This window comes from Actinomadura sp. SCN-SB, assembly GCF_043906805.1.
Classification (GTDB): domain Bacteria; phylum Actinomycetota; class Actinomycetes; order Streptosporangiales; family Streptosporangiaceae; genus Spirillospora.
On record NZ_JBIMPP010000018.1, the window covers coordinates 1 to 54,238 of the forward strand.

Annotated in this window: 58 protein-coding genes, 2 pseudogenes and 1 riboswitch (1 of these 61 cut by a window edge); of the genes and pseudogenes, 26 read left to right on the forward strand and 34 right to left on the reverse strand. The window is 71.6% G+C overall.

The genetic code is table 11. The features are described from left to right. Both ACGWYJ_RS14275 and ACGWYJ_RS14280 read right to left on the reverse strand, forming a co-directional pair. Positions 1-143 (reverse strand): transposase (locus ACGWYJ_RS14275; RefSeq protein ID WP_395106539.1); only part of this gene is annotated, 143 nt, incomplete at its 3' end. A 158-nt stretch (positions 144-301) separates the two neighbouring features. Beyond that, a pseudogene (locus ACGWYJ_RS14280) lies at positions 302-607 on the reverse strand (transposase); the annotation flags it as partial. Between the two features lie 36 nt (positions 608-643). On the opposite strand from ACGWYJ_RS14280, the gene ACGWYJ_RS14285 reads away from it, so the two are divergent. Beyond that, a complete protein-coding gene (locus tag ACGWYJ_RS14285; protein WP_395106412.1) occupies positions 644-1,726 on the forward strand; it encodes an MFS transporter in 1,083 nt (360 codons plus the stop codon). A gap of 1 nt (position 1,727) precedes the next feature. Here the strand turns inward: ACGWYJ_RS14285 and ACGWYJ_RS14290 are convergent, their stop codons facing one another. Together ACGWYJ_RS14290 and ACGWYJ_RS14295 are read right to left on the reverse strand one after the other, a co-directional pair. After that, positions 1,728-2,507 (reverse strand): SDR family NAD(P)-dependent oxidoreductase, encoded by a 780-nt coding sequence (locus tag ACGWYJ_RS14290; RefSeq protein ID WP_395106413.1) that lies wholly within the window; start codon positions 2,505-2,507, stop codon positions 1,728-1,730. Positions 2,508-2,665: 158 nt separating this feature from the next. Continuing rightward, positions 2,666-2,860 (reverse strand): hypothetical protein, encoded by a 195-nt coding sequence (locus tag ACGWYJ_RS14295; protein WP_395106414.1) that lies wholly within the window; start codon positions 2,858-2,860, stop codon positions 2,666-2,668. A gap of 98 nt (positions 2,861-2,958) precedes the next feature. Here ACGWYJ_RS14295 and ACGWYJ_RS14300 point away from each other — a divergent pair, with 98 nt between their 5' ends. From ACGWYJ_RS14300 to ACGWYJ_RS14310, 3 genes are all read left to right on the forward strand, one after another. Next, positions 2,959-3,870: a helix-turn-helix transcriptional regulator gene (locus tag ACGWYJ_RS14300; protein WP_395106415.1), complete on the forward strand. Its 912-nt coding sequence runs from the start codon at positions 2,959-2,961 to the stop codon at positions 3,868-3,870. Between the two features lie 131 nt (positions 3,871-4,001). Further along, complete coding sequence (locus tag ACGWYJ_RS14305; RefSeq protein ID WP_395106541.1) at positions 4,002-4,295, forward strand: ArsR/SmtB family transcription factor; 294 nt, start codon at positions 4,002-4,004, stop codon at positions 4,293-4,295. Further along, the gene (locus ACGWYJ_RS14310) at positions 4,285-4,812 is read left to right on the forward strand and encodes a YbaK/prolyl-tRNA synthetase associated domain-containing protein (RefSeq protein ID WP_395106416.1); all 528 of its coding nucleotides are present in this window, start codon (positions 4,285-4,287) and stop codon (positions 4,810-4,812) included. Before ACGWYJ_RS14305 ends, ACGWYJ_RS14310 begins: the two co-directional genes overlap by 11 nt. Before the next feature lie 202 nt (positions 4,813-5,014). Here the strand turns inward: ACGWYJ_RS14310 and ACGWYJ_RS14315 are convergent, their stop codons facing one another. Further along, positions 5,015-5,377, reverse strand: a complete 363-nt coding sequence (locus ACGWYJ_RS14315; RefSeq protein WP_395106417.1) for a LysR substrate-binding domain-containing protein — start codon at positions 5,375-5,377, stop codon at positions 5,015-5,017. Positions 5,378-5,529: 152 nt separating this feature from the next. Then, on the reverse strand, positions 5,530-6,108 hold the full coding sequence (locus ACGWYJ_RS14320; protein ID WP_395106418.1) for a hypothetical protein: 579 nt from the start codon (positions 6,106-6,108) through the stop codon (positions 5,530-5,532). Between the two features lie 124 nt (positions 6,109-6,232). On the opposite strand from ACGWYJ_RS14320, the gene ACGWYJ_RS14325 reads away from it, so the two are divergent. Both ACGWYJ_RS14325 and ACGWYJ_RS14330 read left to right on the forward strand, forming a co-directional pair. Then, positions 6,233-6,841, forward strand: a complete 609-nt coding sequence (locus ACGWYJ_RS14325; protein ID WP_395106419.1) for a TetR/AcrR family transcriptional regulator — start codon at positions 6,233-6,235, stop codon at positions 6,839-6,841. Positions 6,842-7,158: 317 nt separating this feature from the next. After that, a complete protein-coding gene (locus ACGWYJ_RS14330) occupies positions 7,159-7,821 on the forward strand; it encodes a phosphatase PAP2 family protein (RefSeq protein WP_395106420.1) in 663 nt (220 codons plus the stop codon). On the opposite strand, the gene ACGWYJ_RS14335 is transcribed toward ACGWYJ_RS14330, so the two are convergent. After that, on the reverse strand, positions 7,818-8,417 hold the full coding sequence (locus tag ACGWYJ_RS14335; RefSeq protein ID WP_395106421.1) for a class I SAM-dependent methyltransferase: 600 nt from the start codon (positions 8,415-8,417) through the stop codon (positions 7,818-7,820). The genes ACGWYJ_RS14330 and ACGWYJ_RS14335 overlap by 4 nt on opposite strands. Positions 8,418-8,530: 113 nt before the next feature. Between ACGWYJ_RS14335 and ACGWYJ_RS14340 the strand changes: the two genes are divergently transcribed. Further along, positions 8,531-9,250 (forward strand): AraC family transcriptional regulator, encoded by a 720-nt coding sequence (locus ACGWYJ_RS14340; protein WP_395106422.1) that lies wholly within the window; start codon positions 8,531-8,533, stop codon positions 9,248-9,250. Positions 9,251-9,273: 23 nt separating this feature from the next. Here the strand turns inward: ACGWYJ_RS14340 and ACGWYJ_RS14345 are convergent, their stop codons facing one another. After that, positions 9,274-10,413: a serine hydrolase domain-containing protein gene (locus tag ACGWYJ_RS14345; protein WP_395106423.1), complete on the reverse strand. Its 1,140-nt coding sequence runs from the start codon at positions 10,411-10,413 to the stop codon at positions 9,274-9,276. A 156-nt stretch (positions 10,414-10,569) separates the two neighbouring features. Here ACGWYJ_RS14345 and ACGWYJ_RS14350 point away from each other — a divergent pair, with 156 nt between their 5' ends. Then, positions 10,570-11,181 carry a QsdR family transcriptional regulator gene (locus ACGWYJ_RS14350; RefSeq protein WP_395106424.1) on the forward strand — a complete coding sequence of 204 codons (612 nt, stop codon included), beginning with the start codon at positions 10,570-10,572 and terminating at the stop codon, positions 11,179-11,181. 202 nt (positions 11,182-11,383) lie between these two features. Next, positions 11,384-13,393: a SpoIIE family protein phosphatase gene (locus tag ACGWYJ_RS14355; RefSeq protein WP_395106425.1), complete on the forward strand. Its 2,010-nt coding sequence runs from the start codon at positions 11,384-11,386 to the stop codon at positions 13,391-13,393. A 61-nt stretch (positions 13,394-13,454) separates the two neighbouring features. On the opposite strand, the gene ACGWYJ_RS14360 is transcribed toward ACGWYJ_RS14355, so the two are convergent. The 11 genes from ACGWYJ_RS14360 to ACGWYJ_RS14410 all read right to left on the reverse strand — a co-directional run bounded on the left by ACGWYJ_RS14360 (position 13,455) and on the right by ACGWYJ_RS14410 (position 25,315). Further along, positions 13,455-15,269 carry a CocE/NonD family hydrolase gene (locus tag ACGWYJ_RS14360; protein WP_395106426.1) on the reverse strand — a complete coding sequence of 605 codons (1,815 nt, stop codon included), beginning with the start codon at positions 15,267-15,269 and terminating at the stop codon, positions 13,455-13,457. A gap of 224 nt (positions 15,270-15,493) precedes the next feature. Then, on the reverse strand, positions 15,494-16,669 hold the full coding sequence (locus ACGWYJ_RS14365) for a phosphopentomutase (protein WP_395106427.1): 1,176 nt from the start codon (positions 16,667-16,669) through the stop codon (positions 15,494-15,496). Continuing rightward, a complete protein-coding gene (locus ACGWYJ_RS14370; RefSeq protein WP_395106428.1) occupies positions 16,666-17,838 on the reverse strand; it encodes an alanine racemase in 1,173 nt (390 codons plus the stop codon). Before ACGWYJ_RS14370 ends, ACGWYJ_RS14365 begins: the two co-directional genes overlap by 4 nt. Next, positions 17,829-18,941, reverse strand: a complete 1,113-nt coding sequence (locus tag ACGWYJ_RS14375) for an aminotransferase class V-fold PLP-dependent enzyme (protein WP_395106429.1) — start codon at positions 18,939-18,941, stop codon at positions 17,829-17,831. Before ACGWYJ_RS14375 ends, ACGWYJ_RS14370 begins: the two co-directional genes overlap by 10 nt. After that, entirely contained in the window at positions 18,938-19,864 is a 927-nt protein-coding gene (locus ACGWYJ_RS14380) for a phosphotriesterase (RefSeq protein WP_395106430.1), read from the reverse strand. Before ACGWYJ_RS14380 ends, ACGWYJ_RS14375 begins: the two co-directional genes overlap by 4 nt. Positions 19,865-19,888: 24 nt before the next feature. Continuing rightward, the gene (locus ACGWYJ_RS14385; protein ID WP_395106431.1) at positions 19,889-21,262 is read right to left on the reverse strand and encodes a YhfT family protein; all 1,374 of its coding nucleotides are present in this window, start codon (positions 21,260-21,262) and stop codon (positions 19,889-19,891) included. Positions 21,263-21,298: 36 nt separating this feature from the next. Then, entirely contained in the window at positions 21,299-21,655 is a 357-nt protein-coding gene (locus ACGWYJ_RS14390) for a DUF2620 family protein (RefSeq protein WP_395106432.1), read from the reverse strand. After that, positions 21,652-22,029 (reverse strand): hypothetical protein, encoded by a 378-nt coding sequence (locus ACGWYJ_RS14395; RefSeq protein WP_395106433.1) that lies wholly within the window; start codon positions 22,027-22,029, stop codon positions 21,652-21,654. Before ACGWYJ_RS14395 ends, ACGWYJ_RS14390 begins: the two co-directional genes overlap by 4 nt. 42 nt (positions 22,030-22,071) lie before the next feature. Continuing rightward, positions 22,072-23,001: a GntR family transcriptional regulator YhfZ gene (yhfZ, locus tag ACGWYJ_RS14400; RefSeq protein WP_395106434.1), complete on the reverse strand. Its 930-nt coding sequence runs from the start codon at positions 22,999-23,001 to the stop codon at positions 22,072-22,074. Positions 23,002-23,072: 71 nt separating this feature from the next. Then, a complete protein-coding gene (lhgO, locus tag ACGWYJ_RS14405) occupies positions 23,073-24,284 on the reverse strand; it encodes an L-2-hydroxyglutarate oxidase (RefSeq protein WP_395106435.1) in 1,212 nt (403 codons plus the stop codon). A gap of 50 nt (positions 24,285-24,334) precedes the next feature. Continuing rightward, positions 24,335-25,315 carry a threonine/serine dehydratase gene (locus ACGWYJ_RS14410; protein WP_395106436.1) on the reverse strand — a complete coding sequence of 327 codons (981 nt, stop codon included), beginning with the start codon at positions 25,313-25,315 and terminating at the stop codon, positions 24,335-24,337. A gap of 103 nt (positions 25,316-25,418) precedes the next feature. Between ACGWYJ_RS14410 and ACGWYJ_RS14415 the strand changes: the two genes are divergently transcribed. Beyond that, entirely contained in the window at positions 25,419-26,438 is a 1,020-nt protein-coding gene (locus ACGWYJ_RS14415; protein WP_395106543.1) for an LLM class flavin-dependent oxidoreductase, read from the forward strand. A 27-nt stretch (positions 26,439-26,465) separates the two neighbouring features. Here ACGWYJ_RS14415 and ACGWYJ_RS14420 read toward each other — a convergent pair whose 3' ends face one another. From ACGWYJ_RS14420 to ACGWYJ_RS14445, 6 genes are all read right to left on the reverse strand, one after another. Next, a complete protein-coding gene (locus ACGWYJ_RS14420; RefSeq protein ID WP_395106437.1) occupies positions 26,466-27,113 on the reverse strand; it encodes a TetR/AcrR family transcriptional regulator in 648 nt (215 codons plus the stop codon). Between the two features lie 5 nt (positions 27,114-27,118). Then, the gene (locus ACGWYJ_RS14425) at positions 27,119-27,922 is read right to left on the reverse strand and encodes a fatty acid desaturase family protein (protein WP_395106438.1); all 804 of its coding nucleotides are present in this window, start codon (positions 27,920-27,922) and stop codon (positions 27,119-27,121) included. Further along, entirely contained in the window at positions 27,919-29,406 is a 1,488-nt protein-coding gene (locus tag ACGWYJ_RS14430) for a phytoene desaturase family protein (RefSeq protein ID WP_395106439.1), read from the reverse strand. Before ACGWYJ_RS14430 ends, ACGWYJ_RS14425 begins: the two co-directional genes overlap by 4 nt. 333 nt (positions 29,407-29,739) lie before the next feature. After that, complete coding sequence (locus ACGWYJ_RS14435) at positions 29,740-30,183, reverse strand: MmcQ/YjbR family DNA-binding protein (RefSeq protein ID WP_395106440.1); 444 nt, start codon at positions 30,181-30,183, stop codon at positions 29,740-29,742. Positions 30,184-30,208: 25 nt separating this feature from the next. Continuing rightward, a complete protein-coding gene (locus ACGWYJ_RS14440; RefSeq protein ID WP_395106441.1) occupies positions 30,209-30,658 on the reverse strand; it encodes a hypothetical protein in 450 nt (149 codons plus the stop codon). 18 nt (positions 30,659-30,676) lie between these two features. Further along, positions 30,677-31,810, reverse strand: a complete 1,134-nt coding sequence (locus ACGWYJ_RS14445) for an acyl-CoA dehydrogenase family protein (RefSeq protein WP_395106442.1) — start codon at positions 31,808-31,810, stop codon at positions 30,677-30,679. 168 nt (positions 31,811-31,978) lie between these two features. Here ACGWYJ_RS14445 and ACGWYJ_RS14450 point away from each other — a divergent pair, with 168 nt between their 5' ends. The 5 genes from ACGWYJ_RS14450 to ACGWYJ_RS14470 all read left to right on the forward strand — a co-directional run bounded on the left by ACGWYJ_RS14450 (position 31,979) and on the right by ACGWYJ_RS14470 (position 34,622). Beyond that, a complete protein-coding gene (locus tag ACGWYJ_RS14450; RefSeq protein ID WP_395106443.1) occupies positions 31,979-32,560 on the forward strand; it encodes a peroxidase-related enzyme in 582 nt (193 codons plus the stop codon). Positions 32,561-32,658: 98 nt separating this feature from the next. Then, positions 32,659-33,024, forward strand: a complete 366-nt coding sequence (locus ACGWYJ_RS14455; protein WP_395106444.1) for a hypothetical protein — start codon at positions 32,659-32,661, stop codon at positions 33,022-33,024. A 135-nt stretch (positions 33,025-33,159) separates the two neighbouring features. Next, positions 33,160-33,684 carry a hypothetical protein gene (locus ACGWYJ_RS14460; RefSeq protein ID WP_395106445.1) on the forward strand — a complete coding sequence of 175 codons (525 nt, stop codon included), beginning with the start codon at positions 33,160-33,162 and terminating at the stop codon, positions 33,682-33,684. Between the two features lie 13 nt (positions 33,685-33,697). Further along, positions 33,698-34,063, forward strand: a complete 366-nt coding sequence (locus ACGWYJ_RS14465; RefSeq protein ID WP_395106446.1) for a hypothetical protein — start codon at positions 33,698-33,700, stop codon at positions 34,061-34,063. Between the two features lie 151 nt (positions 34,064-34,214). Beyond that, a riboswitch (guanidine-III (ykkC-III) riboswitch) is annotated at positions 34,215-34,281 on the forward strand. Positions 34,282-34,301: 20 nt separating this feature from the next. Next, complete coding sequence (locus ACGWYJ_RS14470; protein ID WP_395106447.1) at positions 34,302-34,622, forward strand: DMT family transporter; 321 nt, start codon at positions 34,302-34,304, stop codon at positions 34,620-34,622. On the opposite strand, the gene ACGWYJ_RS14475 is transcribed toward ACGWYJ_RS14470, so the two are convergent. Next, entirely contained in the window at positions 34,566-35,309 is a 744-nt protein-coding gene (locus tag ACGWYJ_RS14475; RefSeq protein ID WP_395106448.1) for an ATP-binding cassette domain-containing protein, read from the reverse strand. The two genes, ACGWYJ_RS14470 and ACGWYJ_RS14475, sit on opposite strands and share 57 nt — an antisense overlap. Positions 35,310-35,913: 604 nt before the next feature. Between ACGWYJ_RS14475 and ACGWYJ_RS14480 the strand changes: the two genes are divergently transcribed. Next, complete coding sequence (locus tag ACGWYJ_RS14480) at positions 35,914-36,237, forward strand: Lsr2 family protein (protein ID WP_285697091.1); 324 nt, start codon at positions 35,914-35,916, stop codon at positions 36,235-36,237. Between the two features lie 381 nt (positions 36,238-36,618). On the opposite strand, the gene ACGWYJ_RS14485 is transcribed toward ACGWYJ_RS14480, so the two are convergent. After that, positions 36,619-36,852: a hypothetical protein gene (locus ACGWYJ_RS14485; protein WP_395106449.1), complete on the reverse strand. Its 234-nt coding sequence runs from the start codon at positions 36,850-36,852 to the stop codon at positions 36,619-36,621. A 246-nt stretch (positions 36,853-37,098) separates the two neighbouring features. Here ACGWYJ_RS14485 and ACGWYJ_RS14490 point away from each other — a divergent pair, with 246 nt between their 5' ends. Continuing rightward, positions 37,099-37,902, forward strand: coding sequence for a VOC family protein (locus ACGWYJ_RS14490; protein ID WP_395106450.1), 804 nt, complete (start codon positions 37,099-37,101; stop codon positions 37,900-37,902). Between the two features lie 13 nt (positions 37,903-37,915). Here the strand turns inward: ACGWYJ_RS14490 and ACGWYJ_RS14495 are convergent, their stop codons facing one another. The 3 genes from ACGWYJ_RS14495 to ACGWYJ_RS14505 form a co-directional block, all read right to left on the reverse strand. After that, positions 37,916-38,656 carry a hypothetical protein gene (locus ACGWYJ_RS14495; protein ID WP_395106451.1) on the reverse strand — a complete coding sequence of 247 codons (741 nt, stop codon included), beginning with the start codon at positions 38,654-38,656 and terminating at the stop codon, positions 37,916-37,918. A 32-nt stretch (positions 38,657-38,688) separates the two neighbouring features. After that, positions 38,689-40,191 (reverse strand): dihydrolipoyl dehydrogenase family protein, encoded by a 1,503-nt coding sequence (locus tag ACGWYJ_RS14500; RefSeq protein ID WP_395106452.1) that lies wholly within the window; start codon positions 40,189-40,191, stop codon positions 38,689-38,691. 133 nt (positions 40,192-40,324) lie between these two features. After that, positions 40,325-43,165 (reverse strand): hypothetical protein, encoded by a 2,841-nt coding sequence (locus ACGWYJ_RS14505; protein ID WP_395106453.1) that lies wholly within the window; start codon positions 43,163-43,165, stop codon positions 40,325-40,327. A gap of 171 nt (positions 43,166-43,336) precedes the next feature. On the opposite strand from ACGWYJ_RS14505, the gene ACGWYJ_RS14510 reads away from it, so the two are divergent. The 6 genes from ACGWYJ_RS14510 to ACGWYJ_RS14535 all read left to right on the forward strand — a co-directional run bounded on the left by ACGWYJ_RS14510 (position 43,337) and on the right by ACGWYJ_RS14535 (position 48,650). Beyond that, positions 43,337-43,972, forward strand: a complete 636-nt coding sequence (locus ACGWYJ_RS14510) for a PadR family transcriptional regulator (RefSeq protein WP_395106454.1) — start codon at positions 43,337-43,339, stop codon at positions 43,970-43,972. Further along, positions 43,969-45,159 carry an FAD-dependent monooxygenase gene (locus tag ACGWYJ_RS14515; protein WP_395106455.1) on the forward strand — a complete coding sequence of 397 codons (1,191 nt, stop codon included), beginning with the start codon at positions 43,969-43,971 and terminating at the stop codon, positions 45,157-45,159. The genes ACGWYJ_RS14510 and ACGWYJ_RS14515 overlap by 4 nt, the downstream gene beginning before the upstream one ends. Before the next feature lie 125 nt (positions 45,160-45,284). Beyond that, positions 45,285-45,710, forward strand: a complete 426-nt coding sequence (locus ACGWYJ_RS14520) for a ChaB family protein (RefSeq protein WP_395106456.1) — start codon at positions 45,285-45,287, stop codon at positions 45,708-45,710. A 390-nt stretch (positions 45,711-46,100) separates the two neighbouring features. Then, a complete protein-coding gene (locus tag ACGWYJ_RS14525) occupies positions 46,101-47,267 on the forward strand; it encodes an NAD-dependent epimerase/dehydratase family protein (protein WP_395106457.1) in 1,167 nt (388 codons plus the stop codon). A 4-nt stretch (positions 47,268-47,271) separates the two neighbouring features. Further along, on the forward strand, positions 47,272-48,069 hold the full coding sequence (locus ACGWYJ_RS14530; protein WP_395106458.1) for a class I SAM-dependent methyltransferase: 798 nt from the start codon (positions 47,272-47,274) through the stop codon (positions 48,067-48,069). Beyond that, positions 48,066-48,650 carry a GtrA family protein gene (locus tag ACGWYJ_RS14535; protein WP_395106459.1) on the forward strand — a complete coding sequence of 195 codons (585 nt, stop codon included), beginning with the start codon at positions 48,066-48,068 and terminating at the stop codon, positions 48,648-48,650. Before ACGWYJ_RS14530 ends, ACGWYJ_RS14535 begins: the two co-directional genes overlap by 4 nt. Positions 48,651-48,811: 161 nt before the next feature. Here the strand turns inward: ACGWYJ_RS14535 and ACGWYJ_RS14540 are convergent. Beyond that, a pseudogene (locus tag ACGWYJ_RS14540) lies at positions 48,812-49,381 on the reverse strand (glycosyltransferase family 2 protein); the annotation flags it as partial. Further along, positions 49,378-50,337 (reverse strand): NAD-dependent epimerase/dehydratase family protein, encoded by a 960-nt coding sequence (locus ACGWYJ_RS14545; RefSeq protein WP_395106460.1) that lies wholly within the window; start codon positions 50,335-50,337, stop codon positions 49,378-49,380. The pseudogene ACGWYJ_RS14540 and the gene ACGWYJ_RS14545, both read right to left, overlap by 4 nt. Before the next feature lie 157 nt (positions 50,338-50,494). On the opposite strand from ACGWYJ_RS14545, the gene ACGWYJ_RS14550 reads away from it, so the two are divergent. Both ACGWYJ_RS14550 and dacB read left to right on the forward strand, forming a co-directional pair. Further along, positions 50,495-51,733, forward strand: a complete 1,239-nt coding sequence (locus tag ACGWYJ_RS14550; RefSeq protein WP_395106461.1) for a hypothetical protein — start codon at positions 50,495-50,497, stop codon at positions 51,731-51,733. Positions 51,734-51,814: 81 nt separating this feature from the next. After that, positions 51,815-53,389, forward strand: coding sequence for a D-alanyl-D-alanine carboxypeptidase/D-alanyl-D-alanine-endopeptidase (gene dacB, locus ACGWYJ_RS14555; RefSeq protein ID WP_395106462.1), 1,575 nt, complete (start codon positions 51,815-51,817; stop codon positions 53,387-53,389). A gap of 33 nt (positions 53,390-53,422) precedes the next feature. On the opposite strand, the gene ACGWYJ_RS14560 is transcribed toward dacB, so the two are convergent. After that, the gene (locus tag ACGWYJ_RS14560; RefSeq protein ID WP_285697018.1) at positions 53,423-53,812 is read right to left on the reverse strand and encodes a hypothetical protein; all 390 of its coding nucleotides are present in this window, start codon (positions 53,810-53,812) and stop codon (positions 53,423-53,425) included. Beyond that, positions 53,809-54,036, reverse strand: coding sequence for a hypothetical protein (locus ACGWYJ_RS14565; RefSeq protein WP_285697017.1), 228 nt, complete (start codon positions 54,034-54,036; stop codon positions 53,809-53,811). Before ACGWYJ_RS14565 ends, ACGWYJ_RS14560 begins: the two co-directional genes overlap by 4 nt. A 155-nt stretch (positions 54,037-54,191) precedes the next feature. Between ACGWYJ_RS14565 and ACGWYJ_RS14570 the strand changes: the two genes are divergently transcribed. Then, a protein-coding gene (locus tag ACGWYJ_RS14570; protein WP_395106463.1) for a serine hydrolase crosses the window boundary here: on the forward strand, positions 54,192-54,238 show its start. 901 nt of this gene lie beyond the right edge of the window; 47 of the gene's 948 nt are visible here — the first part of the coding sequence; the start codon lies at positions 54,192-54,194; its stop codon lies off the right edge, out of view.

Genomic DNA, 54,238 nt, shown 5'->3' on the forward strand with positions numbered 1-54,238 from the left:
CAGGTGCAGCCGGTGGTCGCCACGAACACGATCGCCGCCGGCACCTGGCGATCGTCGGCGCGCCGTCGTCCGCCTCCCTGAGGACGGGTCGGCGCAGGTGGCACGACCCGCTGGAACAACTCCCACAACTCATTAACCTCGATCTTTCATGGCGCCGGTCAGGCCGCGGAGCGGCTTGACCGGCTTGTGTTTTGTGGCGTCGGTCAGGCCGGTGGCCCGGATGTCGCTCCGGGTGGGCGGGGTTCCACGGGCCCTTCTTGTCTCCTTCCTGGTGTTGTCGGGCAGGTTGGTGCTGGTCAGCCGGGGTTGGTAGTGCCGCGAGCCGGGCAAGGGCGTCGGTGATGATGCTGGTCCAGGGCCAGTGCTCGGACAGGCGCAGGATGCGGCGGCGTCCGGTGGTGACCAGCCGACCGGCTGCGTGCAGCAACCGGAGCCGCAGGCGGCGAGGTTCCCAGGATCGGGCGGGACCGGTCAGGGCGAGCATCGGCATCCAGGCCAGCAGGTCCAGCGCGATCTGCACGATCTCCAGCCAGATCCGGTTCTGTGCGGTGCGGTGCAGGGGGAGGTTGCGCAGGCCGGTGGCGCGGGCGGCGTCCAGGGCGTGCTCCTGTTGCTCCTGGTACTCACCGGCGGGCTCGGCACGGTGGCGCTGTACGGTCTGCTCGCCGTGCTGTCGATCGCGCTCACCGCCCAGCGCCTCGCGTACGGCTCCGCCGTGCCACAACTGATCCCCAAGCAGTACATGGGCCATGCCAACGGCGTCGTCCAGTTCACGATGGGCGTCGCCAGGTTCCTGGTGCCGGTGGTCGCGGTGGGCCTGATAGCGGCGGTGGGGCTGGAGGTGATCCTCGTCGTCGACGTGGCCGGCTATGTCTTCGCCGTCGCCGTGCTCCTGGTGGTGCGCTTCCCCGCCACGATGCCGTGGCGGTCCCGGGAGAGCCTCATGAGCGAGATCAGGAACGGGTTCTCCTACCTGTGGCGGCGGCCCGGTCTGAGAGCCATGGTCGTCTACTTCTTCGTGCTCAACGCGTTCCTGGCCGCGGCCTTCGTGCTCATCTCGCCGCTCGCCCTGGCGTCCGGCGACCTCGCCGATGCCGGCTGGATCGCCATGATCGCCGGCATCGGCGCGACCGTCGGCGGTGGATTGATGGCTCTGTGGGGCGGCCCACGCCGGCGTCGCATGTACGGGATGCTGGTGGGCTCGCTGTGCTTCGCCGGGTTCTGCGCGCTGGCCGGTCTGCGCCCGTCGCTCCCCCTCATCGCGGTCGGCGTCTTCGGCATGTGCCTGACCATGGCCGTCGTCGACGGCATCTGGATGACGGTGATCCACACCAAGGTGCCGCACCGCTTCCACGCCCGGGTGATCGCGGTGAACCAGACGCTGGCCATGTCGACGCAGCCGCTCGGCTTCGTCCTGATCGCGCCGCTGGCCCCGGCGCTGTTCGATCCGCTCCTCCAGCCCGGCGGGGCCCTTGCGGGCTCGGTCGGAACCGTCCTGGGCGTCGGTGACGGACGGGGCCTCGGCCTGCTCTACGTACTGTGCGGGCTGTGCATCGCCGCCTGGACGGCCGCGGCCATGCGCCACCCCCTCCTGGCCCGTTTCGACATCGACGTACCGGACGCCGAACCGGACGACCTCATCGGCCTACGCACCATCCGCCAACGACCCACCGCGATGGACATCAGAGATCCTGACCAAGTCGTCGCGCCCGCGGCGGAGCCATGATTCAGGAAGAGCGGTAACGCGTGGCGAGTTCCGGGCTCTGCGCGCCGAAGGCTGCGAGGTCGGCCTGGAAGACCGCGTCGAGCAGGCCGGCGTCCTCGACGCCCGGGGCGCAGACGGTCTCGCCCAGCTCCAGGCCGCGCAGGCTCGCGGTCACGACGTCGTCGGGCGTCATACGGGGCACCGCGCTCATGTCGAGGCCCTGGCGCTCGTGGAACTCGGTGGCCACCACGCCGGGGCACACGACCTGGACCCGGACTCCCGTGCCCTCGAGTTCCGCGCTCAGGATCTGGGAGAACGCGACGAGGTAGGCCAGGCTTCCGCCGTAGACGGCGCGGCGGGGCATCTGCGAGTGCGGCGCGGGACCGCTGAAGGCGATCATGCCGGAGACGTTGATGATCGTGCCCTCGCCGCGCTCCTGCATGCCCGCGACGGCGGCGCGGGTGAGCATCGTGGGCGCGAGGACCTTGACGCCGACGAGTTCGGCGGCCTTGTCCGCCGGAAGCTCGGCGAGCGGCATGTAGTGGGCGACGCCCGCGTTGTTCACCAGCGTGGTCAGCGGCTCGTTCGCGCAGATCCGGGCCACCTCGTCGATGTCGTCGCTCCTGGACAGATCGGCGGTGACGACCCGTACGCCGACCTCCGGGTGCTCGCCGGCGAACTCGTCCAGCCGCTCCTTCCGCCGGCCCACAAGCACCAGGTCGTGGCCCTCCGCGGCAAGGCGTTCGGCGAAAGCCAGGCCGATGCCGGAGGTGGCACCGGTGACGAGTGCGAGCTTGCTCATCATCGTTCCTTTCCGTTCCCGGCCGTCGCGGCCGGGTCTCCTGAGGTCAGCGAATGCATCAGCCGGGACAGCCCATGTCGCGTTCGGTCAGCGCGCCGCAATCCACATCGGCCTCGCGCCCCGACACGGGACAGGTGTTCGAAGGGTGACCATCGTGTTCAGCAGGGTCCGGGCGGCGCTGGAGGCGCCGCCCGGCGCCAGCGCGCCGACCAGACGCCCGGGGCCATACCCAGCTCAGCGGCCAGATCCCTGAGATCATCGTGGCGGGCCCGCGCAGGACGTCCAGGGACGTGGACCGCCTCGGCGACGGCCGTGCCGTGGCCGCCCAGGCCGATGACACGATCGGTGTTCATACCGCCAGGTTGCGGCGGCACAGGACGACCAGCCAGACGCCTGGGCTTCCTAGGAATGCCGGTACCAGGCGGCGCCACGGGGCGGAACACTGGAGGGTATGAGCACGTCGGAATTCGGGCAGGCCCTGCGCCGGTGGCGCGGGCGGGTCTCGCCGGAGGCCGCAGGACTGCCTCCCGGCGGCCGGCGACGCGTCCCGGGCCTGCGCCGCGAGGAGCTCGCCCAGCTGGCGGGCATTTCGGCCGACTACATCACCCGCCTCGAACAGGGCCGCGCGATCAACCCGTCGGCGCAGGTCATCGAAGCGCTGGCCAGGGCCCTCGGCCTGTCGGCCGCCGAGCGCGCACACCTGTTCGGGCTGGGCGGACTCCAGCCGCCCGGGGCGCGGAGCGTGCCCTCCGAGATCACTCCCAGCGTGCGGCGCATGCTGGAACGGCTGACCGGCACTCCCGTCGCGGTGTTCGACGCGGCCTGGACACTGCTCGCGGCCAACACGGCCTACGCCGCCCTCATGGGTGATCCGGCGGGCTGGAACGAGCGTGAGCGCAACGGGGTGTGGCGCGCCTTCCTCGGCCTGAGCGGCCGGGTGCGGTCCACCCCGGAGTCACGGCACGCCCTGCAGGTGGCGCTGGTCGCCGACCTTCGCGCGGTCACCGCGTCCTACCCGGGTGACCAGCGGATCAAGCGGCTGATCGCGGACCTGCGCGCGCACAGCGACACGTTCGCGGAGCTGTGGGAGAGCGGTGTCGCCGGCCACCACGAGGCGGCCCGCAAGACGATCGTCCATCCCGATGTCGGCCCGGTGACGCTCGATTGTGACGTGCTCAGCGTGGCGGGCAGCGATCTACGCATCATGGTGTACACAGCGGATCCCGGCACCGAGGACGCCAAGCGCCTTGAACTGCTCACCATGCTCCACCAGAGCGACGGCGACGATCAGACGCTCCGCGACCTCGGCGCGCCCGAAGCGCAGGCCACCCTCAGCCAAGACCCCGAGTTCGTCCCTAAGTGACCCCAGCCACTGACACCCGGCCGGCCATCCGTACACCACTCCGCTGGACCGTGACCCCCCGGCGGCCTGTCTCTCCAGGCTCGCCATTGGACAGGTACTTAGCTAATTGCCATAATGCCTTAGTGCTGGACATGGAGCTGGTGAAGGCGCTGGCCAACGAGAAGCGCCTGCTGATCTTGGAGTGGTTGCGTGATCCGGAGCGGCACTTCCCGCCGCAGCGCGATGGCGATCTGGTCCGTGACGGGGTGTGCTCGCTGTTCATCGCCCAGAAGCTGGGGGTGAGTCAGCCGACCTGCGGTGAGCACCTGCGGGTGCTGGCCCAGGCCGGGCTGGTACGCGGCAAGAAGATCAAGCAGTGGGTCTTCTACCGGCGCGACGAGGACCGGATCGCACAGGCCAAGGAGTCGCTGAGCGGTGAGTGGTGAGATGGACGGCGCGATCGCGACCGCCGGCGGGCGGCGGGCCGGGCTCTATGAGCGGCTGATCGTGGACCTGGACGCCGCCGGGGCGCGCTACCGGCTGATGGACCACCCGCCCGAGGGACGCACCGAGGTGGTCAGTTCCTTGCGGGGACACGACGTCGCCCAGGCCGCCAAATGCCTCATCGTCATGGTCAAGATCGGTAAGAAGCGGACCCGGTACGTGCTGGCCGTGGTGCCCGGTGACGCCCGCCTGGACCTGGAGGCGGTCAAGGAACTCCTGGAGGGCACCTATGCCGCCTTCGCCGGGCGCGACAAGGCCGAGGAGCTGGCCGGCAGCCCCAGCGGCACGGTGCTCCCCTTCAGCTACCACCCCAGGCTGGAGCTCATCGCCGATCCGGCGCTGCTGCGGTCGCCGGAGCTGTTCTTCAACGCCGCCCGGCTCGACCGTTCGATCGCCCTCTCCACGGACGACTATCTACGCCTGGCCGATCCCCGCCTGGCCCCCATCACCACACCCTGATCCAGGTCGGGGACGTGTGGGTGCGGCTCGGAGTCATGCAGGGCCGGTTCCACATCGAGCTGGAGCACGCCGACACCGTTGAGCTGGGGCCCGCCAGGCGTTCACCGTCCCCGCGGGGATGTTGCGCCGGCCCGTCGTACCCGTCCGCGGCGCCGTCCTGATGATCGAAAAAGCCGGCGTCATCGCCACCGGCTCCGGCCTTTCATCCGGGGAATGTCGTCAGGTGGGCTTGGGCGGTCTCGCGGAAGGACGTGACGAGGGGGTCGGGGTCGCCGGGGCGGGTGGCCACGATGACGTGGCTTGGGTCGACGTCCTTCAGGGGGATGGTGGTCAGGTCGTCGCGCAGGGTTTCGGCACGGAGGCCGGCCGACACGATGGCGATGGCCTGGCCGGCGGCGATGATCTCCAGTTTGTCGTCCATGGCCTCGACCAGCGGGCCGTCCGGTGGGCGGCTGCCGTCGGGGCGGGGGTCGATGCGCCAGAAGGCGTTCCATTCCGGGTCGGACCAGCGGGGAATGGGCTCGTCGGCGATGTCGTCGAGGGTGATCGCCTCCTTCTCGGCCAAGGGACAAGGTCATCGCCGCCCTCGGCTGACGGCTCCCCACACGGCCGGGCGCCGCGACCGCTGCGCGGCGCCCGGCGTTCCGCGGCTGCGTTCGCGTGCGTGTGGTCCGGTGCTCGCGGTGAGGAGCAGGGCGACGGGGCGGCCTCCGGTGCTTACTGGGTCGGTGAGCCAGGTCGGTCGCCCTTCGCGGCGCGGCCGAGACGGATGGCCGAGATCAGGAAGAAGATGCCGCCGGGGATGGCATAGCCGGCCGCGTTGGTCAGCGTCGGGTCGTCCGCGGAGGCGGCGACGATGAACGAGCCACCGGCGAGCACGGAGATGGCGCCGCTGATGATCATCGGCCACTGGCCGCCCATCGCGCGGCGGGTGACGCCCACGATGAGCTGGACCAGGCCGGCCGCGATCGCCCAGGCGCCCCACACTGCCAGGACCGCCGGAATGCCTGATGCGCTCGCGATGCCCACGCCGACGGCGGCGGCCAGGCTGACCGCCATGTTCACGTACAGCAGGGCCGGCGATCGGGTGGTGCGCGACGCGCGTGCGTCGATGACGGCGGCGGCCACGTCGAACAGCGGATACAGCACGAGCAGGGTGACCGCGAGCGGGCCTAGTGTCGAGGCGGTCGTGAGCAGCGCGAGGGCCCAGGCGATGGCGAATCCGAAGCGAACGAAGTACAGCCGCCGCAGAGCGGACGCGGTCCCAGCGGTGTCGTTCATTGTGGTTGTGGTCACAGTGGTCCTTTTCAAGGTGGTGTGGCTTGCCGGCCACACGCACGCCCTAGGAAGAACGAACGTTCTATCTCTCAGCATCGTAGCGCACTGTCGAGACCGAACGTTCTATCGCTAAACTGTCCGCATGAAGCAGGAAACCAAGGGCCGGCCCTCCGAGGCGCGCTCCCGCCTGCTCGGCACGGCGACCAGGATCTTCTACGCGGAGGGGATCCACTCGGTCGGGATCGACCGGATCGTCGCGGAAGCGAAGGTGACGCGGGCCACTCTCTACCGGCACTTTCCCGGCAAGGAAGATCTCGTCCTCGCCTATCTGGGGGAGGTCGCCCAGGCCGAACGCGCCCAGGTGGAAGACGCCGTCAAGCGCGGGTCAGGGGCCGCCGGCGCCCTTCGGGCCCTCAGCGAGTCCATCGCGCAGGGCATCCGGTCCCCCGGGTTCCGGGGATGCGCCTTCCTGAACGCCGCCGCCGAATATTCCGACCCTGATCATCCGATCCGCAAGGCCGTCATCGCCCACCGGCAATGGTTCTTGGACACCGTGGCCGAGTTGCTGGCGCGCGTCGGGGAGGCACCCGCCGAACCCGCCGCCCGGCACTTCGTGATGCTGCGCGACGGCGCCATGGCCGCCGGCTGCCTCTTCGACCCGGAGCTGGTCTGCGACACCTTCCTTCGCGGGGTCGACGGCCTGGTGAAGGCCCATACCTCACCCGGCGACCCGGGTCCGGCGCCGGCCTGACCATAGGCGTGCGAGATGCTCGGCATACGGTCGGGCATGCCGGCGGGCATCGGTATCCGGCGTCCGGGTCGACATCGGCGAAGGATGCCGCCAGCGCGCATGAGGGCCTGCCGAAGCGAACCGCCCTTCGCGGAACCCGGCCCACCGCCGACCGGAAGGACTTCACGGCAGCCCACCGGCGCCACAGCCGGGCAGAGAAGCGGATCAGACCGAGATCGACCGGCCGACACTTGGAGGGGAGGCCGCCTTCCGAACCGCCGAAGGTCTCGGGGTAGCCCCAGTGCTCAGTGTGTTCGCCGGTCTGTACGGTCCCTTTCATGACGGACCAGTCACCTATACCGGGCAGGTGGCGGCTCAAGGTCGCCCTGGTCGGCGGGCTCGGCCTTGCCGCCATCTGGATCGCCGGGATCGCTCTCGGCGACCGCGTTCCCCCGTTGGACTCGTGGATCGTCGACCACCTGTATTCCCGGCCCCAGACGGTCCCGTCCGCGGTCGCCGCGCTGGTCAGCGGGGCCGGGACGCTGATCGCGCTCGCGCTGCTCCTGGCCGCCGTGTCGGATCTGCTGCGGCGCCGCCGGGCACAAGGCGCCCGGCTTCTCACACGCCACGCGGCGCTGCTCGCGGCGTGCCTTGCCACCCTGGCCCTCCAGGCGGTCTTCCAGCGTCCGGGGCCGCCCGTCACCGCGCAGGACTGGACCTACCCCAGCGGGCATGTCACCCTGCTCACCGCCCTGGCCTTCACCGCCTTCATGATCAGCAGGGAGCTGACGGCCGCATGGCGTGCCACCGTGCTCATCGCGGGCACGACGACGCTGGTCGCGGTGTCGGCCGGTCGTGTCACCCTGGGCGAGCACTATCTGCTGGATGTGGTCGCGGCGGTCCTCGCCACGCTGGGCGTCGGCCTCATCGCCGTCGCCGTCCTGAATCTCACCCGCGATCCGGGGCCGCCCCCGCGCAAGTCACGCTCGGCCGAGTCCTAGCGCTCGCGGCGATCACGCCGTGGATGCGGATGGGTGGCGCGGTAGGCGGCGAAACGCAGCGCTCGGGGTGTGGTGTCGACGCGAACGTCGGTGAAACCGGCGGCCTGGAGGCGGGCCGCCAGGGTGGCGGGGTCGATGGGGACCATGGTGTCGCCCAGGTGGGCGGCCCGGAACATCGGGCTGGGACGGCTGTCGCTGCCCGCGAAGACCCCGCCGGGCTCCAGGACGCGGTGAGCCTCGGCGAACAGCCGGTCCTGCAACTCGGGGGACGGGACGTGGTGGAGCATCGTGAAGCACACCACCGAGCTGAAGGCGGCCTCGTCGAAGGGCATCGTGGTGCCGTCCCCCGCGACGATCTCGGTGGAGCCGGTGCGCGCCCGCAGCCGCCGGGCCAGGGAGGGGTCGATCTCCAAGGCGGTCAGGGAAGCGGCCCGGCGTTCCAGCACCTGCGTGGTCACCCCGTACCCGGGTCCGATCTCCAGCGTCCGTCCGCCGAGGTCGACGCGTCCGAGGACCCAGGGCAGGAGCCTTTCCTCGACGGTTCGTCTCCAGCGGCCGGAGCGGCAGTACCACTGGTGAACGCGGTTCATCGCCATGCCGGTGACACTAGGGAGCGGCCACGGATGTCGGCTAGCAGGTAGAAGGACAATCGTTGTCGCCAACAGGACAGCCGGAATCGGACGTCATCGCACCGGATCCGATCGGCGCGATGGCAGTGTGGACCTACTCGCTGCCTCCCGGGGAACGTTTCGATCTGCACGTCCACCATGACTTCCACCAGCTCGCCTGGGCCGAGCACGGTGCGATGTGGGTCCAGACCGCCGACGGACTGTGGGTCCTGCCTCCGACACGGGCGCTCCTCATCCCCGCAGGGGTCGCGCACGTCACCGGGACGCACGGCCGGTCGCTGATGCGCAGCGTCTTCCTTCGCCCGCACGTCTGCCCGGTCGTCTGGGACGCGCCATCGGTCCTGGCCGTGCGGCCGTTGCTGCGGGAGTTGATCCGCTATCTGGCGGCTCCCGAGCTGGCGGGGGCGCCCCGCGAACGTGCCGAGGCGGTGCTGTTCGACCTGCTGGAGCCGGTCGACGCCGTCCCCTTGATGGTGCCGATGCCGCGCGATGCCCGCGCACGCGAGGTCGCCGAGGCGCTGCTCGCCGATCCGGCCGACCGCCGCACGCTGGACGACTGGGGCCGGACGACCGGGGCGAGCGGCCGCACGCTGGCCCGCCTGTTCGCGTCCGAGACCGGCATGACCTTCGGTCGCTGGCGGACCCAGGCCAGGCTTCGCGCCGCCCTGGCCCACCTGGCGGAGGGCGTACCGGTCACGGTCGTCGCCCATCGAGTCGGCTACGCCACCCCGAGCGCGTTCGTCGCCGCCTTCCACCGAGCCTTCGGCCTACCGCCCGGCGCCTACTTCGCCGGCACCTGACAGCCCTCGGACCACGGGATCGTTCAGCGGAGGCAGTCGTGGATCGCGCGGACATACGTCTCGGACCGGTCGGACCCGATGACGCCGGAACCCATCTTGTTCATCATGTAGCTGATCGTCGTACGGGTGTCGAGGTCCACGATGACCAGCGAACCGCCCCAGCCGCCCCAGTAGCAGGCGCGCCCCTGCGGTGCGTACGGAAGCGTCTGCGTCTCGGGAAGGGCGTAGCCGATGCCGAACCGGAGCGGGACGCCCAGGACGAGGTCGATGCCGTGGCTCTGCTCGTCGAAGATGAGCGAGATGGTCTCCGGCGAGAGCAGGCGCACGCCGTCCACGGTCCCGTCCAGCGCCAGTGACTTCAGGATCCGGGCCAGCGAGCGGGCGTTGCCGTGGCCGTTGAGGGCGCCCAGCTCGGCGCGCCGCCAGGCGGCGGTGTTGGCGGTCTCGGCGTTGAGCGGCGACCGCATCAGGGTCTTGTAGGCGGGGCCGTCCCGGTCGATCCGGTCCAGGTCGACGCTCTCCGCGGGCGGCGGCGTGACCGGCGCGATCCGGTCCCAGTCGGCCTCGGCCGCGCCGATGCGGAAGTCGGCGCCCAGCGGGCCGGCGATCTCGTCGGCGACGAAGTCGGTCAGGGACGTGCCCGCGCACCGGCGCACCAGCTCGCCGACCAGATGGCCCTGGGTCTGCGCGTGGTAGCCCGAGGCCGTGCCGGGTTCCCACCAGGGCGCCTGCGCGGCGAGCCGGCGCGTGGCCCGCTCGGTGTCGTACATGTCCTCGTGCCGGAACGGCGCCTCCCACCCGGAGACGCCGGAGGTGTGGCTGAGCAGGTGGCGGACCTCGATGCCGTCCTTGCCGTTCTCGGCGAACTCCGGCCAGTACTTGGCCACCGGCGCGTACGGGTCGAGCTTGCCCCGGTCGACCAGCATCAGGGCGGCGAGGTTGGTGACCATCTTGGTGGCCGACCAGACGTTGGTGATGGTGTCCTCGGTCCACGGCTCGCGGCGTCCGGCGTCGCGCCACCCGCCCCAGAGGTCGACGACGACGCGCCCGTCCACGTCGACCACGATGCTCGCGCCCAGCTCGTTCCCCGACTCAAGCTGCCGCTCGAACACGTTCCGGACTTCGGTGAACGCGGTGTCGCACCGCCCATGCACGTCCGCCATGGAACCGGCTCCTTCCTCGCCCAGCATGCGACAGAGCGTGCACCCGAAGCAGTGCTGCAACGTTTCCTCTAATTTGTTGCAGTTTGGCATCCGGTCCGGGTCCGTGCAACCCTCGGTCGGAGTGCCGGGAACCGGCCGACGAGAGGGGCATGCGCGATGACCGCACCGGGCGCCGCGGCATCCGGGCACACCGCGCTCCAGCGCGCGCTCGGGCAGGCACCGGGCCGCCGCCGTCCCACGGTGCTGGACGCCTTCGACATCGCGCGGCGCCGCTTCCGCGAGGGCAAGCGCATCGAGATGCAGAGCCTGGCGGACGAGGTCGGCGTCAACCGGGTCACGCTGTACCGCTGGGTGGGCTCGCGCGAGCAGTTGATCACCGAGGTCCTGTGGGCGGCCACGCAGAAGAGCTTCGCCCGCTACCGCGAGACGTTGCCGCAGGGCCCGCGGGCGGCGGCGGCGCTGACCAGGTTCGTGCGGGACGTGAACGAGCACCCGGGAATGCAGCAGTTGCTGCGCGCGGAGCCGGACTTCGCGCTGACCCTGCTGACCAGCACGTCCGGCGGTTACCAACGCCGGTATCTCGCCCTGGTGCGCGATTTGATCCTGGAGGACCGGGCCGCGGGGCTCATGTCGGACGAGATCCCGCTGGACGACCTCGCCTACACCGCCGTCCGGATCACCGAGTCCTACATCCACACCCGCGTCATCACCGGCGAGGAGCCCGACGCCGAACGCGCCGAAGCCGTCCTGCGCGTCCTGCTGCGCTGACGTCCAGCGGGACCGTCGCCTTGGAGAAAGTATTCTCACACCCGAAGACCATTACCGGAATGATGCCGAAGACGGAACCCTCTTGATCAAGAGAATGGGCGCGATTTAACCGTTCCGCGGCATGGAAGATGGCCGATAGGGGTTCGTTCATTAAGCGGTCCGAACCGCATGATTGTATTTCGGTATGGCGCGGAAGGACACGGTGAGCGGTGCCGCGGAAGGGGCGATTCCGGCGATCGGCGTGGTGGACGCCGAGGGGCGGCTGATCGGATGGTCGCACGGCGCCGAGGAGATCCTGGGCTACACCGCCGGCGAGATCCTCGGCCGTCCCGGAACCGACGCCCGGATGGAACGGGATCGCGACAGCCCGGTCTGGTCCTGGAAGGGCGGGACCGGCGATGAGAACTACCGGACCGGCGTCCTCGGCCTGCGCCACCGCAGCGGCGAGCAGATCCTGGCGCGCGCCGAGAGCGCCCGGATCGCCACCACGGACGGAGCGCCCGCCTGGGTGGTGGTGGCCAGACCCGCCGCCGAGGGCCCCACCGGGCTGTCGCTCCTGGAGCCCCTGCTCACCCGCGCGCCCGTGGTCATGGTCGTGTGGGACACCGATCTGGTGCCCATCTGGCGGAACGAACAGGCGCGGGACCTCGAACAGACCGTTCCCCACTTCGGAATCGGCCGGCCGCTGCCGGAAAGCGGCGACGGCGCCGACGCCCCGGTCCCTCCGGAGCTGGTCCGCCGGGTGCTCGACGACGGCGAGCCGGTGATCGACCGCGAATGCCGGTGGGGCCGGGCCGACCGCGGCGAGGAACGGATCTACTCGGCCTTCCTGTTCCGTGTCGAAAGCGTGGACGGGCGCGTGTTCGGTGTCTGCCTGATGGCCATCGACATCACCCACAGCCGCGCCCGCCAGCGCCTGGCCTTGCTGCGCGAAGCCAGCGTCCAGATCGGCACCACGCTCGACGTTCAGCGGACCGCCCAGGAACTCGCGGACCTGGCCGTGCCCGGCTTCGCCGACTACGCCACCGTCGACCTCACCGAAGCCGCCCTTCCCGGTTCGGTGCCCCTGGAACGGCTGGAGACCACCGAGGCGGGCGTGCCGCTGTTGCGCCGCGCCGGCCTCGCCTCGACCTACCGGGCCATCCCCGAGTCCCTGCGCCCGAACGAGCGGCCGGTGCTGTACGTGCCGGACTCCTCGCCCTTCAGCCGTGTCCTGACCTCGGGCCGTCCCCACTTCGAGCCGGTACTGGACACCTCGCCCGGGGCCTGGGTCGTCCGCGATCCCGAGCGCGCCAAGGTCGTCAGCGCCACCGGCATGCACTCGCAGATCATGGTTCCGCTGAAGGCCCGCGGCCGGCTCCTGGGGGTCGCCGCGTTCCTGCGTTCCGACAACCCGGCATCCTTCACCGAGGACGACCTGTTGCTGGTCGAGGAGCTCGCGGCCCGGGCCGCCCGCAGCCTGGACAACGCGCGCCGGTACACGCTCGAACGTGACACCGCCCTGGCTCTGCAACACCGGCTCCTGCCGCAGCGGCTGTCGGGCGGCGACGCCGTCGAGGTCGCCTCGCGGTACCTGCCCTCCGACACCCGGGGCGTGGGGGGCGACTGGTACGACACGATCGTGCTGCCCGACTCCCGGGTCGCCCTGATCGTGGGCGATGTGACCGGGCACGGTCTCGACGCCGCCGCCAACATGGGGCGGCTGCGGGCCTTCACCGAGGCGCTGACCTACCAGGACCTTCCGCCGGGCGAACTGCTCGCCCACCTCGACGAGGTGGTGACCCGCTTCGCGGAGGCCGAGGGCGAGGACGTCGTCTCCCCGGTCGCCGCCACCTGCCTGTACGCGCTCTACGACCCCGCCACCAGGCGCTGCGCGATCGCCTCGGCCGGGCATCCCCCTCCGGCGCTCGTCCACCCGGCCGGTGACGTCTCGTTCCCCGGCGTCCCCTCCGGCACCCCGATCGGGCTGGGAATGGGCGGCCACGAATCCCTTGAGCTGGAACTCGACGAGGGCACCCTGCTGGTCCTCTACACCGACGGCCTGATCGAACACCGCGAGTCCGACCTGGGCGCCGGCATGCGGCGCCTCGGCGAGGCCCTGACCCGGACCACCGGCCCGCTGGACCGCCTCTGCTCGGACCTGATCGGAACCCTGGTCGAGGGAGCCCCTCAGGACGACGTGACGCTGCTGATCGCGCGCACCCGCCGGTGAACCGCCCGCGATCGCCCGGTGCCGCCGAGGCGGCTCCCGAGGTCATGACCCGAGGCTCGCTTCACCCCGCCGCGCGCCGGCCGATCCTCAGGGGGAAGGTGCCGTGGCCGATGTCGGTGAGCCTGGCGGTGTTCGACGCGATGTACCTGTCCAGGTACGGCGAGCGGTCGCCCTGCGTCGGCACGTCGAACGCCGGGTCCTGCACGTCCAGGGTCAGCCTCGCGTTGGTGACCCTGATCGTGTTGCCCGAGGGCGTGTCGCGCCAGCGGCCGGTGTCGATGGTCCCGATCTGGACGCCCAGCCGGTGTCCCTCCCGGAAGGTCCAGTCGGTCGACTTCAGATCGAACGCGATCCGCCCCTTGCGCTCCAGCAGGGCGACGTTCTCGTTGAACATCGTGCCCGTGCCGTCCGGGGCGACGTCCCACAGGCGCACCATCACGTTCCCGGTCGCGCTCGCGTTGAGGGCGATCCTCGGCGTACCGGTGAGCCGGAGTGTGCCTGAAGCGGGCGTGGACCAGGACCAGAAGCTGTTGGCGGCGGCGGTCCCCAGCTTGGCCGTGTCCTTCTCGGTACGGGAGAGCGGCTCGACGCGCGGAGCGCGCTCCATGTCCCAGCGGCCGGGGTCGGCCAGGGTGGTGGCGCCGCCGTCATCGACGTACCGGCCGTCGGACAGCCGCGCGCCGTACGATGTCGCGACCACGGGCCAGGTCCTCTGGGCGCGCCAGCCTCCGAGGCTGTCCTCGATGGCGTACGCCGGGTCGGACACCGACGGGTCGACGCCGCGCAGGTACTTGTCGTAGAACCGCATGACCTCGTCGAACCAGCCGGAACGGCCCATCAGCAGCCGGCCGTTCGCGTCGGTGTCGTTGCCGCGCACGTGCTCCCACTGGCCGAGCCAGCCGCGTTCCGTGCCCCGATGGTTGCCGAGGTACTCCTCCATGTCCTCGGGCTTGGTGTTGGGCTCGATGAAGCCCTGGGTCACGAACAGCGGGGTGCTGGTGCCGCGGGCGCGGGCGGCCAGGTCACGGGCCTTCCAGTACGCGGACTTCGGGTCGGGTTCGTTGTTGTTGGCGAGGTTCTCGCTCAGGCACTCGGGATGGCTCTGCTCGTACGCCGCGTTCGACCTGTACCGGTCGCTGTCGTCGGCCATCGCGGGGATCGTCGCGATCGAGTTGTAGGCGTTCGGGGTGCCCGTGACGTTGGGACGCGGCACCTTGTTGCTGAACAGGTAGTTGTACATGTCCCAGACGGGCTCTTGCGCGACGACCGCCTTCAGGCTTTTCAGCTTGAGGTTGTTGCCCACCAGACCGGTGACGGCGTCGTACGACTTGCCGTACATGCCGACCTTGCCGGTCGACCAGGGGCGGGTGGCGGCCCATTGGACGGCGGCACGGACGTCCGCCTGCTCGCCCGGTCCGACCCAGTCCAGGCATCCGGTGCTGCCGCCGAAGCCGCGCAGGTCGACCATGACGAAGGTGTAGCCGCGCGCCATCAGGCGGGAGCCGTCGATGAAGTCCTGGAACCGCGCGGACGGCCCGACCCGCTCCCATCCTTCCGCTTCCGTCTGCCCGGCGTGCGCGAAGTAGGGGCCCACCGAGAGGATCACCGGCGTCTTGGCGCCGGGGGGCAGGTGCGCCGGGCGCAGCACGTCGGCGTGCAGTTCGACGCCGCTGCCGTCCGAGGACGGGAAGTACGCCTCGGTCCAGACGGCGCCCTCGGGGACCCGCGGGTTCTCCTCGTGGGTGACCCCGCTTCCGGCCGGTCCCGTCGCGGGTCCGGTCAGGGCGGTCGCGGGCGGTCCGCTGACGGCGAGGGCGGTGATGACGACCAGCGCGCCGGCCGCCGCGGCGGTCGACGCCTTCCCACGAAGGTTCATGACACTCCCGTGAGCCCGGCCCCCGAAACGGCGCTGTTTTGGATGTAATGGGAGAATAGCTACTTTTGCCGGGTTTGTCGCTCGTTGATCTCCATCGGCCGAGTTACTCCGCCCACGGGACATTCGCCGTAATCGCTCTCACCAGCGACGTTGGCTGATCTTGCCGAAGTCACCGCGTGTTCCTGGGAATTCGGGGATCCGAGGGGCCGGGCGAACGTCCAGGATCACCGTTCCGTGAACGGGATCCCGAGCGTCCGGGCGGCGTCGCGGGCGACGTTCGCCAGGGTGGCGGAGTCCGGGATAGCGGAGGACGCCGAGGAGCCCGCGGGGTCGTAGTGCAGCAGTGGCACGAACTCCCGGGTGTGGAAGGGATGCCCGATCGTCGGGTCGTTGCCGTGGTCGCCGGTGACGATCAGATGGTCGCCGCGCTCCATGGCCTCCAGGAGAGCGACCAGCCCGAGGTCCACCTCCCGCAGGTGGGCGCGGTACCGCGGCGCGTCCTGCTGGTGCCCGGCCAGGTCGGTCTCCTGGACGTTCGCCACGACCAGGGTGTCGGACGCGCGGGTGAGGGCGGTACGGGTCTCCTTCAGCACGTCGGCGGTCCCCACGGCGGGACGCCGCAGGGCGGCCGGGCACACGATGATGTCGGCGGCCTTGCCGATGAGCGTCACCGGCAGGCCCGCCTCGGCGGCGCGCGACGGGAGCTGCGCGGCATGGTCGATCTCGACGCCGAGGTGGACGACCTGGAGACCGTCGTTGAGGTAGAAGCCGGAGGCGGGGGTGTCCAGGCCCGCCGTCCCGCCCGTGCCGTGCCGGACGGAGCGCAGGATCGGCTCCGGGCCGCGGCCGCCGACGGCGATCACCCGGGACGTCGGGGCGATCCGGCGGACCGTGCGCGCGATGCCGAGGATCTCGTCGAAGGTGATGTCCTGGAGATCGCCGCTGACGTTCCAGCTCAGTCCGGGGTCGGCTTCGAGGTTGTCGCCGACGACGGCCCGCCCGTCCACGAGCAGCACCGGGAGGCCGTCCAGGGGACGCGCCTCGTGCCCGGCCGACCGGAGCGCCGACGCGACGGTGTCGATGTGGTCGCGGAAGAGGGCGGGAAGGACCGCGCTCATGTCGGTGCCCATCATCGTCTGGTGACCGGCGAAGGTGTCGGCTCCGGGGTAGCCCAGGGCCGACCGTCCCGCACGCGCCCCGGGGATGAGGGGGTCCGTCAGGCTTTCGTGGGGGTGCACCAGGCCGAGGCCGAGCGCGGCGAGGGTGGGAAGCCGGGGCGGGTCCACGTCCAGGACGTGGCCGAGGGTGTCGGCGGTGGCGTCGCCCTGTCGCAGGGCGGCGGCGTCCGGCATGGCGCCGATGCCGAGGCCGTCGATGACCAGGATGACGACGCGGCTCACCAGGGCCTGCCATGGGGGTCCGACAGGCCGAGGAGCCTGGGCTTGCCCGAGCCGACCCCCTGGAGGGCGCCGACCGCGCTGCGCGTCACGAAGATCTGCGTACGGAACGCGAGGACGACGGTGTCGCCCACGCCGACGGAGGCGCCCGCGGGCGGGGCGCCGAGCAGGCGGTAGTAGTCGATGTTCTCGGGTGGCGCGGACTCGACGGGGAGCGTGAACGGGCCTCCCGCCGAGGGGAACACCAGGGCGGACTCGGGACGCCCCCGTGGGTAGAAGCCGCCGCCGAAGATCGCCGGACGGCCGTCCGGCAGGATGTGCGCGACCTCCGAGACGTAGACCATCGCGGGGACCTCGGGCTGGTCGAGGTCGTCGGCGTGCAGCGGGGTCGTCGCGGTGAGCGCGTGACCGGGCTCGCCGTGGGTGACGCCGTGCGCGGCCAGCAGCGGGATGCTCGCGGCGGCCGTCGCGCTGGGGGCGCTGATGACGCCGACGGGCGCGCCCGCCGCCGCGAGCCGGGACGTGGCGGTCAGCAGGGTCCGCAGGTTGGGGGTGGGCGCGATGGCCTTGGCCGGCTCGTCGTAGAGGAGGCAGGGGAACGAGGTGACGCCGTCGAGGGACACGGCGTCCAGATCACCGATCTCCGCCGCGACCTTCTCGATGTCGGCCAGGGGGACGCCGCCCTCCTGCCCGGGGTAGAGGTGGTCGGTCTCGTCGACCACCCGGGCCAGCAGCGGCTGGGTGATGCCCAGCCGGGCGGCGGCGTCGGACACCGCGCGGGCCTGCTCGACGCCGAAGACGGTCACGTACCGGGGGCGCCAGGCCAGCACCCGGTCCACGGCGTTGAGCGGAAGCTGGACGAGATGGCCCACGTTGCCCAGCCCGGCACCGGCCCCCCGGATCGCCTCCGCGTCGCGCAGGTCGATGGCGGCGGCGTCGGGGAGCTGTTCGGCCACCGTCGCGATCACGTGCGGGTTGCGTCCCACCTGCTTGAACACCGGCCACAGCCGGACGCCGTGCGCGGCGGCGACGGTGGCGAGCACGGCGGCGTTGGCGGCGACCGCGTCCAGGTCGATGAGGTAGGTGTCGGGCGGGACGCGGCGGTCACGGTGCAGCCCGGCCGCGGCCTCGACCAGCCGGGGGTTGCGCGCCATGGTCACGCTCAGGAACACCGGGCGGCCTCCCTCAGCGCGCTGGTCAGGATCGTGAGGACCAGGTCCGCGCCCGCCCGCATCGGGTTGATGCGGATCGTCCAGTCGGCCAGGCGGGGGGCGTCGGACAGGTAGGTCCCGGGGAGGCGGTAGAAGAGCGGGGCGATCTCGTATCTGGAGTTGGCGCCGACGGGGTAGGTGGCGGCCCCGTGCCGCGCGGCGGCCTCAATGACCTTCGGGGCGATCGGGGCGTCCAGTTGGACGAGCACGCACAGGTCCTGGGCGTTGGCGACGCGCACCTGGGCCACCCCGGGCACCTCACCCGCGCTCAGCCGTTCCGCGACCTCGGTGACCACCGCGGACTGCACGGCCCACAGAACGGGGACGTGCGTGAGGGCGCGCAGGGCGTCGAGCGCCTGGTGTCCCTGCACCTGGCCGCCGCCCGAGTAGTTGTCGGCATGCACCCGGTCGACGAGGTCGCGCGACCCCACGACCAGGCCGACGCCTTCGGGACCCAGCAGCTTGAACAGCGACAGCGCCGACGCCTCCGCGCCCATCTCGACACCGGTGCGAGGCGTGCGGAACGCCGCGTAGTTGTCATCGACCAGGGCGCGGACGCCCACCGCCGCGTACCGGGCGATCACCTCGGCGGGATCGTAGGAGTCGCCGGGAAGCTGCCTCGCGTGCTGGAGGTAGACGTAGCGCGCCTCCGCCTCGGCGGGGGCGGTGTTGAAGTCCGTCTCGACCAGGTCGAGGCCCATCGCGCGGAAGGTCGTCCCGGTCGTCGCGTACGCCGGGGAGGAGTGCACGATCAGCCGTTCCCCGGGGCCGAGGGCCGCGGTGAGCATCGCCCGGATGGCACCGCTGCCGGCGCCCTGGACGAGGGCCGCGGCCGGGGCGCCGAAGAACTCGGCCAGGGTCTCCTCGGTGCGGCGGGTGGCGTCGGGCCGTCCCCACTCCGGGGTCACGCCCAGGTCGGACGAGAACAGCCGGTGGCCGTCGAAGTGGTTCGCCACGCATTCGAGCAGCCGGAACTGCCGGGCCATGGCGTCCGTCAGCGAGACGGTCGGCAGCGGATGGGTGCCGGGCAGTTCCGGCGCGGCCGGCTCGGCCGACGCGGTCATCGTGTGTCCCCCGAGGTCAGAAAGCGGATGGGATTGTCGTGCAGGATCAGGCGCAGGGTGGCCTCGTCGACGCCCTCGGCGGCCAGCCGCGGCACGAAGGAGCCGAAGACGGTGCCGTAGCCCCCGCCGCCGTTCGCCTTCAGATAGCCGGCCCGCGAGACGTCCGCGCTGAGCAGCAGCCGGTCCGCGTGACCGGCCTCGATCAGGTCCAGCGCGCGCCGGAGCCGGACGTCGTCGCTCTGGTACGACGTCTTGCCGATCGTGTCGAACGCGACGTACGCGCCGGCGCGGGCGAGCTCCCGATGGACCGAGGCGTCGTCCAGAAGGTCCTGGTGGCCGATGCTGATCCGGCCGGGGGCCAGGCCCTCGGCGGTCAGGACGTCGAGCTGGCCAAGACCGCCGCGGCCCAGGTGGGCGTGCGTGGCGACCGGAAGGCCCGACCGGAGCGCGGCGCGGGCGGCGGCGCGCAGGCAGCGTTCCTCGTCGTCCGAGGGCTCCGCGCCGGTGCCGATCTCCCCGATCACACCGGGCCGGATCCCGGTGCCGTCGAGGCCGTTCCCGATCTCGGTGAGCAGCCGGTCGGCCAGGTCGGCGACCCCGGACGTGGCGACGTAGGGCGGGTGGAACGAGTTGTGGTAGAACCCGGTCGCCGCCACCACCGCCACCTGAGAGCGCTCGCTGATCCGGGCGAGCGCGGCGGCGTCCCGTCCCATGCCGAGACAGGTCAGCTCCACCACGGCGGCAAGGCCGTGCGAGCGGCGCAGCTCCGCCAGCTCCTCACCGACCGCCGTCTCGTCGTCCAGGAGCGCCGCGGGATCCGGTGCCCGCCCACCCGGCCTGCGCAGGTCGATGCGCAGGTGCTCGTGGGCGAGCACCGGTCCGCTCGGTACCGGGACCTCCCCCAGAACGGTCCGCAGCCTCATATCCGCCTTTCGGTCCTTCGACCCTCAGCCCTTCACCGGCGTGAACAGGTCGATCCAGTACAGGACGTTGAGGACGACGCCCGCGACGACCACCGCGGCCGGGCCCGCCGCGAGCCGCACGATCGGCCGTCCTATCGACTCGTTCAGCAGGTAGAGGCCGCCGACGAGGGCGATGCCGAGCCCGCCGCCCATCTTGGCCGCGGCGGCGATCGACCCGAACAGGATGGCGATCTCCAGGGTCTTGCCGATCGCGCTGCGCAGATGGTCCGAGGCGTCCCGGATGGACGGGAGCGCCGCCAGTCCCTTGCCGATGTAGGCCAGCGCGAGCACCTCGACCGTGAACAGCAGGGCACCGCCGACGCCCGCGACGATCGCGTTGGGCGCCAGGTAGGCCAGCGGGTAGACGAAGGTGAAACCGACGATCTGGTACGCGCCGCTGGCCAGCGCGGTCGTCGCGATCAGCGGCAGGAAGCCGAACGCCCGGTAGAAGTCGACCTGGGCGGCCTCCCCGAAGTCGCCCTTGGCCACCAGGAAGCTGGTGGCCTCGCCACCTGCGAAGATGTGCAGGTTGACCATGACGGCGAGGGCGGCGCCGAGCACCGCGAACCAGGGCAGGTGGCGGCGCAGCCGCTCGGCGTTCGCGCCGAACAGCGACGCGGCCGCGTCGGCGGGCTTCTCCTCCTCCACCGGGATCCTCGCCGCTCCGGGCGCGTCCGCCGGTTCGGCGGGACGGGCGGCGCGGCGCTCCCGCAGGTCCTTGGAGAGGGCGAGGCCGAGCAGCATCAGCACGCCCGCGGCCATGGCCAGCGCGCCGGGGAACAGGTCCGGCCACACCTTCATGGAGATGACCACGATGGCGATCTCCACGGCGAAGGTGATGGCGCCGTGCACCCGTCCGAACTGGCTCGCGATCGCGATCACCGGGAACAGCAGGAAGAGGAACAGGATCGGTGTCGCGATCTCCTGCATCGCGGTGAGGAAGTCCACCGGCAGGTCGTGCGCCGCGTTGTTGGCGCCCGACAGCCCGAAGACGACGAGCGCGCCCCAGGCGCCGCCCAGGATCGGGGCCAGCCACCGGCGCGGCGCGAAGATGCCGAGGATGTCGGTCGGCAGGAACAGCAGCCAGGGGTTCAGCACCCCGGTCGACAGCGCCATGGGCGCGCCGAGCCCGAAGACGAACCCGGCCGAGAGGCCGAACGACACGGCGGTCATCTCGCCGCGCTTGGTGTTGCCCCGGATGAAGTCCAGCAGGAAGGGGCGGACGCCGTCGTTGAAGACGGCGAGGGCCATGTTCGAGACCAGCGCGGTGAGCGCGCAGACGGCGACGACGGTCAGGCTCTGCGCCAGGGAGAAGTCGAGTTTGTCCGGCGCCACGGTGTAGGCGAGGGCGTAGGGCATGGCTGCCTCCGAGGGGTTCAGGTCAGGACGGCCCGGTCACCCGCCGTGCCGGCGCTGGATGGCGCCGGCCAGGACGGGGACGACCTGGTCGACCTGGTCGATCGAGCAGCCGAAGGCGATCTTGCCCTCGGCGACGGCGGTCTCGGCTTCGGCCGCGGTGGCCTGGCCTCGGCCGAAGGTGTGGCACTTGGCTGCGCCGAGCAGCCCGACGAGCACGCCCAGGGAGCCCCCGGCCCCGGTGTGGCACGTTCCGATGTAGTAGTCGGCCTGACCGGTCATCAGCCGGGTGGCGGCGTCCATGTCGGTGGTCACGACCACCTCGAAGCCGCCGAGATCCTTCAGCCGTTTGGCCACGTCCACCTTGCCGACGCCGCCCACCAGGATCTTCGTCATCGTGTCGCCTCTCGTTGTCGCAGCACGGCCAGATGAAGGGCCAGGAAACGGACCTCCTGCTCGGGCAGGTCGGCGCCCAGCGCGGAGCGGGCCCGGCCGGCGAGGGCCGCCGCCTGCTCCATCGCCCGCGGATGCCCGGCCAGTTCCGCCCGGACGGTGTCGTCCGCCGGGAAGTCGGTCAGCGCCTCGCCGTCGCGGGCGCGCTGGAGGGCCATCAGGAGGTGGCTGGTCAGCGTTCCGGCGCTCTCCTCGGTGATCTCTCCGCCGGCCGCGGCGAGCGCCTCCAGCTCGTCCCGAACGAACCGGCAGATCTCGGGCGAGACCTGCCCGGTCCGTTCGAAGATGGCCAGGCGCTCCTCAAGCAGCGGATCCATGGCGGCTCTCCTCAGGACGGTTCGGTAAGGGTCGGTGGGGCGTCAGTACGAAGGCAGCCGGTCGCCGGTCAGGACGTCCTGCTGCGTGCGGGTCACGAGGTCGGCCGACAGCCGGCCGCGCACGGCCTCCACGGCCGGGGAGTCGTCGGCGCGGACGGCCAGCACCGCGCTGGAGTTGCGGTCCCCGAGGTGCCCGCGGGCCGCCTCGTCGAGCGGGATCGTGGTGAGGTCCGCCGCGATGTGCTGGTGGACCTCGTCCAGGTTCCACACCGAGGCGTCCACCTCGCCCCGCCGGAACAGCTCGCTGAGCTGCATATACGACGTTTCAACGTACCTGACGGGCCGGTCCGCGAAGACCAGCCGGGTCAGCTCCTGCTGGTCGGCGGAGCTGGTGTCGACCGCCACGGCCAGCCCCGGGTCGTCCAGCGCCGCCCCGGCCCGCAGCAGCACGCCGTGCGCGCCGACGTACGTGCGCGGGCCGAGGTCGGCGAGCTGGGAGAGGCGGGAGCCCTCGCCGAACGCGTCGAACGCCAGCCGCGACACCACGATCAGGTCGACCTTGCCCGACATCAGCGCGTCGAGCCGCGCCTGCGCGCCGCGCATGAACGTCAGCGCGAACGGGATCTCGGCCTCCTCGAACGCCGCCCTCAGCCCCGTCGCCAGGCCCTCGTACCGGCGCGAGTAGGGAAGCGGCATCGCGGCGAGCATCGTGCCGAGGCCGGCGAGCCTCCACAGATCGGCACGGTCGACCTCACGCAGGTAGGTGCCGAGGTGGCCGCGCGCCTCCGTCCGGAGGGCGCCGGTGTTCTCCAGCAGTTGCAGGGCCGCCTGCACCGTGCCGTTGCCGACGCCGAGCCGCTCCGCGTAGTCGCGGATCCTGGGCAACCGGGAGTCCACTCGCTGGTTGAGCAGCTCGGCCGCCAGCCGCCTGGCGACCATCCCGTTCCTGGTCAGGAACCGTGCGTCCAACATGCCGGAACAATAACCAGGATTCTGTACAAAGACAAGTGCGAGTTCCGGACGAACACGCGGATGACGTGCGGTTACGCCCAGGAGCGGCGCCGGACGGCCTCCCTCACGATGTGCTCGGCGATGGCGAGCGCCGACGTCGCGCCGGGCGACGGCGCGTTCCGCACGTGGACGATGTGCCCGGTCCCGGAGATGACGAAGTCGTCGACCAGGGCGCCGCGGCCGTCCATGGCCTGCGCGCGGATCCCCCTCGGGCCGCGGGTGACGGCGTCGCCGGTGAGGGCGGGGACGTACTTGCGGGCCTCCGTGACGAACCGCCTCGGGTCCAGGGCGGTGCGCGCCTCGCGGGCCGCCGCCGGCAGGTTGCGGGCCGCGAACCGCCAGAACCCGGGGAATCCGAGGACCTCGCGCACGTCGCGCGGGACGAACCGCCGCCCTTCGTACGACTCCCGGCCCAGCGACAGGAAGGCATTGGGGCCGATCATGACGGTGCCGTCGAGCCGCTTGGTGAGGTGGACGCCCAGGAACGGGTAGCGGGGGTCGGGGACGGGATAGATGAGCCCGTTCACCAGGTGGCTCGCGCTCGGGTCCATCAGGAGGTAGTCGCCGTAGAACGGCACGATCCGGGGCTCGCGGGGTTCCCCGGCCACGTGCGCCAGCCGGTCGGAGCCGAGCCCGGCGCAGGCGATCACGAGAGCGAACTCCTCGGTGCCGGACCCCGTGGTGAGGCGGACCGCTCCCCCGCGTTGCTCCAGGCCGGTCACCTCCTGGCCCAGCCGGACCTCACCACCGGCGGCGCGGAGGTCCTCCGCCAGCGCGTTCGTGAGGGCCACGTAGTCGACGATCGCGGTACGCGGCGAGTGCAGGGCCAGGACCCCCCGCGCGTGCGGCTCGATCCCGGCGATCTCGTCGCCGCCGATCAGCCGGACGCCGGGGACGCCGTTGGCGACGGCGCGGGCGTGGATGGCCGTGAGGCGGGACGCCTCCTTCTCGTCCAGCGCGACGACGATCTTGCCGCACTCCTCGTACGGCACCCCGTGGTCGCGGACGGCCTCGCGCAGCAGCTCCACTCCTCGCCGGCACAGGGCGGCCTTGAGGCTTCCCGGCTCGTAGTAGAGGCCCGCGTGCACCACGCCGCTGTTGTGTCCCGTCTGGTGGGCGGCCAGCCGGTCCTCTTTCTCGAAGAGGGTGACCTCGACATCGCCCGCCTCGCGCGCGAGGCGGCGCGCGACCGACACCCCGATGATGCCGCCGCCGATGACCGCCGCGCGCTTCCCGTTCGCCATACCGCCGTAACGTACAGCTCGGCTTGACGAGCGGGCTCCGCGGTCAGGGGTCAGGGGCGGACCCAGCGGTGGTAGTCGTCCAGGTTGACGTTGCCGCCACAGATGATCGTGACCACGTGCCGGCCGGCGAAGCGGGCGGGGTCCTCCAGGACGGCCGCCACGCCGAGGGCCGCCGAGGGCTCGACGACGAGACCCGCGTGTTCCAGCAGCATCCGCATGCCCGCCACGATGGACTCCTCGCGGACCAGAACGGTGTCGTCGGCCACCTGGAGAAGGTCGTCCAGCACCTCGGGGATGGGGTGGCGACCGGCGACGCCGTCGGCGATGGTGTCGGCGGATGCGGTGCTGACGACCCGGCGCTCCCGCCAGGAAAGGGTCATCGCGGGCGCGCCCTGGGGCTGCACGCAGATCACCTCGACTCCGGGGGCCAGCTCCTTCAGGACGTGCCCCACGCCGGTCGCCATGGCGCCGCCGCCCAGGGCGATCAGAACGGCGTCGAAGCCGGGCTCCCCGCCGCGGGAGGGCGCCTCCCGCGCCAGTTCGAGGCCGATGGTCGCCGCCCCCTCGCAGGTCTCGAGGTCGAGGCTGTCCTCCACCAGCCGGATGCCGCGCCGCCGGGCGATGTCGGCCGCCCGTTCCCTGGCCGCCTCGAAGTCGCCGTCGACCAGTTCCAGTGCCGTGTCCAAGGCGCGGATCCGGTCGAGCTTGGCGGCGGGTGCCCGGTGGGAGGCCACGACCGTCACGTCCAGGCCACGGCGGCGGCCGGACCAGGCGAGCGCCCAGCCGAGGTTTCCGGCGCTGGCGCACACGGCGGCCGTCTGGCCCCGGTCCTTCAGCAGGCCGGTGACGAGCTCGGTGCCGCGGGCCTTGAAGCTGCGGACCGGGTTCGCCGTCTCCAGCTTCACGCTCACCGCGCAGCCGAGGGCCCGTCCCAGGGCGTCGCACGGGAACAGCGGCGTGTCGAGGAACACCGGGTCGATCACGCGGCGGGCGGCGCGAATCCGGTCGAGGTCGAGACGGGTCTTCAGCACGACGCGACAACCTACCCATCACGGGCGTCCGGGGCCATCGGAAATCAGGGACCGACGTGGGCAGGGCTGGAATCGGGGCGGGGACGCCATGGTTGAACCCGGTATGAAGAAGATCGGGTTTCTCTCGTTCGGCCACTGGAGCACCGGGGCGGGCTCGCGGACGCGATCGGCCGCGGACGCGCTGTCCCAGTCGATCGATCTCGCCGTGGCCGCGGAGGAACTGGGCGCCGACGGGGCCTACTTCCGCGTTCACCACTTCGCCCGGCAACTGGCGTCGCCGTTCCCCCTGCTGGCGGCGATCGGCGCGAAGACCTCGCGGATCGAGATCGGCACCGCCGTGATCGACATGCGGTACGAGAACCCGATGTACTTCGCCGAGGACGCCGGGGCCGCCGATCTGATCTCCGGAGGGCGGCTGCAACTGGGGATCAGCCGTGGCTCGCCGGAACAGGTGATCGACGGGTGGCGGTACTTCGGATACGAGCCCGCCGAGGGCGAGAGCGACGCCGACATGGCGCGCAGGCACACCGAGGTGCTGCTGGCGGTGCTGCGGGGCCAGGGCTTCGCCGAGCCGAACCCCCGGCCGATGTTCCCCAACCCGCCCGGTCCGCTGCGCCTGGAGCCGCACTCCGAAGGGCTGCGCGAGCGCATCTGGTGGGGTTCCGGCTCCAACGCCACCAGCGTGTGGGCGGCCAAGCTCGGCATGAACCTGCAAAGCTCCACGCTCAAGGACGACGAGTCGGGGGAGCCGCTGCACATCCAGCAGCGCAAGCAGATCGAGGCGTACCGGGAGGCGTGGCGGGAGGCCGGGCACGAGCGGGAGCCGCGCGTGTCGGTGAGCCGCAGCATCTTCGCGCTGACCAGCGACCTGGACCGCGCCTACTTCGGCAACGCCGACACCGGCGACCACATCGGGATGATCGACGAGAACACCCGGGCGATCTTCGGGCGCTCGTACGCGGCCGAGCCCGACGTGCTGGTCAAGCAGCTCGCCGAGGACGAGGCGATCCAGGCCGCCGACACGCTCCTGCTCACGGTCCCCAACCAGCTGGGCGTGGACTACAACGCGCACGTCCTGGAGAGCATCCTCACGCACGTGGCGCCCGAGCTCGGCTGGCGCTGATCGCACGACCCGACCAGGGAACGGGCCTCAGGCTTCGTCCGCGTCCGGCTGAGACGAGGCCCTTCCCGTAAGGCCGTCCCAGAGGGTCGCGGCGGGTTTGGCGACCTCGAACAGCTCCTCGACGCGGGAGCGGTCGCCGTCCAGGTGGGTCAGGGTCTGGAGGCCGAGGAAGGTCGCGACCGCGATCGAGCCGAGCTGGGCGGACGGCACCACCTCCTCCAGCGCGGTCCCGGCGGCCAGCCGGCGGAAGGCCGCGGCGGCGAACTCCGACCACGGCCCGATGTGCGCGAGCAGTTCCTCGCGCAGCCTCGGGGAGGTGGCCGCGGCGGTGAACAGCTCCTGCACGGCCGCGATGTGCCCGTCCTCCCGCATGTCCTCGGCGTACAGGTCGCGCAGCCGGTCGAGCAGCTCGGCGGCGCCGGCGCAGGACCCCAGCGCCTCCTGGTACGCGGCCATCCGCTGCCGGCTGGTGTAGCGCAGCGCGGCCAGGAGCAGGTCTTCCAGGTTCTCGAAGTGGTAGTAGATGACGCCCGGCGCGAACCCTCCGGTGCGGGCGATGGAGCGCGCGGTCGTCCCGCCGTACCCCTCGGTGGCGAGGGTGCGGATGGCCGCGTGCAGGAGCCGTTCCCGAGCCTCCTCGCGCCGGGAACGGGGGCGGGGTCTGGACGGGGGCATCGGGGTCAGATCACTCTCCGCGGACGGACGCCGGCCTCGTCGAGGAAGGGGTCGAGCCGTTGCGCCAGCCTGGCCAGATTATGGCTCGGCACCTGGGGATAGAGGTGGTGCTCCAGGTGGTAGGTCAGCTCCAGGAACAGCCGGGGGACGACATGGCCGCGCAGGGTGTGCGTCTGCGTCAGCGGATCCTCCCCGTAGTGGCGGTGCGGCAGGTGGACGGTCAGCAGCGGGTAGACCCAGCTGCCCACGATCATCATCGTGGCGTAGACGAGCAGCCCATGCCAAAGCAGCGCGCCCGCTCCGGCCGCCGCGAACGGCAGCGCCGCCTCGGCCAGGAGCCAGGCCCGCTGCCTGCCAGAAGCCCTGCGGCACGCCCACCACCACAGCCGTGCGAGGAACACCGGGCCGTACAGGATCGCGCCGAGCATGCTCAGGTCCGCGGGGTGGCCCTCGGGGTCGTCCTTGCTCGGGAACGTCCGGTGGTGCTGGAGGTGCGTGGCGCGGTAGGCGTGCCCGCTCTCCAGTAGTACGGCGCCAAGCAGGAACAACGCCCATTCCGTCGCGGTACGGCCGAGCCCCAGCGAGCGGTGCACGACATCGTGGGTGGCCGTCACCACCGCGACGAAGATGCCGAACGCGATCAGTGGCGTCGCCCACCACCAGCCCAGCGCCATGGCGGACGCGAAGACCGCGACGCCGAGGTAGGGCAGGGTGAGCGCGAACACCCGGCGCCCGCGGCTGGTCACCAGCAGATCGGTGCCGAGATCGGTGAGCCTGGGGATGCCGGGGACGGCCGCCGCGCCCTTCATCGCATGACCTTCCGTGCCGTTTCGAGGACGTCCTCCGCCACGATGCGGCTGCCGAGCGCGCACGCGACCGTGCCCAACCCGGGCCAGGTCGAGTCGCCCACAAGCCACAGGCCGGGCACACCCAGCGAATGCGGGATGGCGTTCTGGTTGGCGTTGGCGGGAGTCTGCCGCGCGCCGCCGACCGCACCGCGTGGCCGGAACGCGAAGCGCTCGTACGAGCGGGGCGTGCCCACCTCCCACACCACGGCCCGTTCACCGAGGTCCGGGTACGCGCGGCGCGCCAGTCCCACGAGGCGTTCCCCCATCTCTCGTTTGCGCTTCTCGTACTGGGCGTCCGGCAACCCCTCCCAGGCGTGCAGCTCCGTGTGCGTGGAGATCATCACGGCGCGGTGTCCCGGTGGGGCGCTTTCGGTGTCCCCGGGGGCGGAGACCGAGACGAACATGTTGTTGCCGTCGCCCAGTGGACGCCCATAGGACTGCAAGAGCTGGTGGTGGGTGAACTCCTGGTTCGCGACCTGCTCCTCCGGTACGCCGAGGAACACGACGATCGCGCCGCCCAGGTCGTGCTCGTCCCGTTCGAGGTAGGGCCGGAGCCGCCCCGCCAAGGCGGGGACGACACTCGCCGTCGTCGCTGCGGGTAGTGCGCTGACGACCTGCTCCGCATGGACGATCCCGCGCCGCGTATGGACCTCGAACGCCCCGGCTTGGCCGTGCACGCGCTCCGCCTGGCAGCCCACGCGCAACTGCCCGCCCATCCGTCGGTAGTGCGCGGTGAACGGACGCCAGAAGCCGCGCATGCCGCCCACCGCCCGGGTGAGCCCGGCACCGCGAATGGTCACGCCGAGGGCCGCGTTGATGAGCGGGGCCTTGTCGACCGTGCTGTGCACGGTGTCCTCCACCAGCATCGACAGCAGGCCCACCAGCGGGGCGTCCCCGCGCAGGCCATGCCGGGCGAGGACATCGCCGAGCGTGGCGTTCACGTACCGGACGAGGGGAAGGTTGCGCGGCCCTAGCGCCTTGATGTTGTGCACGGCATCGGACGGGCGCCGCAGGGGCAGCCGGACACCGGCGCGGCTCGCGTCCCAGAACACCTGGGCGATGCGGTCGAGCCGTGCCCAGAAGGCCCTGTGCCGTGGGGTGTCTCCAAGCGCGCGCAGCCGTTCGCGATGCCACGCCCGGGTGTCGCGGTAGAGGGTGACGTCGCGGTCGGGAAGCCAGGCGACATAGCCGGGAAGCGGCTCGCCGGGGACGGGGTCCATCCCCACGCTGTCGAGGAGTTCGGCCCCCACCCCTCCTTGCTCGAAGTCGACCATCGTCGTGGCGCCCACGTCGAACGAGAACCCGCGCTGGCGGTAGTAGCCCGCGCAGCCGCCGACGTGGCCGTGCGCCTCGATCACCGCCGTGGACAGGCTCGCCGCCTGGAGCCGCGCCGCCGTCGCCATCCCGGCGAGACCGCCGCCGAGCACCGCCACCTGACACGACACCGGGAACCGCGGCGAAGGCCCTCGTGCCCGGCCGCCGGGGAGTGTCCCCGCTTCTTGAACGTGTGTTCTGAACATGTGTTCAAATCTCCGCGCGCCCACGGCCGTCCGTCAAGAGGTCAACATCTGGCCACGGCCGATCCAGCAGCCGCATCCGCCGATCCGGATCCCGGGGTCGGGGACGCGGGGCACGCTGACGGACATCATCCGGCGCGACCACGCCCGCCGCCTACGCGGAGGACTTCGGCGGGCGCATCGCGGGCAGCCGGGTCGAGCTGATCGACGACTGCGGCCATGTCGTCCAGGCCGACCAGCCCCAACGCGCCCTGTCGGCGATCACGGAGTTCCTGGCCGGGTAGCCGGAGGGTGCTCGTCGAGCCAGGCGCGGGCGCGGCGGGCCGACGCCCGCGACAGCCACGCGTCCTGGATGACCTCCGCCAGCTCCCCGCGGGTGAGCTCGCCGATGCGGGAGGCCCGCAGCAGCACCGACCGGTGGCCGTCGAAATGCGGGGTGGTGAAGAACGGCGACGTCTCGTCCTGGACGAGCGCCTGCTTGTCCCCTTCGGACGGGACCCAGAACACGATGACGTCCCGATAGCGCTCGCCGGTCTCGGGATCGACCGCGTCCGGCCGCGGATTGCGGAAGAAGACGAACGACTTCCCGCCCACCTGGTAGACCGGCTTGTCCTCGGTACCCGGGTAGACGGTCACATGCGGCATGGCCAAGGCGATCTCGTGCACGTCCTCGACCCGCGCGGGCCGGCTCTCGTCCTCGGGCATGGGCCTCAGCGTACGCGGCGGCGCGCTAGGTGGAGGAGGCCCGTTTCCAGTGGTCGTGCGCGTCGATCCGGGCTTCCCTCAGCGCGTCGGACAGATCGGCTCGCCGATGTCTGGGCAGGTGCCCCGATGTCATCTTTCTGCAGGCCGCCTCAAGGAACCAGAGGCAGGCGTCCGACATCGGCTCCTTCGCGCGCGGCTCCCCGGTCTCGGGGTCGGTCTCGAACTCCGCGACCCCGACCGTCCCGGCCAGCCGGAGGTCGTCGAGCGCGCGGTCCGCGAGGATGGACGCCATCCTGACGGCGGTCGGGTTGCCGGGCGGGAACGCGGACGGGTCGGGCGCGACGAGGCGGACCGGGCCGACGACGCCGATGGTCACGATGGGGCCGAACTCGCCGGGCGTCCAGGTGCCGGCCGGGGAGACGATCAGGTCGCCGTCCGGCTCGATGACCAGCCACGTCGGAGGGAGGATCGTCATGCCGGCGTCTTCGCGGGGTCATGGCGAGGAGGGACGGGAATCGAGTCCCGCCTTGCCCGCCAGCTCGTAGTTCTCGTCCGTGATGTAGATGTGCTGCATCGCCGCGCTCAGGTTGCGCAGATGGCGCTGCATCGGGTGGGACAGCGCGAGGACCCGGCCTCCGCCGTAGCGAAAGATGCGGGACACCAGGTCCGTGCATTCCTCGACGACGTAGGTGTGCTGCGCGAACGTGCGGGCCACGAGGGCGTCGTCCAATCCGGACTCCGTCCGGGCGGCGTCCCAGACCCGTGCCACCGCGTCCCGGTAGAGGACCTGGACCGCGCGCAGCCGTGCCTCGGCCCGGCCCATGTCCTTCTGGAACGCGGCGCGCTCGCCGACGGGCACGCCGCCCGTCCTGCGCGTGGCGGCGCGCGCCAGGTCGTACATGTCGTCGATGGCGCGCCGGGCGATGCCGACCGCCACCGGGCTCAGCTCGTTCGACACGAACATCAACGGCGGCGGCCTGAACAGGTCGCCGCCGCGCAGGCCCGGCGTCCCGAGTCCCTCGATGACGCGACCGGCGGGGACGAACACCTCCGTCATCGAGAAGTCGTAGCTGCCCGTGCCCTGGAGACCGGCCACGTGCCAGGTGTCGTGCAGGGTCGCCTCGCCCTTCGGCACGACGGCGAGGATCTCGGCGCCCGCCCCGCCCTCGACGACGCAGCCTCCGACGACCCAGTCGGCGTGGTTGATCCCGCTGCCGAAGCCCCACCGGCCCGACACGACATGACCCCCGTCCACCGGGACGGCCCGGCCTCGGGAGCTGAACTGCCCGGCGCAGATCGGCAGGTCCGTCCCGGTGCCGGGGAAGACCTCGCGCAGGCCCTCGTCCGGCAGCCACCCGGCGACCGTTCCGGTGGTCCCGTTCCCCACCATGGCGGCCCAGGCCACGGACGCGTCGTAGTAGGCGAGCTGCTCCAGCACCTCGCAGAACTCCAGCGGATCCAGCTCGTCGCCGCCCAGCTCGCGCGGCGTCTTGAGCCAGAACAGCCGCAGGTCGCGCATCAGCTTGACCATGTCGGCCGGCAGTGTGCGCGCCTCTTCGGCCGGGACGGCCGCCTCCTCGAAGCTCGCGCGCCGGGAACGGACCGCCTCCAGAAACCGGCTCCTCATGACGCTCTCCCGTCGATGGCCGCCTGCGGGCACCGTACCCCGACGATGCCGACGATCCGGTAGCCGATTTCCCTCACACGGAACCCATCGAGCCGCCGCCGGCCCCGTGGACACCGGCTCTTTCACCGGAGAGCGTGGAGGAGACCGCCGTCCTACCAAGGAGGAATCGTGGCCGATAGCCGGTTCGGCGTGGTGGAACTGGAGGAACTGCCGGACGACCTGCGCGAGCGCATCGGGGCGATCGCGGAGAGGTCCGGGTTCGTGCCCAACGTCTTCCGGGCGCTGGGCCACCGGCCCGCCGAGCTACGGGCCTTCCTCGACTACCACGACGCGCTGATGGACCGCTCCGGTGGGCTGAGCAAGGCCGAACGGGAGCTGGTGGTGGTCGCCACCTCCGGCGCCAACCACTGCACGTACTGCGTCGTGGCGCACGGCGCCATCCTGCGCGTGCGCACCAAGGACCCGGAGCTGGCCGACCGGGTCGCCACCAACCCGTGGCGCGCGGAGCTGGACGAGCGGGGCCGGGCCATCGTCGATCTCGCGCTCGCCCTGGCCCGCAGGCCCGAGCTGTTCGGCGAGGACGACCTCGCCGCCGCCCGCGCGGCCGGGCTCACCGACGACGAGATCTGGGACGTCGGCGCGATCACCGCGCTGTTCGCGATGTCGAACCGGCTGGCCCATCTGACCGCGCTACGACCGAATCCGGAGTTCTTCACGATGGGACGGGACCGGCGGCGAAACACGTCGTGACATGCGTGTTCCGGCGCGGTGAGCGCGCAGGAGCGGCCGATAGCGAAAAAGCAGACAAGCGGCGGCGTTCAGGGCGCGTCGCCCTACAATGCGTAGCCATGGCACCTCCACCCCCCTATAGCCAAGGACCCCCACCCCCGTACCAGGGCGGCGACCCGTACCGGCAAGGCGGCGGCTATCCCCGGCGTGACGGCGGCCGGGCCGTGGCCAGCGTGATCCACCTGGTCTCCGGCTTCGTCGTGGCGGTCTTCCTGCTGCACATGCTGTTCGTCGTCTTCGAGGCCAACCAGGACAACGGCTTCGTCAACGGGATCTACAACCTGGCCAAGGTCCTGGTCCTCGGCCTCGGCGACGTCTTCACCCCCGACGACGCCAAGCTCGGCGTCGTGCTCAACTACGGCCTGGCCGCGCTGCTCTACCTGATCGTCGCCCAGCTCATCGTCCGCGTGCTGAACCGCCCATGAGCGGATCAGGTCCCCGATCCTGACGCCGTCCGCGAACGGGGACGGCGTCAGGATCGATCAGGTCCTCGCCCATGAACACCGCATGCGTCGGCCCGGACGGGGAAGGGTGTCCAGACCCGACGTGGGAGGTGCCCCATGAGTCCGGGGATGGGCCGGTGGACCGTCGTCCGGGGCGGAGCGCGAGGACTGGTCGCCGCCATGGCGATGACGGGCATCCGTACGGTGACGGCGGCGGTGGGACCCCATGAGCGGACCCCGCCCGAGGCGATCGTGGAGAAGCACGCCCCGTCCGTGCGGCGGCTGCCGAAGCGTTACCAGGAGGCGGTGACCGAGCTCGCGCACTGGACCTACGGCGCGGCCGGCGGCGCCGCCTTCGGCGCGCTTCCGCGGAGGCTGCGCACGCACCCGCTGACGGGACCCGCCTACGGGCTGGCGATCTGGGCGGGCTTCGAGATCGTCATCGCGCCCGTCCTCGGGGTCCGGTACGCGCGTGAGCACGGCGTCCTGTGGCGGGCCGTCGTGGCGCTCGACCACATCCTTTACGGCATCGTCGTGGCCGGCAGCCTCGCACCGGAGCGGCCCCGCCGGCCCGGGCACCGGGGTCGATTGGATCGCTTGTTTCGGGGCAGAGGGCTCACGAAGGGACCCGCCAAGCGATAAGGGACGATGATCGATGTCCGAGCACCCGATCCAGGGCGAGCACCCGTACCAGCAGCACGTGACCTCGCCGGACCAGCACGAGGAGCGGCCCGGCCGCAGCCTGGTGACCACCGATCACGAGGTGATCCGCCGCTGGGCCGAGGAGCGGGGCGCCAGGCCCGCCACCGTGCCCGGCAGCGACCGCGGCGGCAGGCCGGGACGGCTGCTGCTCGACTTCCCCGGATACGGCGGCGAGGGCCTCGTGCACATCGACTGGGACGACTGGTTCCGCACCTTCGACGAGCGCAAGCTCAACTTCATCTATCAGGAGCACTCGAAGGACGGCTCGCCGAGCAACTTCTTCCGGCTGGAGAACCCCCAAAGAAGCAACGATCGATAAGCCTTCACGCTCGGCGCACCCCGTACGGCGCGGGATCGCGATGGCCCGTCCGCGTCGATCGGGGACCGGCCATTCCCCCTACACCGTGCGGCGTACGTCCCCGAAGCGGAAGGGGCGGGAATCCTCGGGGGAGGCCCGGCCGTTATAGCCGACGCGGGCCCGCTCCCGGGTCCGCCCGGACGAGACGCGCCGTACCCGGCCTGCAAAGACGACGCTCCTGAGCTCGAAGGGAGCCGTCATGGCCTGGATCCTGATCATCGCCGCCGGCCTGTTCGAGGTCGTCATGGCGTACTCGCTCAAACTCAGCGACGGGTTCACCGCGCCCCTGCCGTCCGTGGGCTTCGCGGTCTCCGCCGTCGCCAGCTTCGGGCTGCTCGCGCTCGCGCTCAAACGCCTCGACATCGGCACCGCCTACGCCGTCTGGACGGGCATCGGCGCCGTGGGCACCGCGACGCTCGGCATGGTCGTCCTGGGCGAGAGCACGTCCGCGTTGAAGATCGCCTCAATCGTGCTCATCCTGTGCGGCGTCGTCGGGCTCCACCTGGCGGGCGGCCACTGAACGATGGCATGGGTCAGCGCTGAGGCCGGTCCCGGGCACCGCCGCGATGCTCAGCGACGGCCAGGACGCCAGGTCGGCGAGCATCTGCCGGTCGTGCGTCGCGACGACGACGGCGGCCGGCGTGCCGCGCAGCGCGGCGGTGAGCTCGTCGACGAGCGGCGACGACAGGTGGTTCGTCGGCTCGTCCAGGATCAGCAGGTCGGGCCGTTCGGCCAGGCAGAGGGCGAGATGCAGGCGGCGCCGCTGCCCCTGGGACATTCTCTGGACGGGCAGGGCGGCGGTGGCGGCGTCCAGCGCACGCAGGGCGAGGCGCGGAAGGCGGACCGACTCGGCGACCAGCGTGCCCACGGTCTCCCCGGCATGGACGCCCAGCGACTGGTGGACCGGGCCCGCCGTTCCGGCACGCTCCACCCGGCCCTTGTCGGGGACCAGATCGCCGGACAGGACGCGCAGCAGCGTCGTCTTGCCCCCGCCGTTCTCGCCCACGACGGCCATCCGCGATCGGTGGGAGACCGTCACGTCGACCTCGGACAGGACCGGACACCCGCCGAGGACCACGCCGATGCCACGGGCGCGGATGTGCGCGCTCGTTCCGGCCGGAAGGCGTCCGGCCGTGCTCAGTTCAGAAAGAAGTCGTCGTATCGACCGGCCCGACTCGGGCAGGCCGTTCGAGGGAAATGCCCCCACAGTGCGCTCCACAGCTCGCTCCGGAGCCGGGCAGCACGAAAAAGCCGCCCGGCATGACCACCGGGACGGCGGGCACACGAGAAACGGAGGCTCGGCGCCGCGCCGTCAGGAGCGGCGGCGGAGCCTCAGGGAGGCAACACCTCGATACATATGCCCCATGCTACCCACGATCCGCAGAGCCCACTGTTCGGGAGCGCGCGGCGGCGGGGACCGTGCGGTGATCCGGCGCAAGGCGGGACGCGGGGGCGTCGCAGCGGGAAACCGCTCAACGCATCCGCATCACCACAAATATGACCGCTTCACCGGCATTGGGCCGCCCCGGATGGCGGGGAGCGCGCGGACCCGCCCGAATGGACAACGCGAGGTACGGCGGAATCGGCGCTGACCTGGACCATTGGAGCCGCGGACGGGGAGCGCGCGGACTGTTCGGCGGACTAGGTTTTTTCCGCAGAGCCGAATGCCGGGCGGTACCGACCCGCACCAGAAGGTGGCATGGCCCTTTCGCCCCCTGGACATCCGCCACCCAATTCCGGCATCATGGCATTCGATCAGCTATTATCATTCCCGAACTAAGGTCGGCGAACGACGGGAAGGACGCGCGTTCATGGCACAGCAGGTTCAAGTTCTCCTGGTCGACGATCTGGACGGCGGTGTGGCCGAGGAGACCGTGACGTTCGGGATCGACGGCCGGAACTACGAGATCGACCTGAGCGCGAAGAACGCGGAGGAGCTGCGCAAGGCGCTGGCCGTCTATCAGCAGAAGGCGCGTAAGGCGCGTCCCGCGGGCCGGAAAACCGCGACTCGCGCGGCCGGCACCCGCGAGCGCAGCGCCGACATCCGCGCCTGGGCCAAGTCGATGGGAATCCCGGTCAACGACCGCGGCCGCATCCCGGCCAACGTGCTCGAGAAATACGAGGCCGCGCATTAACCCGGCGTCTTGGTGACGCCAGGGAACACCCGTGCCGGAACGGCTCATCACCCTCACCGCGTGTGCAATCAGCCTGTGCCGCGGGGGCGGCGTCACTTTCGCACATCCCCGACGATCACCGAACCGCTCCCGAAGGTAGTGGCGCCCGGCGGTTCTCCCCGGCCGGGCACCGCCGGAACGCACATCCGGATAGATCAACAGGCATAATCGCCACCGCAATACGGCGATTTGCCGTCGTCCCCCGCCCAGGCGTTCGCATCACACCCCGCTCAGGGACGAACTCGCCTAAAACCCAGCACGCCCTCAAACGCCACCACCCACACGAACCCTCTGGGTCACCACGGGCGCCCGCGTCCGCAAGCGAAGTCAGGGCAGCGGGAATCAGCCTGGTTCCGTGGTGAACCGGGCCGCCAGGTCGCGGTGGGTTCGAACGGCCTGTCTGGCCTGATCGGGTTCGATGGCGGATCCGGGCATGGTCCCGAGGCGCTCGACCCATTCGGTGAGGCGCACATGCTCGTCGCACGCGTACTCGCGGCATGGCAGGCAGGTCACCCGGTCCGGGCGTGAGGACGTCATGGCGTACGGCACCCGCAGCGCGCACCCGGTGTCGACCACGCTCGGCAGGTCGCCGGCCGGGCGGCCGAGGCTTTCCTGGCGGTGCCTTCTCCGCGATGGTCTCGCAGGGCCTCGTGTCCCGGGGTGGCCGTTCGTGACCTCGCGCGAACCTGGGGGCTCCGTGCCTAGCGCAGGTTTGGACATGTCCAAAAGATTCCATTGACCTTCCGCGCCGCTCGGTTTGCCGGAGCCTCCATAGCGTGGCGGGCAGACACCCATTCCCGCACAACCCCGTGGAGACCGGTCATGCCCGAAGTGACATCCCATGCGCCCGGGTGGCCTTCCTGGGTCGACCTGCACTCCCCCGACACCCAGCGGTCCAAGGAGTTCTATACGGGCCTGTTCGGATGGGACACGTACACGATGACCGTCCCCGACTTCGGGGACCGCGAGATGTTCACCCTCGGCGGCATCCAGGGACCAGAGGTCGCCGGGATGCATCCGCTCGCCGACGACACCCAGCCGCCGTCGTGGATGTGCTATTTCCGCAGCGATGACATCCAGGCGACGATGGAGACCGTCAAGGGGGCCGGAGGCCGGGAGCTGGCACCGCCCACCGACCTCGCCAACCTGGGGCACATGGCGCTGTGCAGCGACCCGGAGGGCGCCGACTTCGCGCTGTGGACCTCGTACAACCTGGCCGGCGCCGGCGTGGTGGACGAGCCGTCGGCGATGTGCTGGGTGGAGCTGGCCTGCCGCGACACCGAGCAGGCCCGCCGGTTCTACAACGAGGTCTTCGGCTGGAAGAGCATCGACGTCGAGCACTCCGGCAGCGACTACACCAAGTTCCTGCTCGGCGAGGACAGGCCGCTGGCCGGCATGGTGCGGATGAACGAACGGTGGCCGCGGGACGTTCCACCCCACTGGATCCCGTACTTCCAGGTCGCCGACTGCGACGACGCCGCCGGCCGCGCCGCCGACCTGGGCGCGCGGATCCTGTACGGCCCGGCCGACATCCCCGCCGGCCGGTACGCGGTCATGACCGATCCGATCGGCGCGCGGCTGGCCGTCATGACCCCGGACCCCGCCGAGATCCCCCCGCGCGCCTGAGCGATCCCGGGCCTCAGCGCCCCTGGGTCGGACGGCCCGCGATCAGGTCGGCGAGCGCGGAGCCGACGCGCTGCACGGGCTGCCGCAGCCGGCGGTCGCGGGCGGCGGCGCGCGCCAGCTTGTGCTCGTCGTAGCGGCGGCGGGCCCAGGGCGAGCCGGGACGGGCCAGCCGGACCGCGCCCACGAGGGCGACCAGGCCGATGAACACGCCGATGACACCCGTCCACAGCTTGCCCTTGGCCAGTGCGAACAGCGTGGCGACCAGGTTGAACAGCAGGGTCACCACGCTCCCCCACGTGGCCAGCGTCTCGCCCCGCTCGTCCCCGATGCCCAGCGGCCGCAGTCCCAGCAGCGCCAGGCCGCACAGGGCGATGGCGATGAAGACCACCTCGACCGACAGCCGTCCCTGCTCGGACCAGTAGACGTCCTGCAGGTGGAGGACGAGCGCGAACTCGTCCAGGACCAGGGCGGTCCCGGCCCCGAACACGCCCGCCAGCGCCGCGGCCATGGCGGAGGTGTCGTCGCGGGGCAGCAGCCCTCCGACGCCGCCCACGCACATCAGCCCCAGCCCGAACACCACATGGTGGATGTGGTGGCCGCCCGGCGCGATGTCGCCGGGCCACCACCGCACGCCGCGCCGGATCATCCGCACGCTGAACCGGATGAACACGAACGCCGCGATGAAGGCGATCAGGAAGACCAGCAGCCGCAGCCGCCCGGTATCGACGATCTCCCGCGTGAACCAGGCCCCCATGACCCGCCCTCAGAGGTGCTCACAGCGGACGGTCACGCCGAGCCGTGGCGGTCGGCGGCAACGGTCTCCAGCAGGCGGAGCCAGACCTCGCTCACGGTGGGGAAGCTGGGCACGGCGTGCCACAGCGCGGCGATCGGGATCTTCCCGACGACCGCCATCGTGGCCGAATGGGTCAGCTCGGCGGCGCCGCCACCGGCGAAGGTCGCGCCCACCACCAGGCCGGCCGACCTGTCCAGCACAAGCTTGGCGCGCCCTTTGTAGTGCTCCCGCATGACGAAGGTGCCGGCCAGGTTCGCCATGTCGAACTCGGCCGTCTCCACGTCCAGGCCCTGCTTACGGGCCTCGGCCTCGGTCAGGCCGACCGCGCCGATCTCGGGATCGGTGAAGATCACCTGCGGGACGGCGCCGCGGTCGGCGAGGTCCTCGTGCGGTGTGAACGGCTTGTCCTCCAGCGGGCTCCCCATCGCCCGCGCGGCGATCACGCTCCCGGCGATCCGCCCCTGGTACTTGCCCATGTGGGTGAGGGCCGAGCGCCCGTTGACGTCGCCGATGGCGTAAAGCCAGCGGCCCTCGACGCCGGTCGCGGTCAGGTGGTCGTCGACCTCGACCGGGCCGCCACCCTTCAGGCCGACCGTCTCCAGGCCGATGTCCTCGGTGCGGGGCGCGCGGCCGGTCGCGACGACGATCTCGTCCGCGACCACCGCGCTCCCGTCCGAGAGGTCCGCCGTCACCTCGCCGCCGTGGACATGGCCCTCGACGGGCTCGGCGACCTCGGGCCGCCGCACGAAGGCCGCCGAGGTCTCCAGGCGCACGTCGACGCCCCGCTCGCGCAACCCGTCCGCGATCAGCTCGCCCGCGAACGGCTCGACCCTGCTCAGCAGCCGGGAGCCGCGATGGACGAGCGTGACCCGGGAGACGCCCAGGCCGCTCAGCCAGGTGGCCGCCTCGCACGCGACCACGCCCCCACCGATCACCACGACGCGTTGCGGCACCTCGTGCAGGTTGGTGACGTCGCGGGACGTCCACGGCCGCGCCTCCCGCAGACCCGGGACGGGCGGGATCCGGGGGTGGCTCCCCGTTCCGAGGACGACGGCGTGCCGCGCCGTCAGCCTCCGCTCGCCGCCGTCCGGCCCCGTCACCACCACGGCCCGTTCACCGTCGAGGCGTCCCCTGCCGCGCACCACGCCGACGCCGATGCCCTCGGCCCACCCGACCTGCCGGGAGTCGTCCAGATGGTCCACGACCCGGTCGCGGTGCTCCAGGATCGCCCCGACGTCCAGCCCGCGGTCGCCGACGAGCTCGCGCACGCCCGGCAGGTCGCGCGCGTTGGAGAGCAGCTCCACCGGGCGCAGCAACGTCTTGCTCGGCATGCACGCCCAATACGAGCATTCGCCGCCGAGCAGCTCGTCCTCCACGATGACGGCGTCCAGCCCGGAGAACTGCGTGGCGTACTGGGCGGCGTTCTCGCCGGCCGGGCCGCCGCCCAGGACGATCACGTCCCACTCGGACCTGTCGAGGTCGACCGAAGCGTTCATCAGTCCATCCTTGCCCAGTGATGCGGCACTGTCACCGGCGACTCTCCAGCGCTTGCGAAGGAGACCCGCCCACTGGGCACGATCGTGGCCGGGGAGCGATCCGGCTCCCCGGCCACGGCCACTCCTGCTACCGCTACCGGACGTTCGCGCGTACCTTCACCTTCGCCGTGGTGGTGTAGGCGGAACCGGCTCCGGTCGCGGTCAGCGTCGCCTCGCCGCCCGGCGTGGCCGCCGGGATCGTCGCGGTGAACGAGACCTTGCCGTCGCGGGCGGCGACCGCCCGTCCGAGCGACGCCGTTCCCAGGCGGAACTCGACGCTCTCACCGGCCCGGTAGCCCTTGGCGCTGAGCGTGACGGTCTTCCCGGGGGCCACGGTGCCGCCGACCTTCAGCTTGCCTGGGTGCAGCGACGCCTTGTACTCGGCGCACACGTCCCCGGGGACGCCGACCTCGGGGGCCGGGGCGCCTCCGGTGACGCCGTCGTCCTCGCGGACGGTCAGCGTGCTGAACCCGCGATCGCCCATGACCGCGCCCGACGTGTTGGTCACCGAGGTCTTGAACGAGGTGGACGGCGTGGCGCTGGGCAGCGCGTCCCCGAGCGTCGGGACGGGCACCGGCACGCAGACCTGCCCGGGGGCGAAGGTCACCTTCCGCATCGTGACCCCGGCCTTGCCGGTGGCGGAGCCGAACACGCTCACGTACGCGGTGACCGGGTGGCCGACCTTCTCGGACAGCACCGCCGCCACCGTGGCGGTCCCCGCCCCGGACCCCTCGTCGACGTTGGCGCGCACCAGGTCGACGGTGGCCTGCCGGGCGGGCATCCGTCCCCCGACGCCCCGGTTCTCGGCCGAGAGGTCGGAGAGGTAGACGCCGCCGGAGCCCGTGGCCGCCGTGAACCGCACCTCGCGGATGTCGGTGACCTTGAGCCCGGACAGCGAGGACACCGGGATCGTCACCTGCTGCAGGATCACCTTGCGCAGCCAGGGGTGGGTGGTGCCGGGCAGCCTGGTGACGGCGGCGGGGTTGAGCGTGGAGACCGGCGCGGACCAGGTGCGTCCCTTGCCGTCGACGACGCTGACGGTGAGGTCGGTCGCGTTCGCGACGGACTCGTCGGCGGCCATCTTCACCGACAACCGCTCGTAGCGGGCGATGTTGCGCTTGGACGGCGGGACGGTGACGCGCACCTGCCCGCCGGGCGACGTCCACCTCATGCGCAGCATCGGGGACGAGGGGATGTTGAACGCCCACAGCGCCGGTGACCAGTGCGGCAGTGCCGCCTGGTCAAGGGTCGTGGCGCAGAACGGCAGGTCCTGCGGGACGGTGACGCCTCCCCGGCCGCCCATGCTGGCGCACACCTCGGCGGTGACGCCGCCGGACGCCCGGACGGCGGGATCGGGGGCCTCGAAGGTGGCCAGGTCGGCACGCGACTCGCTCGGCTGGTTCGCGGCCACGGTGATGTCGGCGAACCCGGCGACCGAGGGCGCGATCGCGCGGGACCCGTCCAGCAGCGGCTGGAAGCGCCGCTCGCCGCCCAGCACCAGCCGGAAGAACCCGGCCATGTAGGCGGTGCCGACCTCGACCTGCTGGGGCGCGGTGAGCCTGGTGGTGCCGGCCGCCGCGGGGTTGCAGGTGGGGTCGTCGCTGTTGGCCGACGACCAGTCGTCGCCGGTGCTCGCGGGCCAGCCGCCCGGGGTCCAGATCGTGTTGAAGTAGTTGTGGTTGGCGCCCATCACCAGCACCGCCGAGCGCAGCACGCTGTCGCGGAAGTTGTGCCGCGAGTCGTCGATGATGTGCTGGCCCATCAGGTTCTCCACGTCGCCGTCGCAGTACGGCAGGATCGTCGCCGTCACCGTGTTGGGCAGGGAGATCCGGTCGTAGTCGACGGGCGCGAGCGGCAGCACCGCCCTGATGCCGAACTGCTTGGAGACGGGCAGCGCGTCGTTGAGCGTGGCGGCGGCCACGACGCCCTCGCCACCGCGGGAGTGGCCCATGATCCCGACATTGCCGAGGTCGAACCGTCCGACCAGGTCGCGCGGGGTGATGGGGCCGTCGAGCGCCTCGCCCAGGGTGACGTCCCGTCCGGTGAAGGCGTCGTGGTGGACGACAGGGTCGCCCGCGTTGGCCTTCTTCAGCATCGACAGGGTGTCCAGCACCAGCTGCCCTCGCGCCTGGGCGCCGTAGTCGGCGGCGAGCTGGTTGTCGTTGGCGTTGACGGCGTTGGCCGAGATCGAGACGACGGCGTACCCGTTGCTGGCCAGGGCCCGCGCGGGCGCGTCATAGCCGAGGTAGCTGGGGATGGTGAACCGCTCCGCCGTGCTGTCGGGGGACGTGCGGCAGGGCCACCGCGCCGGGTTGGACGGGCCGGGTCCGTAGCAGGACGCGTGCCGGCCGTGCAGGAAGATGACGACGGGCCTCTTGCCCCCGCCGTCCGGCAGGTAGATCTTGCCGGTGAGCTCGCCGCGGATCCCGCCGATGTTGAGCAGCGGGATCGCCTGGTCGCCGAAGGTGTAGACGGCCTCGGACACCCGGTACGGGCCGGTGGCGGAGGGATCGGACCCGAGCGTCCCGGGCTTGTCCTTGGGCTTGGCCTGGCGCTGTGAGGGCGCCGGGGACGCGGGCGCGGCGTCGGCCGCCGTCTCGAAGGCGTCGGTGGTGATCGAACGGGCGCCGGCCACGGTGGGGTCCGTGGTGACGAGCGACAGCGACGTGCCGTCCGCGGACTCCGTCGCCGGGCCCAGGAGCCTGCCGTCGGCCGACAGGGTGGGCGCGGACGCGGTGATGGGGAGCGGCTTGCCGAGGTCGAGCGTGACCCGGAAGCCGCCGGCCACGCGGGTGACCGACCATCGGGGCCCGGAGGCGACCTCCGGGCCGGGGGCAGCGGACGCGGTACCGGTCATGACGACGGGCACGCAGGCGATGGCGAAGACCGCGGCGAGGAGCCGCGCGGGTCTTCTGCGGCGTGTGAAGAGGGGCAACGGACCGCCTTACGTTCCGGGAGGTTGAGCGCATCGCAACGTATGCCGGACCTGTTAAGAACATCCGTCACTCCTGTTACTTGCGTGTTCCGCCCTAGCTCATCCGCAACTAGTTGGAGATGAATAGTTGACTCTGACTAGTCCCGCATGGATAGTTGGTGGTGACGAAGGATGAGAGAGGAGACCGCGATGGCCGGGCGCAAGGTCGGCAACCTGCTGGGGCTGGCCGTGCTGTCGTATCTGAGCCGGCGGCCCATGCACCCGTACGAGCTGTCGCGGACCATGCGCGACAACGACGACGCGCGCAGCATCAAGTTCAGCCACGGATCGCTCTACATGGTGTTCCGCCAGCTCGAGAAGGCCGGCTTCATCACCGAGCAGGAGACGCTCCGCGAGGGGCAGCGTCCCGAGCGCACCGTCTACGCGCTCACCGCCGAGGGCCGCGCCGAGCTGCGGGACTGGATGCGGGAGCTGGTGGCCGAGCCGGCGCACGAGTACCCGCGGTTCGTCGCGGCGCTCTCGCTGATCGCCGCGCTCCCGCCGGGCGAGGTGATCGAGCTGCTGACCGAACGGCGGCGGCGCCTCGCCGAGCGGCGGGCCGCGATCCGGCGGCTGATCGACGACGCGACGGCGGCGGGCACCCACCCGCTGTTCCTGGTCGAGGAGGAGTACCGGCTGGCGCTCCTGGACGCCGACGAGTCCTTCGTCGCCGGGTTCGTCGAACGGATCGCCAACGACTGGGGCCCGTTGTGGGAGGCCCACCATCGCTCCCAGGGCGCCCCTCAAGGAGAGGAAGGAGCATCATGAGCCGCACCGCCTTGGTCATCGGCGGCGGGATCGCCGGACCGGCGACCGCCATGGCCCTGCGGAAGGCCGGCATCGAGGCCGTCGTCCACGAGGCGCGCGCCGAGGGCGACGGCGACGCCGGCGTGTTCCTCACGCTCGGCTCCAACGGGATCGAGGCGCTCAAGGCGATCGACGCCGACCGGCGGGCGACCGCCACCGGCTTCGCCACCCCCGAGCTGACCCTCCGCGGCAGCAAGGGGAAGACGCTCGGCGTGTCGAAGATCAGCTCGGCGACCGCCGCCCCGTCCATGACCATCAGGCGCGCCGACCTCTACCGCGCCCTGCACGAGGAGGCGGTGCGCCGGGGCGTCCAGGTCGTCCACGGCAAGCGGCTGGTGTCGGCCGAGGACACCGGGGACGCCGTCACCGCGACCTTCGCCGACGTCACCACCGCGACCGGCGACCTGCTCATCGGCTGCGACGGCGTCCACTCCACGGTGCGCCGGGCGGTCGACCCGGGCGCGCCGGCACCGTCCTACGCCGGGCTGATCAGCCTCGGCGGCTACGCCCGCGGCGTGGACACCGGGGCCGAGCCCGGCTCCTACACGATGATCTTCGGAAGGCGCGCGTTCTTCGGGTACGCCGTCGCGCCCGACGGCGAGGTCTGGTGGTTCGCGAACGTCCCGCGTCCCGCCGAGCCCGCCCGCGGCGAGGTCGAGCGGATCCCCGCGGACGAGTGGCGCCGCACGCTGGCCGGCGCGTTCGCCGACGACGCGGGGCCGGCCGTGCGGATCCTGGAGGCCACCGCGACCGCCGACATCATGCCGGCGAGCCCCGTCCACCTGCTCAAGCGGCTGCCCGCCTGGCACCGCGGCCGGATGATCGTCGTCGGGGACGCCGCCCACGCCCCCTCGCCCAGCTCGGGCCAGGGCGCCTCACTCGCCATCGAGGACGCCGTCGTCCTGGCCCGCTGCCTGCGCGACGCGCCGTCCCACGCCGAGGCGTTCGCGGACTTCGTCCGCCGGCGCCGGCCGCGGGTGGAGAAGATCGTCAAGCAGGCCGCGCGGATCAACAACAGCAAGGCCGCGGGCCCGGTCGGACGGCTCTTCCTGGACGCCTTCATGCCGCTGTTCCTCAGGGCGGCCGCGCGGAGCTCGTTCACCGAGGAGGTCTACGGCCACCGCACGACCTGGGAGGTCGCGGCCTAGCGCCCCGGAGTGGACCCCGGATTGGAGCACTTCGCCTTTTTCATGCGGCGCGTCCTGCATATCCCCTCAGCTTGGGGTAACGCCACAACTAAGGAAGCACCCAACGCACCGAAAGGAGCAAGGGGATGCCCAAGACCACGACTCGGGGTCGGGTCAAGAAATCGGAGCTGCCCGACACCATCAAGCGTTCGGACACCAAGGCGCAGCGGACCTTCGCCAAGGCGCACGATTCCGCCGCCAAGGAGTACGGGTACGGGCAGCGAGCCCACCGCGTGGCCTATGCCGCTCTGAGGAACACCTATGAGAAGGTCGGGGACCATTGGGAGCCCAAGGCGAAGCGAGCCAGGGGCCCATCCGACCGGCAGGCGCGCGGCGGCCGGAAGACCTCACGCCCCACGGCGGGCGGAGTGGACGCCAACGCCTCCAAGAACCACCTGTACAACGTGGCGCAAAGACTGGACATCCCCGGAAGGTCCAGCATGAACAAGCAGGAGCTCGTCCAGGCCATCAAGAAGGCCAATCGACGCAAGTCCGCCAAGGCCAGGGCATGAGATTCGCAGCGCGGTGAACCAAATCGCGTGTCACGTCGTTGACCTTGCATGAGCGACGGGTCGACGGCGCAGGCGACGCCCCAGCGGGGAACCACCTCGTTGGGGCTTTTGCCGTTTGGGCCAGTAGGGTCGCTGACCGGACGTAAGGAGGCGAAGATGCGTAGGCAAGGGTAGGCCAGTAGGGTGTCGGCCAGGTGCGCCGGGAAGTCTGGTCGGCATGGACGACGCCGGGCCTCTCGTAGGGACTCCCATGCTGGCCCGTTGTGCTTCATCCGCTGTGAACACAACCCGTCCTGCTGGTACGGCGGTCCCAGCTCCCGCCCGCGCGCGTGAGGTGACGTCGGTTCGGCCCCTACCCTCGAACAGCCACGAAAGATGCAGGAGGGATGCATGCGGATACTTGTTCTCGGCGGTGACGGATACCTCGGCTGGCCGACGGCTCTGCACCTGTCGCAGGCCGGCCACGATGTCGCCGTGGCCGACAACTTCGTACGGCGGCAGTACGACTTCGAGCTGGGGGTGGAGAGCCTCGTCCCCATCGAGTCGCTCCAGACCCGCGTGAGCGCGTGGCGCGAGCACACCGGCAAGGACATCGCCGTGTACGTCGGCGACCTGTGCGACCACGACCACACGCTCGGCATGCTGCGGGACTTCCGTCCCGAGGCCGTGGTGCACTTCGCCGAGCAGCGCGCGGCGCCGTACTCGATGATCGACCGCAAGCACGCGGTCTACACCCAGGTCAACAATGTCGTGGGGACGCTGAACCTGCTGTACGCGATCGCCGAGGTGGATCGTGACATCCACCTGGTCAAGCTCGGCACGATGGGCGAGTACGGCACCCCCAACATCGACATCGAGGAGGGCTGGCTGGAGATCGAGCACAACGGCCGCACCGACCGTGTGCTCTACCCGAAGCGGCCCGGCTCCTTCTACCACCTGTCGAAGGTGCACGACAGCCACAACATCGAGTTCACCTGCCGGATCTGGGGGCTGCGCGCCACCGACCTCAACCAGGGCGTGGTGTACGGGCAGCAGACCCCGGAGACCGCGCTGGACGACCGGCTGGCCACCCGGTTCGACTACGACGCCGTCTTCGGCACGGTGCTCAACCGGTTCGTCATCCAGGCCGTGCTGGGACACCCGCTGACGGTGTACGGCGGCGGCGGCCAGCGCCGGGGCATCATCGACATCCGCGACACCGTCCAGTGCGTCCAGCTCGCCTGCGAGAACCCGGCCGACCGCGGCGAGTTCCGGGTGTTCAACCAGATGACCGAGTCGATGTCGGTCAAGGAGATCGCCGAGACGGTCGCCCGCTGTTACCCCGGTGACGTCACCATCGAGAACCTGGAGAACCCCCGGGTCGAGCTGGAGGGCCACTACTACAACGTGACCCACACCCGCCTGCTGGACCTCGGCCTCTCCCCGCACCTTCTCTCCGACACCCTGATCACCTCGCTGTTCGACGTGGCCAAGCGGCACGCGCACCGGGTGAAGGCCCCCGCGCTCCAGCCCAAGGTCAACTGGCGCGACCACGCGAGCCCCGTGCAGGAGACCTGACCGGATGGCCGACCGAGACGACCGGGCAGAGCAGGCAGGGGCCTTCGCCCGCGCCACCGGCCGCACCGCCGAGGGCGCGGCCGAGGAGGGCGCCGCGGACAAACCCCGCTACCGGCGCTACCAGTACGACCTGATCGCCCCTCATTGCGGGCGCAGCGTGCTGGAGGTCGGCGCGGGGCTCGGCGAGTTCGCGGCGCAGTTCACCGGCCTGGACCGGCTCGTGGTCACCGACGTGGACCCGGACGCGGTGACCGTCGCCAAGTCCCGGTTCGCCGAGGACGGGACGGCGGCGCGGGAGATCGAGGTGCGCCAGTTCGACCTGGCCGCCGGCCACCGGCTGGACCGGCCGGTGGAGTCGGTCGTGGCGATCAACGTGCTGGAGCACTTCGACGACGACGCCGGGATCCTGGAGCTGCTCGCCGGGTCGGTCGTCCCGGGCGGGAGCATCGTGCTGTGGGTGCCCGGCTATCAGAGTCTCTACAGCGACTTCGACCGGCGGGTGGGGCACTTCCGCCGGTACACCCCCCGGACACTGCGGGACGCGATCGCGCGCTCCGGGCTGGCCTGTGAGCTGGCCCGCCCGGTGAACCTGCTCGGGGGCCTGGCCTGGTGGGCGGCGATGCGCCTCGGACGGGCGCGGAAGCCGGCCTCGGGCGCCGTGGGCCTGTACGACCGGGTGATCGTCCCGGTCACCCGGGTGCTCGACCGCGCGCTGCCCGTCCCGTTCGGCCAGTCCGTGCTGGCGGTCGCCCGCGTCCCCGCGGGCGCGCAGGGAGGCACAGAAGGGCCGGGGGCGCGATGACCGCCACCGCGTCGGAACAGACGACCGCCCCCCGGCCCGCGGACGCGGGCGGGGGGCGACCGCTGCGGCTGATCTTCACCCGGTACACGATCGGGTCGATCATCGCGGGCGTGGCCACCGAGGCCACGCTGCTGCTCACCTACGGCCTGGCGCTGCTGGGCCCGGAGGCCGCGTCCATCGCCGCGTGGATCGTGGGGGCGGTCGTGAACTACACGCTCAGCCGCCGCTGGGCCTGGGGACGGCGGGGCCGCCAGAGGCTGCCCCGCGAGCTGCTGTCCTTCTGGGCGATCTCAGTGGCCACCATGGCGCTGTCGGCGTGGGCGACCGGCCTGGCCCACCGGGTGGGCCCCCGGCTGTTCGAGCCGCTGGAGCACGGGATGCTGCGGGTCGCGTTCGTCGGGGCGGTGTTCCTGGCCGTCTACGGGATGCTGTTCGTGGTGAAGTTCGTGGTCTTCCACTACTTCGTCTTCGCGGGCTCGGGCGACGGCACCGAGCCCGGCGACCCCCGGCGGGACGTGGCGCGCCTCTTGGCCCGGCGCTCCCGCCACCAGGTGCCCACGACCACCCGCGAGAACCGGTAGCCGTAGACCAGGTTGCCGCCCTTCTTGGTGGTGCCGGCGGCGCGGCGGCGCATCGTCGCCGGCACCTCCCGCACCCGGTAGCCCCTGGAGATCACGCCGATCAGCAGTTCGGACGCCTGGTACTGCGGCTGCTCCAGCGTGACCGCGGCGGTCACCTCGGCGCGCATGGCGCGCATCCCGAACGTGGTGTCGGTGATGCGCTGCCCCGTCAGCCGGCTCACCAGCCAGGCGAACACGTGGACGCCGAGGCGGCGGACCCGGTCGTAGGTCTCCTGCCGGCCCAGCCGGCGGGAGCCGGTGACGAAGTCGGCCTCGCCGCGCAGCACCGGCTCCAGCACGACCGGGATCTGCGCCGAGTCGTACTGCCCGTCGGCGTCGGTGGTCACGATGTACTCGGCGCCGCCCTCGCGGGCGATGCGGTAGCCCAGCCGCAGCGCGGCGCCCTGGCCGCGGTTCACCGGGACGTCGCATACCAGCGCGCCGTACTTGCGGGCCATCGCGGCGGTGCCGTCGGTCGAGCCGTCCACCACCACGATCACGGCGGCCTCATGGCCCGAGATCGTCTCCGGGATGGAGTCGACGACGGCGCCGATGCCGCGTTCCTCGTTGTAGGCGGCGATGACGATCGCCACCGGGGGCAGCCGGGTCCCGTACTCGGCGGTGAAGGCGGCCAGCGCCGCCTCGTCGACGTCGCCGGGCGCCTCCGCCTGGGGATCGATCGCCTCGCTCATCCGACCTCCACGGGTGCGAAGTCAGGCCAGACCGTCTTCATGCCGGACACCAGGTCGTGGCTCGGCTCGTAGCCCAGGGAACGGGCCCTGCTGATGTCCAGCACCACCGCGGGCATCTCGCCCGCCTTCGCCGGGACGTGCTCGGCGGGGATCGGCGCGCCGGTGACCTCCCGGGCGGCCTCGATCAGGTCGTTGACGCTGGTGGACAGCCCCGAGCCGATGACGAGCGGGCCGATGTGCCCGGTGCGCCAGGCCAGCAGCACGCCCTGCACCACGTCGTCCACGTGGACGTAGTCGCGCAGCTGCTCGCCGTCCCCGTAGATCTGGACGCCCGTGCCGGACGCGGCGGCCCGCATCAGGCGCGGCACGAAGCTGTCCTTGTGCTTCATCCCCGGGCCGTAGACGTTGGCGAAGCGCAGCGCGCAGGTCCGCATGCCGTAGACGCCGGAGTACGCGCTCAGCAGCATCTCCACGGCCGCCTTCGTCGCGCCGTACGGGGTGAGCGGGCGCAGCGGCAGGTCCTCGGTGATCGGGGTGCTGCCGACGTCGCCGGTCACCGCGTTGGTCGAGGCGAACACCACGCGGGGGACGCCGGACTCGCGGGCCAGTTCCAGCAGGCCGGCCGTGGCGTCCACGTTCAGCCGGTAGACGCCGGCCGGGTCCTCGACCGAGCGCAGCACCGAGGTGACGGCGGCCAGGTGCACGATCCCGTCCAGGTCCCCGGTGACGGCGGCGCGGCGCACGTCCGGGTCGCACAGGTCGCCCACCACCGAGCGCACGGCGGGATCGGGATGCGGGTCCTTGTCCACGACCACCACCTCGGACCCGGCGGTCAGCAGGGCGTCCACCAGGCGGCTTCCGATGAAGCCCGACCCCCCGGTGACCAGCACCCGCGCGCCGTCGAGGCCGGTGCCCTCCCCGCCGTCACGCTGCTCCGGCGAAGGGGCAATGGACACATTTGTCATCGGCGTTCACCCGCTGCACTCGTGGACCCTTACGACCGCCGACCCTAACGGACCGTCTCGCGTGCCAAGGACGCGAATCGACGATCGACGCCCGCGTTGGCATGATGACCCGCGGACGGGAGGACGACCTGTGATCCATGTTCTGGTGATGGGCTTGCCCCTGGTAGCGGGCCTTATTCTCGCCCTGCTCGCGCATCGCGGGAAGTGGGCGCCGCCGCTGGTGGTCGCGCTGGGAACGGGCGCGGCGCTGCGGGTGGTGGTCATGGTCGTCGCCGTCCAGGACCCCTGGCAGCCCTGGGACATGGCCGAGGACTTCAAGTCCACCGCCGACACCGTTCTCGACGGCCGCGATCCCCTGGTCTACCTGCGAGAAGGCGGCTGGCACTTCCTGCCGTTGCTGGCCTATCTCCTCGCCGGGATGCGGGAGCTTGGGAATTTCCTGGGAGTTCCCTGGACGGTGATGGGACGGGTGGTCCCCGTCCTGGCCGACCTGGCCCTGATCCCCCTCGTCGCGAAGCTCACCGAGGGCCGGGAAGGGGACCCGGGGCGTGGCGCCAGGCACGCCTTCCAGTACGCGTGCGCGCCTCCCGTTCTGATGGTGTCCGCGCTGCACGGCCAGTTCCCGCCGATCACGCTGGCGCTGGGGGTCGCCGCCCTGCTGGCCGCCCGCAACGGCCGCGTCCACCTGACGGGCCTGCTCATCGGGCTGTCGGTGACCACGGCGAACTGGGCGGCGCTGCTGCTGCCCGGCGTGCTGATGACCACGCGGGGGTGGCGCGGCCGGCTGGGCGTGCTCGGCTGGACGGCGCTCGTCCCGCTCGCGTTCCTGGTCAGCAGCGTGCCGTTGCTCGGCACCCCGGTGCGCGAGCTGCCCGAGTCCGTGGCCAAGTCGCTGTCGGCGCGTGCGGTGATCGGCGACTGGGGCTGGACGGCGCTGGTGACCGGAGGCAGCCAGGCGGTGGAGCCCGGGTTCGGGCGCATCGGCATGCCGGTGCTGGCGCTGGGGTTGCTGGCCGCCGCGTGGTGGTGGCGCAAGGCGGGCCCGATCAGGCTGACCCTCGCGTTGCTGCTGGTCTTCCTCATCGTGACCTACCGGTTCGGCACCCAGTACCTGCTCTGGCCGATCCCCTACCTGCTGATGCTGTCGCGGCGCGGCACCTTGCCCGTCATCACCGTCGCCGGAGTGTGGGCGGCGTTCGGCTACGTCTACATGTCGCGGCTGGACGTCTTCGGCTGGCGCGACGCGCATGTGTGGTGGGCGTTCTCCTCGTTCGTCGTGATCGCGCTGTTCGTCTACGTGCTGCCCGAGCGGCGCGCACCCGAGCCGGACGAACCCCCGGCGGAACCGCCGCGCTCACCCAGCCACGCGACGGCCGCGTCCACCTAGCCGTCGCGCGGTGCCTCGCGCGGTATACGACATCTGTTGAACGGCGGGCGCTGAGACGCCCGCGCCCCTAGTGTCGTCGGCATGATCATGCGTCGTTCACTGGGTGGTGTGCTGGCGGCGCTACTGGGAAGTGGCGCCCTCACGGTGGCGACGGCGGTGCCCGCGGCACACGCCGTCCCGACACGGTCCGCGCCCGGCTTGGTCCGGGCGACCGATCTGAAGGCCGACCTGGACGCGATCCTGGCCGACGAACGGCTCGCCGGAGCCGCGGTCGGGGTGCTGGTCAGCGATGCCGGAACGGGCGAGGTGGCGTACTCCCGGGCCCCCGCGGCCGGGGTGATGCCCGCGTCCAACAACAAGATCCACACATCGGTGGCGGCGCTCGCGCTCCTCGGGCCCGGCTACCGGTTCCACACCGGCGTGTACGCGCGGAACGTCCGCGGCTCCACCGTTTACGGCGACCTGTACCTGCGGGGCACCGGCGACGCCACGATGCGGGCCGCCGAGTACGACCGGCTGGCCGCGCGGGTCGCCGAGCGGGGGATCACCCGGGTGACCGGCGACCTGATCGCCGACGACACCTGGTTCGACGCCCAGCGGACCTCCCCCGACTGGGACCCCACCGACTTCCCCTTCGCCTACGCCGCCCAGATCTCCGCGCTGACGATCTCCCCCGACGACCAGTTCAACTCCGGGACCGTCAAGGTGACGGTGACGCCGGGCGAGCAGGGCGCGCCGGTCCGGGTCGCGCTCACCCCCGCGACCGATGTCGTCAAGATCGACAACCGGGCGGTCACCGGCGCGGCGGGCAGCCCGTCCACCCTGCGGATCGACCGGCCCGCCGGGGCGAACACCCTCGTGATCACCGGCTCCCATCCGTCCGGCGGCGCGGCCGTTGAGGCGCTGCGCACGGTCGAGGAGCCCGCCCTGTACGCGGCCGACGTGTTCCGCAAGGCGCTGGAGGCGCGCGGCGTCCGGGTCCACGGCACGACCTCGCCCGGCCGCACGCCCGCCGGCGCGAAGCGGCTCGCGGCCCGCTCGTCCATGCCGCTGTCCCGGCTCATGACGCCGTTCCTCAAGCTCAGCAACAACATGATGGCCGAGATCCTGGTGAAGGCGATCGGCCGTGAGAAGCGCGGCGAGGGAGGCTGGGACGCGGGGCTCCCCGTGATCGAGAAGTACCTGGCGGGCCAGGGCGTGCCCGCCTCCCGGCTGCACATGACCGACGGCTCGGGCCTGGCCCGCTCCAACCGGACCACCCCGCTCGACCTGGCCACCGTGCTGAGGAAGGCCCAGTCCAAGAGCTGGTTCCCCGCCTGGTACCACGCGCTGCCGGTGGCGGGCGACCCCGACCCGATGGTCGGCGGGACGCTGGCGAGCCGGATGGCCGGGACGCCGGCGGCCGGTAACGTGCACGCCAAGACCGGCACGCTGACCGGCGCGACGGCGCTGTCCGGCTACGTGCGGGACCCCTCCGGACGGCGGTTGGTCTTCTCGGTGGTCTTCAACGGCTACCAGGGCGGGGCGCCCAAGGACATCGAGGACCGGATCGCGATCCGGCTGGCCGGCGGGCCCGCGTCCGACCGGACCGTCATCGCCCGGCGGGTGCCCGCCGGCGCGCAGAACCTCGAATGCTCCTGGACGATGAGCTGCTGACGACGATGAGCTGCTGACCCGTCCGTCCCCGGCCTACGGGATGGGCTCCACCTGGACGCCGGGGATGGACGAGTACGCCTCGGGTGTGGCGGTGAGCAGCGGCCAGCGGCGCCACCGCGCGGACCAGGCGGCCTGTGCCGCGTCCGCGGGCAGGTCGCTCGCGATGGCCGCGAGCAGCCCCGTCTGCTGGGCGATGACCTCGTCGAGGTCGTCCACATGGACGACCTGGAGGCGGGGGAGCCGCTCCAGGACCGAGCGGCCGTGGTCGGGGACGAGCTGCCACGCGCGGGCCAGGGCGGCGGCGGGCAGCACGATCGTCGCGTGCTGGGCGATGGAGGCACGCAGCCGGGCACGCAGGTAGATGGTCTTGCCGGTGGCCAGATCGAGCAGGGCCGTCGCGTCGAAGACGTGCCCGGTGATCACGCCACGTCGCGGCCGCGGTCGACCAGCCGGTCGACCAGGGCCTGCTCGTCGGGACCCGGCGGGCCGAAGAGGTCGTCGACGGCGACCGCGTCCTCCAGGTAGGCCAGCTTCAGCCGGGCGCTCTCGGCCAGGAACCCCGACACCGAGGCGATCTTCTTCTCCTCGGCCAGGCCCTGGAGGCGGGCGGCGAGCTCGTCGGGCAACGTGATGTTCAGACGTGCCATGGGCGCAAGGATACACACTGAACCCGCTCCGAGTGTGTATGGTCCGGCGAACGGGCCCTTGACGCAGCGGTTCGGCAGGTCCTCGGCGCAGCGGTGTCCCCGACGGGCTCGGGTGTTAACACCGGGGTAACGGCGGCATGGCAAGGATGCCCGCCATGACCGGATCGCGCAGATCGTCGCGGGTGGCCGCCGCGCTCACGCT

Bases quoted from the DNA above. Each gene is read 5' to 3' on its own strand.
- ACGWYJ_RS14330 (WP_395106420.1), top strand. From the start codon at position 7,159: ATGACGGACCAGTCACCTATACCGGGCAGGTGGCGGCTCAAGGTCGCC.
- ACGWYJ_RS14385 (WP_395106431.1), bottom strand. From the start codon at position 21,262: ATGCCCTACGCCCTCGCCTACACCGTGGCGCCGGACAAACTCGACTTC.
- ACGWYJ_RS14435 (WP_395106440.1), bottom strand. From the start codon at position 30,183: ATGCCCGAGGACGAGAGCCGGCCCGCGCGGGTCGAGGACGTGCACGAG.
- yhfZ (WP_395106434.1), bottom strand. From the start codon at position 23,001: ATGTTGGACGCACGGTTCCTGACCAGGAACGGGATGGTCGCCAGGCGG.
- ACGWYJ_RS14445 (WP_395106442.1), bottom strand. From the start codon at position 31,810: ATGAGGAGCCGGTTTCTGGAGGCGGTCCGTTCCCGGCGCGCGAGCTTC.
- ACGWYJ_RS14300 (WP_395106415.1), top strand. From the start codon at position 2,959: ATGAGCACGTCGGAATTCGGGCAGGCCCTGCGCCGGTGGCGCGGGCGG.
- ACGWYJ_RS14490 (WP_395106450.1), top strand. From the start codon at position 37,099: ATGCCCGAAGTGACATCCCATGCGCCCGGGTGGCCTTCCTGGGTCGAC.
- ACGWYJ_RS14520 (WP_395106456.1), top strand. From the start codon at position 45,285: ATGCCCAAGACCACGACTCGGGGTCGGGTCAAGAAATCGGAGCTGCCC.
- ACGWYJ_RS14480 (WP_285697091.1), top strand. From the start codon at position 35,914: ATGGCACAGCAGGTTCAAGTTCTCCTGGTCGACGATCTGGACGGCGGT.
- ACGWYJ_RS14340 (WP_395106422.1), top strand. From the start codon at position 8,531: ATGGCAGTGTGGACCTACTCGCTGCCTCCCGGGGAACGTTTCGATCTG.
- ACGWYJ_RS14455 (WP_395106444.1), top strand. From the start codon at position 32,659: ATGGCACCTCCACCCCCCTATAGCCAAGGACCCCCACCCCCGTACCAG.
- ACGWYJ_RS14375 (WP_395106429.1), bottom strand. From the start codon at position 18,941: ATGACCGCGTCGGCCGAGCCGGCCGCGCCGGAACTGCCCGGCACCCAT.
- ACGWYJ_RS14565 (WP_285697017.1), bottom strand. From the start codon at position 54,036: ATGGCACGTCTGAACATCACGTTGCCCGACGAGCTCGCCGCCCGCCTC.
- ACGWYJ_RS14515 (WP_395106455.1), top strand. From the start codon at position 43,969: ATGAGCCGCACCGCCTTGGTCATCGGCGGCGGGATCGCCGGACCGGCG.
- ACGWYJ_RS14335 (WP_395106421.1), bottom strand. From the start codon at position 8,417: ATGGCGATGAACCGCGTTCACCAGTGGTACTGCCGCTCCGGCCGCTGG.
- ACGWYJ_RS14350 (WP_395106424.1), top strand. From the start codon at position 10,570: ATGACCGCACCGGGCGCCGCGGCATCCGGGCACACCGCGCTCCAGCGC.
- ACGWYJ_RS14530 (WP_395106458.1), top strand. From the start codon at position 47,272: ATGGCCGACCGAGACGACCGGGCAGAGCAGGCAGGGGCCTTCGCCCGC.
- ACGWYJ_RS14470 (WP_395106447.1), top strand. From the start codon at position 34,302: ATGGCCTGGATCCTGATCATCGCCGCCGGCCTGTTCGAGGTCGTCATG.
- ACGWYJ_RS14440 (WP_395106441.1), bottom strand. From the start codon at position 30,658: ATGACGATCCTCCCTCCGACGTGGCTGGTCATCGAGCCGGACGGCGAC.
- ACGWYJ_RS14415 (WP_395106543.1), top strand. From the start codon at position 25,419: ATGAAGAAGATCGGGTTTCTCTCGTTCGGCCACTGGAGCACCGGGGCG.
- ACGWYJ_RS14360 (WP_395106426.1), bottom strand. From the start codon at position 15,269: ATGAACCTTCGTGGGAAGGCGTCGACCGCCGCGGCGGCCGGCGCGCTG.
- ACGWYJ_RS14535 (WP_395106459.1), top strand. From the start codon at position 48,066: ATGACCGCCACCGCGTCGGAACAGACGACCGCCCCCCGGCCCGCGGAC.
- ACGWYJ_RS14390 (WP_395106432.1), bottom strand. From the start codon at position 21,655: ATGACGAAGATCCTGGTGGGCGGCGTCGGCAAGGTGGACGTGGCCAAA.
- ACGWYJ_RS14525 (WP_395106457.1), top strand. From the start codon at position 46,101: ATGCGGATACTTGTTCTCGGCGGTGACGGATACCTCGGCTGGCCGACG.
- ACGWYJ_RS14420 (WP_395106437.1), bottom strand. From the start codon at position 27,113: ATGCCCCCGTCCAGACCCCGCCCCCGTTCCCGGCGCGAGGAGGCTCGG.
- ACGWYJ_RS14380 (WP_395106430.1), bottom strand. From the start codon at position 19,864: ATGAGGCTGCGGACCGTTCTGGGGGAGGTCCCGGTACCGAGCGGACCG.
- ACGWYJ_RS14510 (WP_395106454.1), top strand. From the start codon at position 43,337: ATGAGAGAGGAGACCGCGATGGCCGGGCGCAAGGTCGGCAACCTGCTG.
- ACGWYJ_RS14500 (WP_395106452.1), bottom strand. From the start codon at position 40,191: ATGAACGCTTCGGTCGACCTCGACAGGTCCGAGTGGGACGTGATCGTC.
- ACGWYJ_RS14325 (WP_395106419.1), top strand. From the start codon at position 6,233: ATGAAGCAGGAAACCAAGGGCCGGCCCTCCGAGGCGCGCTCCCGCCTG.
- ACGWYJ_RS14295 (WP_395106414.1), bottom strand. From the start codon at position 2,860: ATGAACACCGATCGTGTCATCGGCCTGGGCGGCCACGGCACGGCCGTC.
- ACGWYJ_RS14550 (WP_395106461.1), top strand. From the start codon at position 50,495: ATGGGCTTGCCCCTGGTAGCGGGCCTTATTCTCGCCCTGCTCGCGCAT.
- ACGWYJ_RS14495 (WP_395106451.1), bottom strand. From the start codon at position 38,656: ATGGGGGCCTGGTTCACGCGGGAGATCGTCGATACCGGGCGGCTGCGG.
- ACGWYJ_RS14425 (WP_395106438.1), bottom strand. From the start codon at position 27,922: ATGAAGGGCGCGGCGGCCGTCCCCGGCATCCCCAGGCTCACCGATCTC.
- lhgO (WP_395106435.1), bottom strand. From the start codon at position 24,284: ATGGCGAACGGGAAGCGCGCGGCGGTCATCGGCGGCGGCATCATCGGG.
- ACGWYJ_RS14345 (WP_395106423.1), bottom strand. From the start codon at position 10,413: ATGGCGGACGTGCATGGGCGGTGCGACACCGCGTTCACCGAAGTCCGG.
- dacB (WP_395106462.1), top strand. From the start codon at position 51,815: ATGATCATGCGTCGTTCACTGGGTGGTGTGCTGGCGGCGCTACTGGGA.
- ACGWYJ_RS14395 (WP_395106433.1), bottom strand. From the start codon at position 22,029: ATGGATCCGCTGCTTGAGGAGCGCCTGGCCATCTTCGAACGGACCGGG.
- ACGWYJ_RS14465 (WP_395106446.1), top strand. From the start codon at position 33,698: ATGTCCGAGCACCCGATCCAGGGCGAGCACCCGTACCAGCAGCACGTG.
- ACGWYJ_RS14305 (WP_395106541.1), top strand. From the start codon at position 4,002: ATGGAGCTGGTGAAGGCGCTGGCCAACGAGAAGCGCCTGCTGATCTTG.
- ACGWYJ_RS14460 (WP_395106445.1), top strand. From the start codon at position 33,160: ATGAGTCCGGGGATGGGCCGGTGGACCGTCGTCCGGGGCGGAGCGCGA.
- ACGWYJ_RS14290 (WP_395106413.1), bottom strand. From the start codon at position 2,507: ATGAGCAAGCTCGCACTCGTCACCGGTGCCACCTCCGGCATCGGCCTG.